Here is a 57,671-nt window from a genome sequence, read left to right as displayed (position 1 = left end):
CACGTCTACTACGGCTGTTACGGCCTTCCCGAGGGTCGAATCTGAGGCCGCGAAACCGCCTTTGATGGCTGTATAAGTTCCCAGCGCCACCCATCCACCCATCAGGATAGAGTCGCCCAGATTCTTCATCCCGATCATCGGGTTAGTAGCTCCGCCCCCACCATTGTTCCCATTCAGGTTGATGGCGGCCTTGACCCATTCTTGCCCGCTGAAGATGCTGGCGACAAAGCCTTTCGCGTCCGTGGATCCCGTCTTCAATGCGGCGACGGCGTTCGCGCTTGTTGAGGCATTGGACCCATCCATTGCTCGCTGCTGCTGATATGCGGTCAAGACCTTCCGATACAGCTGCGGGTAAGCCAGGTTGTTCGGATCTGTGCCGGCCACGCCGGACGCCGTAGCGTTTGCCAAAGCAGTGGCTTGCGCGTTTGCTTGAGCGAAGGTCTGGTACCAGGCCCCGGTCATGATCCAGCCGTCACGCTTGAGGTTCTGCTCGATACGACTGGTTAGCGCATCAATGGAGCCACGCGAGCCGGCGATGGCCTGGCGAATGGTGTTCTCGTAAGCCTGTGCCGCCGAGCTGAGTGCGCCGCTCACGTCCGGTGGAGAACTGCCATTGTTCACCGCGCTCGCATACTGCTGAGCCAGCCCGCTTAGGGTCGACTGCATCGCGGACAGACCGGACTCATGGGCGGCCTGCATAGGGCTGAATAGGATCGAGGCGTCGAGCCCATAGCCGGCAATGCTTTCCGCCCCAGCCGACATGGCTACTGGTTGGGGCAACTCCAGCTTCGCGCCGCCGCACGACTGCCCCCGGCCATTCACAATATTGATGCTCTTGCTAGAGATCGAAGGTGCGAATCGCTCCGCGGCATCAGCACTTACCCCGCCCTCGGCTGGCATCTGTGCAATGGCAATATTCACCGACTCACCACAGAGATTCGCTTCAAACAGTGACTGGGCGAGCGTATTGGAAGCTGGGGAAGCAGGCGTTGCGACCATGGATCCGCCTGACTTGAGCACCGCGATGGTAGCGTCCTGCGTGAGGTTCGCAACCCCTACGCCCATCATCGTGCCCCAGAGCATGACGACCTGCGCACCGCAGTAGCCGCCGAAGATCGGAACCAGGGAGCAGAAGCCGATCACCATGCGAATCATGAACCATGGTGACGACTTCTTTTGTCCCAGGAACTCGCCGTCCTGGCCGGTGGCGATCATGCTGGTAGCGAAATGGTAGATCGCCCAGATCACGCCAACAGCCAGGATGCAAGACGTGATGACGAGGAACATGTTCGCAAGCATCCCGCCCCCAGCACCACCCGAGGCCGAGAGAGGGTTCCGAACAATGCTGCCGAATACCATCTCGAGTAGCGCCATGGACTTGTCGCCAGATCGATTGGCTGCGTTCTGGATCTCCCCTACAGACGTCTGTGCAATTGACGCCGAGCTGACCAGAAGGACAGCGAATATGCTGGCTGTTCGGACCAGCGCACGCGAGAAAAGGCTCATCACATGCCTCTGTTATGTATAAGGATTACGATACGGAAGAATACGCCTAATCGAACAGCTTCGGATCCAATACTTTCCGCGCGAGGCCCTTGCTATGCAGAAAGTCAAGAACACCGGGAAGCGGTTCATCGGGAGACGCCTGCCCCATGTCGATCTGCCACGACCGGTGCGAGTATCGCGTCGCGAGAATCACGCAGAGAATGGTGAACAGCAGGCCGGTCAACGCCCCGAACAGATTTCCTGGTACCAGACTCGCGACCGTGTACACGAGGGCCAGGAAGCCGAAGGCGAGCGCAATGCGCCGATTCGTTAAGCAGCCGCGCTGGATATCCTCCAGCGGCACGGCATCAGCGGGGCGCGCCGACATGGCCTCGCGGAAGGTGCGCACCCGTGGGTTGCGACGCTGGTTCGCCAGTTCGGCCTGCAGCTCCTGAATCGTTTGCCAGCCGCTGCTCATCGTCTTCTTCATCGAGACAACAGGCGAAAAGGGATTCACCGCCCTCCCGACCCTGCGCCAGACGCCCGGCTTCTTGCCTTCGCTCATGCTTCCATCCTTTCCGCCTGAATATCTGCCTGGTACTTGGCCATCAGCTCGCTGGCCACAATGTCGATGACGCCATCTGACTCGCTCTCAGTCAGTTCCTTCTCGCGCTGCTCCAGATACGCTTCGGCGGTTCCGGCTGGAAACGCCTTGGAAAGAATCTTGCGCGCAGTGGCCGGTTTCATGTGACGGTACAGCCGTCGGCGCAGAGCCGTGTCTTTCGGTGTCGTGGAGAAGGCCCACAGCTCAATCGAACCCGGCGCATTGTGCAGCACCTGGGTGACGACGCCTGACTTGACCTGGTGCCATACCAGGAACTTGCCGGGGCCATGCACATCGCGCTTCAACCGCTCAATGGCCGAGTCCGATAGACCAAACAGATCCTGCGCAGCCTTCTGTGTGTCGCTGGTGCCAGCGTTCATGATGTAAACGGAAAATGCGGATTCCGTGATCGACTCTCCGTCTGTGTTGAAATCGGTCATGAACTGGGAGGCGAGCGAAACGCGAATGCCCCACTTACGTCCTTCCCGACGGTCCAGTGAAAGCAGCTTCCGGAAAGCCTTTTTGCCGCCAGTGCGGTGCAGCTCATCGACGCACAGGCCTTTCATCTGATCTCGGATTTCCTCGATACGCTCCTGGTGATAGCGCTGATACAGCGGCGGGCAGAGCTTGAGGATCTCTTCGGACAAGTAATACTGGCGGGCCGCGATTTGTCGGGCGAAGACAAACATGATGCCGGCGCGACGTTCCCCGTCTTCGCCGCCGCCCCGTGCCACCTCGTCCAGGTCCAGCGCCACAACCCGCGAGTTCTCGTTGATCTCAAATCGGCTATGGCTCGAAATGATGCGGAAGTCGCGCAGCGCGGTCGTTAGTACCTGGGACATCTTGTCGATCAGCGTCAGGCCGGACGCGGTACGGGCCTGGGAATCCTCGCTCGGCGAGAAAATCGAGCGAATCGGAGCGCTGCGGACGACGTCAATGAGATCGGAGAGAACGGGCACAGCGAATCGTTGCGCCAGGCGCGCTTCACGCGGCCTGCCCGCGGTCATCAGGGCATCCGTGACTTCCCACCAGGTCGTCTTGTCGTCGGTCGCCACGCGGACCTCGGCCAAGGCCTGATCAACCGCCTCGTCTGTCATGGCGTCGTAACGCTTCATCGATCCCGGCGAGGCATACAGCTTATATGCCTCATCGATCATCATCGCTGCCAGCTCGGGGGCGCTTTCAGGCGGGTCAGTGTGTCCTGCTGGCGTAGCGAGCATGCTGATCATCGCGATCTGGAATTCACGCTCGAACTGCGTCGGGTATCGACAACCGAGTTGGGTGTCGAACGGATTGATCGCAAACTCGTCGGTGTTGCGCAGACGCAAGTAGATTGCCTCGTGTTTCCGGTCTTCGGGCAGTGCGCTTTGCAGAAGGTCGATAAGCCCAGCGGAACTCGGACCTACGTCGATAATGGTGATCAGCGGGATACGCTTCAACCCGGGCGAGAGGATCGATCCGAGGTTCAGGGTATTGAGCCACACCGACTTACCGGACCCCATGGTTGCCCAGATCAGATCGATCCATGCGGTCTGCTTTGACGACGTCGGTTGGTAGGGGTAGAGCTTGCCATCCAGCGAGCGGAGGGGGATCGAACCGCCTTCGAACCAGGGCGATGCCGGACGCTGCCACGGCAGCATCCGGACCACGTCGCTCAGGAGCGCAACCATCCGGGGAGCGATGTTCTTCTCGCTGAAACCCGGCAGTGTGGAGACAAGGCCCTGAATTGGATCACCGGCATCGGTGGTCACTTGCGTGATACCCCACCCTTCCAGCGCCTTCGCAATGGAAGAAACTTGCCGCTGGCAGTCAGCCTTGCTGTTCGCCCATGTGGATGCACAGATCTTCACGGTGATGTCGTGCTCGCCGTTTTCACGGGCATCCTGCAGGGCGTCGAACGAGCGCTTGATAGCGGCATTAGTCGAACTCAAGAATGCCGTGATATCCACGATGGTTTTCTTCATGGCCATGGAGTCGATCCCACCCGGCTCGATGGTCCACTTCACTCGCCATGGGAGCTGGTCGCCCATGCGCCGGAACAGCATCATGAAGTCGCGAGGATCTTGCGGACCCAACTCCATGAAGCAGTAACCGTGGTACTGGCCGTTGATGACGACGAACTCGCCGTCCGTGTCGGCTTTCGACTTGCACAACTGTTGAGACAGCTTGGGAAGCAGAAGATTGGAGGCGTCATTCTTGCGCGACGAAGCACGCGGTGTGTAGCGGTCGCCGGGCAATGCAGCCTTCCAATCCAGGCTGGTGTTCCGACGATCAAAGGTGCGGCGGATCTCGCGCAGGGCATGATGGGTCGAGAGGCGACCGATGTGCATCTTTGCAGAGCGGAGGTCCTCTTCAATGGCTTCAATGATCGTTTCGTGCGTGTGAAGCAGGCCTTTGATCAGCGCAGTCGGCGATTGTGCGTACCTTGCCGCGGGGATGTTGTTGTCCTTGATACGCTGGCGATGGTCAGCCATCTCTCGTTTGAGTTCGTCTGACGACATGGACGACAGATGCGTATAGACGAGGAGCAGGCAAGACTCGTGTTGACACAGGGCGGCAACGCGGGCGCAGCGGTCATCGAGGACGTCGCGCAAGCCATCGAGTCCCAGACGCCTGGCCGTGGCATAGGCCGGCTCCATCATCTTGTCGACGTGGGCCCGCATGAGTGCCGGGTCGCGCTCGAACGTGATCTCGATACTATGCCCGGGGCGCTGGAAGTATGAGGCCAGGGCGTCGTGGACCTTGGATGTGATGGTCTCGAATTCTGCTTCGCCGACCACGTCCATGCTGCCAGTCAACTCGAAGGCCGTCAGCATGGAACATTCGCGCGTCAGCAGAATGTACGGCTTTACCCCTTCAGGGTTCTTCGCTCGCGCTGCGATGGTACGGGGGTCATCCTCGTCAAGACCGATGGCGGATTCGAGGTGGCAATACGACGGAAGATCTGCGCCGAGTCCGAAACTGGCGAGCCATGCGAGGATCGACTCCACGCCTTCTACTACATTTGTCGCGAGAGCCCTGCTCATTGTGCGTTCCTTCTCTTCATGAATTCGATCTTCAGTACGGGGGCTGCTTGGGTTTCGCTGAGCACTTTGGCAACGACGGGGTCGATACTCAAAGCGTCATTCGCCATCTTCACCGCGTGCATGACGCGTTGCAGAGGCGACATGGTCGCGAGTACGTCTAGGCTGACGAAATTACCAGCGCGGATTGCGACGGCGCACAGGATCTCGCTCAGCTCCTCCAGGTTGATGGGAGCGTCATGCTGCTGCGGCTGCATCGGCATCTCCTGCGTGAATGATGCGGCTGAAATTCGGCGCGACCAGCTGGTTTTCGATGGCGAACTCCAGTGCCTGGAACAACTCGGAGCGCTGGATGCGAACGCGGACCGCGCCCGTGCCGTACCCCGTTACCACGAAGCCCCTGTCGACAGCCTTCTTCGCCAGAGCGAAGCACAAGGCCCTATCTGCGGCGCGCAGCCAAACTGCGCGAGAGGAAAGCAGCTTTCTCTTGGTGATCTTGTTGTACTCGTCGCTTGCGAGACTCATCCAGTGGTTCTCAGCAAGCAAGCCTGCCGAGTAGGACAGTTCCAGCAAGGGATCCGAGGTCAGGGCCACAGGCAACTGCGTTCGCTCAGGGAGGGCCACATAGCGCGAAGACCGGAAGACCGACTTAATCTCCACGGGCGCGAAGCGGGAGAGCCATAGCAACTCCGGGTGCGATACCCATTCACGCAGGACCATGCGACTGCTTGCCTTTTGGCCGAACGCTGACAGTGCCGCATATTGCGAGTCGGCCCGAGACATGTCCACCAGCACCTCAGCGAGCACGGGATGCTCATGTGAAAGGCAGAACGCGAGTCGTTCCCGGTGACTGCTGGGAAGGGCCACGCCTGGAATGTATTCCCAGGCGTCTTCCGGTACTGGGCAAGACAGGACGCGTTTGGCATGGGCGAGGCGGTTCATGCGCAGCGTGAGAAACACTGAGTCTGCGATGAAGTCCGCTTTGGATGTGGCAGAGTCGGTCTGATATGCCGCCTGCAGCCCGCGCTCCAGTGCTGGGTTGTTCAGATTCACATCGCGCGGGAAGCGTGACTTGATGTTCTGGTGGAGCTTCTCCGCATTAGCGATTTCGTTCGGCTTCCACTCATAGCATTCGGCGAGGAGCTTGAATGTCCGCGATGCGATGAGACTGATTGTTGGCGCGACCTGAGCCGAGTTTGTGGTGTTCATGTCCAGGCCTAAATCCGCGCCGATCTGAGTGATGTTGGTACGAAAGAAGTCGGAGCCCCGCAGGTTGTGGACGTTCCGGTGTCCTTGCACCATAAATTGACTCCACGCGCCATTCGTCACCCAGATGACGTTGTTGGCGAGGTCGGAATGCAGGCGAACATGGGTCGCCGGTGAGCCATTGACAGAGGCGTGCCCGGAGGTGCACTCGTTGGGGTTGTCGTATAGGAGGACGCCCACCTCAGGGATGACGATTTCGTTGTCCGCGTCAGTGGTTGGCCCCTCCCCTCTACCGGTTGCCGACTGCACGGTCATAGATACGCTGCCAGGTGTTTGTGGGGAGCGATTTGTACAGCTCGTCTACCCAGCGACCGATGTACTCGACAAAGCGAGAAGGTCGATAGAGCAAGCCGAGGCCGGTGAACGCGCTCTCCCGTTTTTCCATCTCGTGGTCCTTCAGTTCGAGCATTGCATTCGCAAAGTCGGATGGATTAGCGCTGCCCCATACCTTGACGACCAGTTCCCCGCGACTGGCGAGGTGTTGGAGAAGCGCTGACGCTTCCCGTTTTTCTTCCTCGGTGCCGATCTCCAGAGCCACGGCAATCGTTCGCTGCAGGTGATTCAGCTCGGCCTGCGGTAAGCCTGCCATCTCGATCATCAACCCATGCCGCTTTGATCCCACCTGGCCGATATGCTGCGTGCCATGGCAAAGCGGATCCGCGACGATCAGGTTCTCGCCGCGGTTGTCTGCGTGGTTGTCGTTCTTGTGATGGATCTCGGTGTGCTTCGAGCGAAAGCCGCAGAAGACGCACTGGTAGTTGCCCTTCTGTAATCGGGATTCCCGCTTTGTGCGGTACTCCGCATCAGCGGCTTCCATGGCGTCGTCATGCTTGCGCCAGAGCTGGCGCTTGACGGAGAACACAAGCGGCACATAGCGCCGCACGGCAAAGTTCGAGCCGAGCGTCTCAGAAGGAGGTGGCATCCCCTCGGTCGCCGCCTCCCATGTGACGCCTGCCGGAGCGTTGTCTGCCAGGCCGTCACCCATGTTTGCGGTGTTCTCCGTCATCCCCGCGACTCCCTTCTTAGAGGCCGCCCGGCATCCGGTTCATCTGGCCGGAACTACCACCGACCGACTCGGCAAGAGAGTCCGCCAGGTAGCCAAGCATCATAAGGGCCACGCCGCCGAGCCCGTTACCGTAGATGCTGGCGGTCTTGATGCTCTGGTCGCCGTTCGACTTCTTCTTGCCATTCACCACGCTGGTGATCAGCCCGATCATGCCGCCGCCATACGAGCCATAGATCATCAGGTCGTAGACGTCGCCAAGCTGTGCCTTAATGGACCGAGCCCATCCAGCAATGCCGCCCGCCGCGTGCGCGACGTCAGGCGACAGCAGCATCGACAGCGTGACGGAAGCAGCGGCGATTGCGGCGATGCTGCCAGCTTCGAGGCGCAGCGTCTTGCCCGATGAGAGCATGACGTACAGGCAGATCGCCGTAGATAGCAGCAGCGTGCACGCCAGCGAGGGATTGCGGTACAGCAGACCGCCGAAAATGATTGCCATCGCCGTGCCGAATTTCACGGCGCGGCTGTGGGTCTGTACGGCGATGTGAGCCGCGTTGATCCAGTGTTTCATGTTGATCTCCATCAGGGGGATTGGTTAAAAGGTCAAGCCAACGGTTTCTTTGAACGCATCCACGGTGCTGGCGATGTTGACCATCGCCGCTCCGCCGATGGCATGGATGAATCCTTTCCAGGCATAGTCTTCGTATCCGCCGCTACCGTGTCCCTCCGATGCTTTCTTGAACATGGTCAGGCCCTTGAATCCGTACCACCATCCGAAGGTCGAGACGATGGTGAAGATCGCATTGATGGCCGGTGCAAACACACCGGCAGCGCTCGCGCCGGAATAGGAAACCATCCCGAACCCTGCACCGCGCTCGCCCGTCACGGTTTCCCATAGGTCGCCCATGGTGCTGGTGAGGTTGAGCAAGATCGCGCCAACCAGGAGCGTCGTGAAAATCGCCGCACCCGACGTTTCGCCACCGCCCGGGTGGCTGGATGCTTTCATGCCCCTGTTGATCGCCTTGGCGATATACCAGAGGCCTACCCCGTAGGCCGCGGCAGCGGCAAGCGACTGGAATTCGACAATCGTCGCGCCGATCTGGGTGACGATGGTTGTGAGGTCCATTAGCGGATGATCCCGGCTGTCGTGCGGACGATGTATTTGTCTGCGTCGATCTCAACGATCTCACTACCGCCGAGCTTGTCACCTTTGGCCTTTACATACTGCTTGCCGGAGTCGTCTTCGAGCCAGGCCTGGCCGGGGATGACTTGCTTGATCTTGTAGCCCAGTTGCACTTCCTCTTTGGCGGAGGAGCGCGAACGGCTTGCTTTCACGCGCACCACACCTGCGGATTTCTCTCGGGCGCGGTCTTCGGCAGATAGTGGCTTGCTTGCGCGGACGGGCTTCGACTCGGCCTTGCCTTCAACACGTCGGGTTTCGAGGGCGGAAAGTCGCTTTCCCATGTCCTCCAGCTGCGCCGTCTGCGCTTTCAGCTGCTCCAGGATGGCGGAATCGGTGCTCTCTTTGCGCCCGCTTTCCACCGTGCTGGCCTTGGTGCTCGGGATCGCGCCTGCGGGCAAGGCGTCGTTCGCCGCCATCGACGCGGCGGTGGTGCCGCCCGCGATGGCGTTAGAAGCGGGCAACTCGATTGCCGACGTCGGCCCGTTGTTGTTGCTTGCGGGCTGTTCTGGTGGTTTTTCTGCGAGCTGTTCTGCAGGCTGGCTGCGAGCAAAGCCCTGCGGCGCAGGTTGGACGGGCGCGAACGATTCCGCCGCGGGACGCTGTGTACCCGACGCCCCCATCATCCCGCCGTCGCTCATCGGTGCGCTGGCGGCGATCTCAGCGGGACTGGAAGGCTTCGACATCTTCTTAAAGCCCCAGAAGCCAAGCACGGCTACGGCAACTGCACCATAGAGGAGGTAGTTTGTTGGCAGCTTTCGCTTGGGCTTGTCCGAAGTCGCAACATCGGTCACGTCAACCTCGGACGCGTCGTGATTCGGATCCTCGTGCTCGTTGGTGTCGAGGTGGGCGTCAAAGTGGTTTGTCTGGGTCATGGGTTGCCCATAGTGCGTATCAATACAATTATACGTAACACAGCCGGCGCGTGAACCCTACTCCTTCAAGTATGCGTCCGCCTTGAAGAGCACCATGATCGGAACGCCACGCTTGATTCTGCCGCGACGCGGCGGGATCGATGCGTTCTCCTGCTGGATGACCTGCTGGGTAGCCTGCAGGCCCGCAGAAGTAGCTGCGCCGGCGAGTTGCTTGCCGCTCGGATTTGGGTTCGTCGTTGTCGTTACGCCGCCAAGCGGTGTCTGCTGAACGATGGAGCCAGCATTCTGGTAAACCGAACCAGCTGCGCTCAGCGCGCCCAGCAATGCAGGGACGCCAATACGCTGCACGTAGCGGTGATCGACATCAGCTGGTTGCGCGGTCCGCAACTCTTCCTCGTCCAGGGCCACTGCCGAAATGGTGATCATTTCGCCGGATGGGGTCTTCATCTTGGTGAAGTCGGTAACGATCACCTCGTTAGATAGACGTGCGGTGCCGTAGAACAGGCTGCCCGCGTACTTGCCGGTCTCGACACGGGCGAGGACATCAGATGGTGCGTCCGTATCGATACTGTTCTGATAGATCGCCGGAATCTGGTCCAGGCCACGGATATATGGAGTGGCATCACGTCCCGTGGTGCTATTTGCTGCTGCGGCAGTCGTCGCAGCCCCGCTCGCCGCAGTAGCTGCCGAGCTGCGGGTGTCGCTGCCTTGTGCCGCGATGTTGAGAATCAGCTGCGAAGACTCTTCGCGGGTCCACACCGCACGCAGCCCCTGCAGCTGGTCCCCCAGGCCCGTCGAGGTGATTTGAGCTTGTTGCTGGGGATCACCCGCGGGGGTCGGCTGGTTCGGTCGCGCAATATCACGCGGTGGAGTCGGGGGACTGGTTTTCGCGCGCTGAGCAAGCTCATCTTCAAGGGCAGTCGTCTTGCCGCTGTTATCCGAAAGCGTGGGAATGAAAGTGCCGTCCGCCTGTTCGGCCTGCTGGAAATTCTTGTCGTTTGCGCGGTTGAGCGCGCGCGAGTAGTTCGGAGTCTCCTCGGTCTTCTTCCCTCCATGGGTGTCTATCGTCGGAACTTCGACGGTGGCCCCTTGGGATGAGCGGCTATTTACAGCCATGTAAGCAATGCCTACCCCAGCGGCGGCAACGCCTGCCACGATCATGGCTACCTTGGCGTTCTTTTTAAATCCAGGATGCAGCTTCTTTCGTTCCGACATGGTCATTCCAGCTCGAGGTAGACGTTGCGCAGAGAGCCGTTCTCGCTAAGGGTGGCAACGGGCGTCGGGGCCAACTCGTAGACCCGAGTACCGTCCGCTGCCGCAATCGTTGCCTGATAGGCGGGGTTATTCAGGAAGAGGGTCGTGCGCAAAACCACGTTTCCACCAACCATCCAGGCGCGCGTGCCCGGAGGTGCGTTCTCAACGCGAATCGGCTTCGCGTTCGGTGTGTCAGTGCCGTCGAGCAGCGTCTGCAGATAGTTCGCCGGCAGATTGATCGAAGGCGTTCCGGCAATGGGATCGATTGCATTGGGACCGCGCCGCGGGATACGGAGATCCAGGCGGTAGTCAGTCTCTCGCTGGCCAGCGACCATGCGAAGCATTACCGGGATCGAGAGGCCCTTCAGAAAGATGGCGACGTTGCCTTCCACGTAATCACCCAGCGCAGTGATCGTAATGGTGGGTACGTCCTTTGCCGGCTGCTTGACTTCGAAGTACCGTTTGCCGAGGTTGTTGACTTCGAGGATGTCCCACGGGGCCCCTGTGATGTCGACCATGGAAACAGCTGCCCCTTGATTGCTCACACGGACAATCGGCGGAGTGGATCCCGGGGATAGATCCACGGTCGTAGTCGAGATGACAGGCTTCGGTGGTACACCTGGATAGGTGGAAGCAGCGCGTCGTGCACTGTCGACCCGCTTACGCAGGTCCAGGATCTCGGTGCTCGTGAGCGGCGAGATCGTATCCACCGCGCTGTTGAAGTTAGCCGAGCCGACCGGAGGCGGCTTGAGGGGCGGCAGTGCGCGCGGCGCATTCGCGTCGTCCACCGCAGCGGTGGACGACGGCGCTCCGGCCTTGTTCGGTTCACCAGGACTGCCTTGCGCGGCGGCTTGGCCGCAGGCGGTCGAGATCGACAGGATCAGCAGCGCATAGAGCCGCGGAAGGGATAGGTGCATGTCAGAACGGCACTCCAGTTACTGCGGCGACCATGGACCGGGTATCGATGATGCCTTGCAGCCAGTCGTGACACCGCTTCGACGGTGCACTCTGCTGCAGCTCGATCAGGGTGTCCCTCGGTGCCGCAAAAACGTCGATGAGGTCGAGTTGGATTGCCCAGTCGGTTTGCATGGCTGTGCTGAGAGGATGACCGTGCTCCCCACAAGTCGCTTGCTGGACGATATCCAGCGACGTCGGCAAGGAGAATTCTTCTGCTTCTTGTGGCATGACTTCAACCTAGTTGATTTTTGTGTTGCAGCTGAGCCGCAGGGACTGCGTCGCAATACCTGCCGGGTTGTCTTCGACCGGAAGGCGCTTGACCGTTTGCTTGACCAGGCATTCGTAGGTCTTGCGCTCACTCTGGCCGGTGATGGTGATGGCAATCGGCATCTCGGTTTCCCATGTGTACAAGCCATCCCGCGCTTCATACTCATTGGCGATGACGCCTGCTCCGGTGGCGACAGCGGATGTCACCAGGCGGCGTGTGCGAATTTTTTCGATGAGGCCGGACGTGTCGTACTGCGCCATCAACGACGCGTAGCCGTCGCGGGTGAATTGAGAGCGCAATGCAACCAGTTTTGCCTTGAGATTGGTGTCATCGAAATCCAGTGAGAACGCGCCCGTTGCGGTCTTCTGGACTTTCTGGAGAACAGCTTCGCTGCTGACGAACGGCTTCGACAGCGGCACGATCTGGATGAGTCGACCGGCTTCTGTCATGCCCACCAGGACCGGGGCGGGACGCGTCACGAACTGGGTGATGTTCAGTGCCACAGAGCCGACCAGGGCGCAGCCGACGATGAGGTTGCTTTGGAGAAGGCGACCGAAACTGGATTTGTAGAAGCCGGACGAGGCCAGCGTTCGCATGATCGGGTCCGTATTCATGGCCGGGCCCGCGGCGGGCGATTGCTTCTGTTTGGGCGACGTCATTCGGCGGTGTCCTTCTCTGGCAGGCGTTCGGAGAAGCGCTCCGGATAAAGCAGGTGGATCTCCGACACGATCATGTACACCCCGCCCATGCGCTCTAACAGCTGCTTGCAAGAGGCAAGCAGCTTGGTCTTCTGTTCACTCGGCGCTCCTTCCCTGTCGCGACCACAGGTCCCCGAGTTGAGAATGCGTGCGAGGCTTGCCGCGACCTCAGGCGTGGGTACGCCACCTTGTTCTAGGCGGGTGAAGTACGAACGGGAAATCCCAGCGGCCTCGCATAGCTTGTCTGGGCTGAGATTGCGCGCCAGGCGGATGGCCTTGAGTGCCGTCAGCGGTCTTTCGGAAGCGGGCATTTGAACTGGCGTAATTATGTATCGTGTAAATGGTACGCAATTAAACCGCGCCCGGATTTTGACTGTCAAGAACATTCACTGACAAGAAAAGAACCCGCGACCCGGCCATTCTGTGTGCTTGTTATTGCACTTCCCTCCCGGTTTTAGCGATGAATGTGATCCTTTAGACTCTTTTGAGACGTGAACAGATCGTTTTTGCTTCGCGAGACGTGTGATCTTCGCGTTGCTTTTATCTGATGTTATTTCTTATTAAACGGCGGATGTGACAACTTCTGGACACCCCACTTGCGGGGGATGGCATCAAGTTGGGGCACCCAGATGCGGCCTTGCCGCAAAGGTGGGCTTCACCGCAAGGGGCCAGGCCTGGGCTCGCACTCGCGAGTCGGGGTCGCGGCCTGGGCCCAATTTGGCCGGTGGCCATCTTCGCGAACGTGCGCTGCCCTTCTGGGCCTAGCGGGGTAAAGCTCAGGAGCAGTGCCTGAAGTGGGCAATAATTATCGGCATTGTCTTTTGCTACACAAAACCGGCAGATACGAACGGGGGAGGAAAATTTCTCCTTGCAAAACAATGGGTTGGAGACAACCCACTCAGTAGGAGCAGAAGCCCCTGCGGACCGCTATCAAGCGGTTATGCGCCTTCTGGCTTTGGGGTCGGTGTCGGCTTACTCTGGTCGCGGTACTTCGGCCAGGCCGAACGCTTGGGCGCGTAGTGCGTTCTGGCCGTCCGCGTGGATGCATGCCCGAGCAGGCGGGCAACTTCCTGGTGATCGTGCACGGCCTTGGCGTTCGCACTGAACTGGTGACGAGCTGAATACAGCGCATAGCGCTTAGTGGGGTCGTTCCCCCAGAGCGCTTTGCAAGCTCGATTGACTGCGACCGCGCAGTTTTCATGGATTTCGGTGAAGGACCTTCCTTGTGCCAGCATTTCGCGGACGGAGGCGATATGCGCGCGCACGACGCCTATATCTTCGGGCGCAACAGGGACAGATCGCGTCGGGCCGGTTCCCCGTCCATTTGTGGCCTTGGCGTTACGCGCATGCAGTAAGCCGGTCGTCTCGTCCAGCTCGGCGTACTCCCACTCGCGTGGGCGCAAGCCGGTCGCGACCGCCGCCATCAACCATAGACTTGCGCGCTTGGCGTAGCGACCGTTCCGGGTAGGGTTCGAGAGGTTGGCGACAAGCAGGTCGTAGTCGGCTTTCCGGATGCCCTTGCGCTTACGGGAGGAAGTCTGGCCGACAGCTTTCGGTGGCACGCAGTCACCATAAGGAAGTCTCCGGATCTCTTCCGCAGTCTGCGTGAATAGTGCGTTGCCAGTCCTTTCGGCCTCGATTTCGTAGCGGCAGACCAGACTGGCCTGGTACTGCCGGAACGTCGACCACTTCCATTGGGACGCGTTCCGCTTCATGAAGGCTACGACCGCGTCAGGCGGCGGATATGCGTCGTCAGGCAGCGCCATCTCTTTCGCCAAGCGATTCATCAAGCCGTTCGCTCGCCGGAGGTAGCTCTCGACCGTTGACGATGTCCGGGATTGCTCGCGTGCTCTGTTCGGATTCATGTGCCTCGCACTTCTCTGGTTGCGGTTGGTTCCGGTGCGGCTGACTTGGCCTCGCCGCCCCTGCTCTCTCTAGGCGTATTCGCCTTCTTGTCCTCGACCGTCCGTTGGCTACCGCGGGCTGATTTCTGATCTGGTTGCATTCGGTCTTGTCGATTGCTGCCATCCCGCTTCCGCCCGGGTCCGGACCCTGCTTCCTCGAGATGGCCCGCGAGCACCGCGGCCTGAAGCCTATTTTGGTCGGTGCCAGACCTTTTGCTTCCCGCGCTCGGCTGACTACTGCCCGGTGATACCGGCCTGCGAGGTCGTCCCGCTCGGTTGCCACCCGGCGTGGCCACGCTGCTCGCCTTCAACCCTGCCGGAGTCGTCCGGATTGGGTGCTGGCCATTGCGCGTATGCTGCCGTGGCGGCTGGTCACTGAGCGTCGGTCACTGCCTGGTGGGTTGCTGTTTTTGCCGTTGCCTGCCGATGCGGGTTGCGATTCTGGAAGATTCCGTTACTCGGATTGGTATCGGCGGCGGCTATGTTTGCACATAGCCGCGTTACACGAGCGCTCGCTGCGTCGTGTAACAGGCGTTCGGTGTCGGAATCCTAGCAGATACCTTGTGCGGGCGGAATCGAATGTCGTGTTTTCGGCACAGTGGGTTCAGGTGGAGGTTGCAACCGGCTTCGGCGTGACCTGGATGGCGGAGCAGCATGGTGTCGAGCCTTGAGCCGAAGGCTAAACGCACGCGCTTCACTCAACGTGTGAACTCGCAAGGAGAGTGCGCCCAATCCTGGCCCTGTTGCTGTGCCTGCTGCTGTCCTCGGATGTTGCCCGCCCCCAGACCGATTGCCCCCGTTCCGGGCTGCCTACAACGCCATCATGTTGCTCCCATGCAGCAAGGGAATGCTGCGCTAATCCGTGTTCGTCAGATGCAAACGGCGGCTTGCGGGCCGGCGCTTCGCTGCCATGGCAATCGAGCTGACAACACGGTCTGTTACCGAGCATTTGGAAATGCTCGGTAACAGACGATAGCGATTGCCCTTAACGGACGTACTAGTGGCGTCCACCCTCGAAATGCCGGCAGCGCTCTTGTTATTTGTTGCCTCGCGATGAGGGCCTGAGATTTGCTTGAAGTGTCGTCTGTTACCGGGCATTGCGACTAGTGGGAAATCCGATACCGCTACACCGCACATTCACTGCCTATTCACTCCACGACACTGCGTGTTCACTGCTCGGGCACTGCGCCCACAATGCATGACACTCGCAATGACACCGTGGTCGCACTGCATCGCCGGGGTATATACGTATAATTGCATCGATACGCACTTTTTGAGGGGTTCAATGATGGAGAAAAGCAGCGTGGCAGGCGCGCTGCGCGCATTGGCAAGAGACGACAAAGGGCGCTCCGATACTGCACGCTTGCGCGACGTGTTCGAGGAGGTAGAGGCAGCTCTCAGCGCTGGCGTGAAGCGCCAGGCAATCCTGGATGCTTTGAACGGACAGGGTTTCAGGATGACCCTCAAGAGCTTGGAGAGCGCGTTGTACCGAATCCGTAAGCAGAGGGGTAAGGAGACCCGAGTGCAGCCCACACCCGCCGCGCAGACGCCCCCTACCCTGCCCATGGCCTCACAGCCCCAAGGCACATTTACAAGTGAGCCCGTTGCTCGCGAAGCAGCAGCCGATACGGCCACTGAGGCAGTACGCGATGCGCTGACCAATCAGCAATCGCGCGAAGAGAAGTTCTCGCGTTACTCAACCAGCACCACCCTTTCCAAACGTCTCGGACAAAAAAAGGAGTCCTAAATGCGTGTCGCCGTTATCAATTTTTCGGGCAACGTCGGTAAGTCCACCCTTGCCCGCCATCTTCTGGCCCCGCGCCTGAACACCGATCTGATCACCGTCGAAACAATCAATGCGGACGAAGGCGGCGAGAGCATCAAGGCCAGCCAGTATGATGAGTTGCAAGGCCATCTGCTTACGAACGACGTTGCCGTGATCGATATTGGGGCCTCCAACATCGAAGCCTTCATCCACGCGATGACGCAATACCGCAGATCCCACGAGGACTTTGATTATTTTGTGGTGCCGGTCGTGAAGGAATCCAAGCAGCAGAAAGACACCATCGCCACCATTGACGGAGCTAAAGTCGAAAGTGGTGTACGGCGGGGGATTTGAGGCGCGGAGTCGAGGGCGGTGGAGCTTTTCGCTGAGAATCTGATTGTCGAGATCGGAAACCAGCACAAAAAAAGTCCACCACCATGAGCAAGGATAAGGGTAAAGAAGCAGTCGGTCTATCGGAAATCGGGCTTGGGCTCGAGGAGTTGATCAGGCGCGGGGCCCGGCGGGTCATCCAGGAGGCGATCGAAGTGGAACTGGCAGAGCTGCTTGAGCAGTTCAGTAACGTCAAGACGTTGAGCGGGCAGCGCGCCGTGGTTCGCAATGGCTACCTCCCGGAGCGGGAGGTGCTGACGGGCGCCGGACCGATTGCCGTGAAGGTGCCCAAGGTGCGCGACCGGTCCGGTTCCGGCGTGAAGTTCAACTCGGCGATCGTGCCGCCGTATGTGAGGAAGTCGCCGCGGGTGAGTGCGGCGCTGCCCTGGCTGTACCTGAAGGGAGTCTCGACAGGCGACATGAGCGAGGCGCTGTCGGTGCTGCTGGGCGAGGATGCCAAAGGGCTATCGGCCAACGTGGTGAGCCGATTGAAGGCGCAGTGGGCAGACGAGCATGCGAGTTGGAATCAGCGTGATTTGTCAGCGGCGCGGTATGTGTATTGGTGGGTGGACGGCATCCATACGGGTCTGCGCAGCGAAGGCTCGGACGGGCAATGCCTGCTGGTGATCATCGGCGTTACGCCCGACGGCAGGAAGGAGCGCGTGGCGATCGGTGACGGCTATCGGGAATCGAAGGCATCGTGGGTGGAAGTCCTGCTGGACCTGAAATCCCGCGGCTTGCAGGCTGGCCCGCTGGCGGCGGTCGGCGATGGCGCCATGGGATTCTGGGCTGCCCTGGAAGAGGTGTTCCCGGCCACGCGTACCCAGCGTTGCTGGTTCCACAAGATGGGCAATGTCCTGAACGCCTTGCCAAAATCCCAGCATGGCCGCGCCAAGGCAGATCTGCAGGCGATTTGGATGGCAGCCACCAGGGCCGATGCCGATGCCGCCTTCGATCGCTTTGTAACGATCTACGGCGCCAAGTATCCCAAGGCCACCGGCGTGCTCACCAAAGATCGAGACAGCCTGCTGACGTTCTACGACTTCCCGGCCGAGCACTGGCAGCACATCCGCACGACCAATGCGATTGAATCAACCTTCGCGACCGTGCGTCACCGCACGACGCGCACGCGCAATTGCGTGTCCCGAGCGACCTTCCTTGGCCTGGCCTTCAAGCTGATCGAGGAAGCCGAGAAAACCTGGCGCCGCATCAACGGTGCCGAACACATCGAACTGCTCTTGAAGGGCGTTCCCTTCAAGGACGGAACTCCGGCGCATGACAATCCGCCGGTTCAGCAGAAACTCGCCGCCTGACAGCCGGCCACGATCAGCCCTCGTACACCAGATTTGACAATATCTCCCATTGACGCGCTGTCAGCACTTGGTGTGCCGGCTAAGAAGATCCGCGTCGTGTTCAACAAGATGGCCATCGAGGACGATGTGCATAGCGAGTTTGGCGCGATCTTCGGTTATGCCAGTGAGGAGAAGAAATGTGTTGTCAGGCCGGAGGCCGCCGTCTTCGAGAACGATGTCTTCGAGCGAAGCAAGGCACTGGGCAAGACGATCTCCGAGATTCTGGCGGACTCAACCGATTTCCGCGCGAAGCTGAAAGAAGCCAAGGACGAGCATGAGAAAGAACATTGCGTGCAAATGATCCTTGCCAAGCGCCTCGCAGACTCGGCCAACGATAATCTCGACGCGGTTTATAAGGTGTTGTTCAAGTAGAGACCGCGGCTATGCGTGAAATCCGAAAGGTCCACGAAGCCCTCCTGGCGCAGCACTTCGAGGACGTTGACCAACTCGCAGACAAAATCTCTGACGCTGCCAAGAAGGTCGAGCGGGCCACGGCCACGCTAACCGCTCTTAACGGGACGCCACGGGCTGCAATCTCGAGGCCTACCTCTCACCGGATAGCGCCACATTCGATAGCAAGCTGGGAGAGGCGAGGAATGTGGGCCGCTGCCGTGATTGCAGGCGTCATCGTAGCGGCCAGCGTGGGTGCCCTGGTTAGTCGCCATCAGCCCATGCAGACGCCAGAGCAAGCGCAGGCTACTGATATCGGTCGCGCCATTGTGCGAGCTTGGCCCAGTCTCGATAGCGCAACTCAGACCAAGATCTGGAACGCGCTCGACTCGCAAACGCAAGAGGCTCTGGTCTACTCCGTTCGGCGCAGATAACTCTACCTGCGCGGGCCTTCCTTGATTGCCTGGAAGGTCCTTGACATCCTCCCTACCCTTTCTGAGTGGGGAAGGATGTCAAGGACTCATAGTAGAGATGGGCTTCACCCGCGGCCCAGAATCACGTCCCTGACGAAGCGTCAGCCAGAACGTATCCCTGCCCTACCCGTTGGATTTCCCCGCTGGTCTCCAGTGCCGCCAGATACCGTCGCGCCACAGCCTGTGTCGCCCCATGCGCGGCATAAACAGCACGCAGCGAAGGCTTGAGCCTGCCAGCCAGAATGTCGGCGCGTACGCGCTGAAACCTTGCGCCGTCGTCCTCACCAGTGCCGGAGTCCTGTACAGCCCGATGCGTAACGACTGCACGATGCTGGGTCTGCTGGGCTTCGGTTGCCACTGTATCGGCCCGCTGCATCATCGTTGATGCGGTCGAGTGCAGCGGTGTTGCTACAGTTGGCCGCTCGGCGGGCGCAGGCGTTTGTACAGTGACCTGCGGTTGGGCGAACGCTGCCGGTGCTGCGGCCAATGCGGCAAGCGGTGCAGCGGCGAACCGACCTCCAGTAGACCGCATCGTCGGAAGCGGCTGTGACGCAGGTTCAGCCACAACTTCTGGCTCGCATGGGTCAGCCGCATTGATGACGGTGCGGCGGGCACGCAGAAGTGCACCGGCCACAGCGAATAGAACGACCCCCATCAAGACGATCAACAACGACCGACACACTGCATAGGCAATCATGCCTTGTTCGCCCAGCGTATCCGCCAAGGTCGGCGCGGATGCGGCTTCGAGGCGAGCAAGCTCTGTCACTTGGCCGGCGAGACTGGCTTCCACATCCAGCGCCTGGCGGGCCTGCTTTGCGGCAGCCTCGCGAATCCATACGTTGCTGCTTTGCGCCTGCCTTGCAGACGTCTCGCGCAGGGCAGCTGCCGCTTCACGCTGCGCCACGATCGATGCGCGCAGTTCTTGGATTCTCGTGTTTTGGCTGTGCGAGGCCGCTTGTGACGTGCGTACCATAGCCACCTGGGTGACATAGAGCGTGCCGGCCTCAAAAGCGAGTAGGGCAAGGCCCAACGCCACAAGCTTGAAACGGGCGGCGCGCAACGCTGTGCGAGGCAGGAGAGCGGCCAAGCCAAAGGCGAGCAATTCAACGACGACCATTAGCGCACCCGCGGCGATCAGCGCTTGGCGCGCTGGTTCATCGGCTTCGGTGCGCTCAAGGCCGAGCACGAAAAAGCGCGTGGTAATTACTGCAGCCACCACGCCCCCGGCGCCTGAAAGCAAGGCGAGGGCAGTGTAAGCCCACGGACGCAAATGACAGTCGTTTGCCTCCCGGCCAGCTCGGGCAGGGTATGATTGAGTCAGCATTCCAATTTCCTGGTTTGGTTTGGGGTGTCAGGTGCCGGGTAGGGGGCCTAATCCCTATCCCGGCACTGCTTCTACTGCGAGTCTGCATAAGGCGCCAAGGGCGGCTTATACATGATGTATAACCCTCCAACTTTCGCGCGCTTATACATGATGTATAAGCGGCGTTAAGCGGTCGGTTTCACGCCCAGTTGAGCCTGGATGAAGTCGTCCACGAGTTCGGCCAATTTCTGTTGCTGTTCCTCGGTCAGGACAGTTTTCTTGCACACGACCTTCGTGTCCTTGCCGCTTACGCTGACAGATACCAAGCCAGTGTTTCTCCTAGCCGCTTTGGGGGCCTCGGCCTCCCGCGGGCCGTCGTCCATCAGCGCAGCAAAGACCTTCTTTGGCGTGCGCTCCGTGACTTCCTTAGCTTGACGCAACCGCTCAGCGAGAACGCGCGGCTCCAGCTTCGATAAGCCGGTTAGGTCTTTCACCCACGGAAACTGGATATCGTTTGGACTATCGAACGCCTCCACCAAGGTAGAGGGCAGGGCAAACGCCGCAATCGAACGGGAAACGTGCGCTTGGCTCACCCCGATATCCGACGCCATAGCGTTCTGCGAAGGCCATAGCCCTGCGTCCAGAGCCATTTGATATGACCGGCCTTGTTCCCAGGCACTTGGGTTCTTGCGGTCCCGATTTTCATGCTCCATCTGCAGGAACACGTCGCGTTCGGACAGCTCCTCGTCAATCTGAGCCAACACAGGAAAGTTGTTGATCAAGCAGGCGTGATGACGGCGGCTTCCAAAGACTAGTTCAAACTCACCGTCTTCACGGGGTCGCACCTTGATAGCCACAACGTTGCCCTTGGTGCTCTTAATGCGCTCTTCCAGGTCCAGGAACTCCGGATCTGTATAGCTATCGTCATGCCGGTTGGCCCAGCGTGAGCGATGCACGAGTTTAGGGTCCAGTTTGCGAGTTGCCTGAGCACCGTCAAACTTCTCAAGCTCGCTTTTCAGCGACTCGACCTGCTTGGTGTGTTCCAGCATCTGTTGCCGGAACGCAAGCATCTGCCCCGGCCCTGTCTTCGGCGCACTATCCCGCTCTCTGGACTGCGGCTCTTCGGACGCAGGCCGCGCCACGCCAATATCGCCGGACTTGGCCAGCAAACGATCCTTGATCGACATGTGCCTCCTTACTGAGCGGTCTTGGCCCAATAGGCCTGGATGGATTGCTCGACCAATTCTGTGACTCGGTCATAGGCCTCGCGGGCCCGCCGATAGGTGCTTGCGCTACCGTCATAGCGCGACACGTCATAAACCGTACCGAACTCCGCGGAGGAGTTGGAAGTGACCGTCGTCTTCGGGATCTCCACCGGCAAAACCTTCTCTGCGTAGGTCGCGGAGATCCACTGGCGCACCACGCTGGCCGCGGCATCGTTGTGGTCCACTCGCGCGAGCAGTACGTGAATGAACTCGAAGGTCTTATCCACGCCCGTAGTCTGAGTTAGGTTCAGCGCCAGGTCGCTGAAAAGAGTCCAGAACTGTGCAGAGCTGGCAAAATCCAAAGCATTCGGCGGCGTCGGCACGATCAAGCCATCAGCCGCCATGAAGGCATTGACCGTGCCGTAGCTCAGCGCGGGCGGCGTGTCGATCAGAATCACGTCGTAGGCCTCGCGCGCAGCGCCAAGCCCCCCGTTCAGGACATTCCAAAACTGGAACTCTGGGTCCTTCATCTGTCGTGCAGGCAGACCAAATTCGCAGGTGAAAAGGGTAGGGGAAGCGGGTACCAGGTCAATGCCGTCCCAATAGGTAGAGCGGATGGCATAGTCCAGCGAGTCCTCGTCCCCGTTGGCCAGCGGCACAAACGTGTCTTCTTCGCGAACTTCGGTGTCAGGCAGGATGCCAAATAGCGTGGTCAGCGAGCCTTGTGGATCCATGTCGATCACGAGCACGCGATGACCCCGCAGGCTAAGTCCTTGCGCGAGAGTCATCGCCGTCGTGGTCTTGCTCACACCGCCTTTGAAATTACACACGGCGATGGTCATCGCCTTCGCACCCTTCGGCTTGGCCATCTTTGCGCGAAAGACGCGGACCCATTCCCGGGCCTCTGCCAAGGTGAATTCCCGACGACGGCCAGTGTCGTTCACCACGCCACTCGGCAACTCGTTGCGAGTCAATCGATAAGCGATAGCGGTCTTTTCCGCTCCACACAGACCGGCGAGCTGGACCATGTTGAAGACGGGCGGCTGCTTTCGAGCCTCTGGAGCCAGCATGCGCCCGCGCACGTCTCTAACGGTGCTGGCAGCTTTCAGTGCCTGTTCCGCAATGTCGTAGATAGAAATCGCCATGGACAAGCCCTTCATCAATTTGAGATGAAGGAATCATATCCTGCACTGACAATGGGAAGCAAACTAATTTGAACCTAAATTGGTGTTTTTTACCAATTAGGTATGAATTGCCTTTGTTCGTTCAGCCAGCCAGGCGGCAAAGGCGTCGTCGCCGAGACGCAAACCTACTTGACTCGGTAGCCATCGGCGAAAGGCAACACGAGCAGCACCGCCTGGAAAATGATCCGTCTTGGTTTCGGAGAAGTCGTTGGCGTAAGGCTTCCCGGCATCGGTAGTGATAAACACGCGAGCCAGGCCCAGCAACTCAGAAGGGGTTAAGGCTTGCACCGACTTTGCCTTGGTGCTGCGTTCAAACTCAGATCTCAGGTCCGCTAGTGCTTCAATTTCGCGCTGGGACTTGGACTTTTGCGTGGCGTCGTCTTTCCGTCGCTGCTGCACGGGCTTCTGCACGTCGGCGCCGCTGTCCATCAGTGAACGGATGAATCCTCCCGTGCTGCTACGGATTTCACCCTTGCCATCCTTCTCTTCGGCCAGCTCGACAATACGGGCTGCACGCTCCGGGTCCTCGGCAATAAAACTCAGCGCCAGCTTCTCTCCGATGCCATGTTTGCGCAAGCGCGCAAACAGAGGAGATTCCCGCAAGCGAGACACTTCATCCAGCTCGTCAGGCGGCAATAGAGACGCCTGACGATTCGGGTCCACCTGGAAACGTACCGCAGTCACCTTTGGACCCACCTTGATCAGATGCAACGTCAGCTCGATGTCTGCGACTCGGTTGATCTCTTTGATCGCTGGCGTCAGGACCTTTTGCCGCAAGCGGCCAAAGTCGCTGTAATGGTCAGACGTCGCCCCTAGCAGCCTCCGCAACGTATCTACATCCCATTCGCCGGTCGAGCCCACCTTCAAGTACCGCAAGCAGTTCTCATAGAGAGCCAAGGCGTAGCTGCCGTTGAAACGGGTCTGCACGCCGATATGCACCTTGGCATAGATGGCTGGGTCATACAGCTTCTCCGCCAGGGCCTCGTCGTAACGGTATGTGCAGACGCCACCGTGAATGCGCCCATACGAAATGATGGACGTCGCACTCCAGTCTTCCGCCTCTTTGAAGGTGTCTCCCATCAGGTTGAATTCGATGGGGGTGGACATGAGGCGAAGGAGAGCATCCTTCAGCTTGCGTTGACTAGTGCTGGTCTCCCAGCCCAAGATCACACACAGTGCAGCGACCGGAATTCGATGGGTGCGCGCCGTGGGCAAGTCATCGTAGGCGTTCAAAAGGAGCACGTTCGACAGCTTCCTTTCCAGCAGGCTCAACTCGCCGCTAGTATGGATGGCCGCTACGTGCTTTTTGAGGTGATTCTTGCGCGGCTCCTGGCCAATGTCATGTGTCGCTTGCATGGCCCTATGTTGCACCATTTCACCCAATGCGACAAGGCAAACAAGGGCGAAAGGTTGCCTACAACCCAACACGTATCGTCGCGATGATTCCAGATTGGGTGAAAGCTATCTGCCCCACATTCCAGATTGGGTGAACTGCCATTCCAGACTGGGCGATATATACCCTCGATTCGATTCCAGTTGGGGTGAAACCCCATTCTAGACTGGGTGAAAGGTGCCCGCTAAGTCGCCTCTGACAAGCCTTCCCGGCTCGTAAACGTTTTTAAAGCTGTATACGTAAACGTAAACCCAAACAGACATTCCAAACTGGGTGAAAGCTCACTCTGCGCTCGTAGAGACTCTGTGTTGTTGCCTTTTGGAACAGGACTCTGATCGACAAGGCCGCCAGGCCTTGATACTCACCAAGAATGCGGCGTGGCGCGTACAGGGACTGTGCGCTGACGAGCTTCCGCATCATACCTACGGCGCACATTTTTGTTTGATGCGAAAATTCCGTATGATATGATCGATACGAAATTTCCGGACCAGCCTACCCATGATGTTCAAGCGTCCTCACATGCTCACATTGCCGTTTGCGGCCTGCCTGGCTGCTTGTGCAGCACAGCCAGCACCTGTCGATGAGACGGCTCGCATGCTAGATACCAAGCTGACGGCGTCTGCACAAAAGATCGATGCGATGTTGGTCGACATCGCACGCGCAGGCGCGCTGACGTCGCCGGCCCAGAAGCCTGGAAAGGTGGAAATCAATGGTGATCTCGTTACCGTTGTGTGGCATGGCGACGCGCCGGACGTAATCAAAAAGATGGCGGAGGCCAAGGGCCTCACCTTCGATATCAAAGGACGGCGGGTTCCGTCCCCGGTGGCGATTGAAGCCGTGAACACTCCCTTTGTCGCAGTGCTCGAAAACATCGGCGTCCAGCTCGGCGGGCGAGGGGATGTGGTGCTCCGGCAGCAATCGTTGGAAGTGCATTACCGTGCGCAATAGTCGAAGGGCGCTCATGCCGCTGGCTGCCGCCCTCTTTTTTGGGAGTGGGGCAGCGCTGGCACAGATGACGCTGGAAAAGATCTCGGCGCTTTCCGCAGACGCCGCGCCGGCTGAAATTGAAGTAACGCCGGTCCGCGCGGCGATGCTGCGAGAGGCAGCGCTGACCATGGGCTCCAAGGCAGGCCTGGCCGACCGTTGCGCCGTGCTGGTTGCCGACTTGGAGAAGCGCGCCTATGTGCTCGACAGGCAATATCGCTTCTCCGCGTACGTCACAAAAAATGGGCTCCTGCCCCCAGTCATCACGGAAGCGCGGGACGCGGTCCAGTCCTCCGACGAGCAGGTACGCGTCGCCGACCGCATCTACAAGATCGTCGTGAAGGCCAAGCCAGTCACGACACCGCCGTCCTGGCGCGACTATCTCTTCGTAGGCTTGCGCCTGACCAAAGAAATACCGATGCCTGTGTCCGCAGCACTGCCCAAGACCGGCCCCGAAAAGGCGTTCTGGAAGAAGACCGTCGCCGAGGGCTGGGCCCATGGCCAGAAGCTGGCCGACGAGATCCTGGAGCGAAACCTCGCCAGACTCGACCGCGACTTCATTGGGATCATGCGGTACTCCTATCTGCTAAAAAACGGCATGGTCTCGGAGCCAACTGTGGCCGTGGCTCCCCGTGTTGTGAGCGGCGACCGTAACGAGCTGCGCGTGGGCGATACGCTCATGCGCATGACGGATGCAGGGGGCTTTATTACGGACCCGAAGAAGTGGCAACCAACCGTGTTGCCGGCAGGGGGCGTGAATTGACGTTCGACTACATCCAGCCTTTTGATCTGGCCCCGAACTTCTCCGAGAGCGAGTGCCAGTCGTTCCTCAGCTACTGCTCTGAGCGAGGCGCATCGGACATCGTTCTGCAAACCAACGACTATGCGTGGGTCGAGATCAAAGGTCGCCAACGAAAAGCGACCACGCGACCCCTACGAGACCAAGAAATCAAAGCGCTTCTAAGCGGGGGCTTTGGGGCTGAACTGATTGGCGTTGTCCGCGGCGGGCGTGATGCGGACCGACCGTATCGCTTCACCATCGCACGCGAGAACTTCCGCTATCGCGTGAACATTGCCAGTGGACAGATCGGGGATGCCGATGACGGTATTTCCGTGACCATGCGTTCGATACCCGAAACCCCGGTCGCACTGGAATCGTTGGGCTTGCCCGCGGGCATTGAAGAGAACCTGTTCCAGCCACGCGGACTCGTATTGATCTGCGGACCTACCGGCTCGGGCAAAACGACGCTGATGTCCGCGTTCTATGCGCACTGCTCGGAGCATATGGGCAACGCGAAGATCCTCCTTTATGAGGATCCAATCGAATTCCTCTATACGAAGGTCAAGAACAATGGCCCGCGCATTCGGCAGATGCAAATCGGGCGACACATCCCCGACTTTCCTGCGGGTATCCGCAATGCCATGCGGTGCAAGCCGACGATCATCGGAATTGGCGAGGCTCGCGATGCCGAAACAATCGGCACGCTCGTTGAGGCCGCGCTGACCGGGCACGGTGCATACGGGACCATGCATACAGACAGCTGTGCCGAGACTATCAGCCGCGCCATTCAAGTCTTCCCGCCTGCGCAGCATTCGGCGGTGGCCTCCAAGCTGCTCGGGTCCATTCGTCTCGTTGTCGTGCAGATTCTGGTGCCGACTCTCGATGGAGACCGCGTAGCTGTCCGCGAATGGCTGTACTTCAATGATGCGATTCGAGCCGAGATGGGCGAAATGGACTACACGACCTGGGGCAGCTTCCTGCGCCGCCAGGTCGCTGAGCGGAAACAAAGCATGAGCGATGGACTGAAGGTGTTGTTGGAAGCAGGGCGCATTGACGTGAAGGCCTACAAGCGCTACGCCGGGGAGGCAAGCGCATGAGCGGCAGAAAATCAATCTGGCGCGATGCTGCGCGCACGCCTCGCATCGCCTCAGTGGATGCGCGGGCATTCTTCCCGCTCGTCTTCGCGCTGTTTCACATGCGTACGTGGACGTTCGGCGTTGCCTTCGCAGTCATTGTGATGTTCCGCCTCATGGAGACGCGGGGCTATACGCTGCCTGTGTTCCTGAGGGCGGTACGGCACTGGCTGCGCGGCAAGAGCGTGCCTTCTCGCGGGTGGTGGGTACACCGCCGCTTCTTTGATTGAGGGATCCCAGAGCAATGGAAAAGAAGAACCTGGTGTCAGCGCTGATCGTGAGCAGTCTGCTTTGCGGCGGCGAGGCCATGGCCGGCTTTATCAACGAATCTGCGCCCGCAGCGCAGGCACCCGCTGCGCCTTCGCAGGCGCCAGTGCTGGAGGATAAGCCGGTGGAGGCCAAGCAGCTCCAAGCTGGTCCCCGCGACGGAAAGCAACTTTCCGATGCGAGTCGCGCTATCGCTGGTCGTCTTGTCGAAATCGGCTCGCGGCCAGCCGATATCAAAGAGGCGCGTGGCAAGGGCTCCGCCATGGCGCTCGGCGATGTAGTTCCGGCTGTCCTGCCCACCGCGTTTCATGCTGATTACGCGGACGTGAACCGGACAGTGCCTGTTAGCTGGGCTGGCGGAAAGCCCTGGCCGGTTGTCATGGGAGAGGTGGTTTCGCAACTGCCTGGCGTGGTCGCCACGATTGACTGGACGAACTCGACTATCACCTTCGGCATGCGGAAGGTGCGTGACGCAAGCGGCGAGGGGGCTGACGTTCCAAGCGCACAGGCGGTGGCGGCGCGTTGGGAAGTGCGCGCAAGCGACCTCACGCTCAGGCAGTCGCTGATGCGCTGGGCCAGGGACGCCGGGTGGCAAGTCTCATGGGAAGTGAAATACGACTTCCCGGTGCAGCTCGAGGCTGCATTCGGCGGAACGTTTGAAAACGCTGTTGAGCAGTTCACCGCATCGCTGCGGACAAGCGAATTCCCGCTGCTGGGCTGCATGTACGAAGGCAATCGAGTGGTCCGGGTCCTCCACTACGGCGACAAGAAGGAATGCGAAAAGTGAACATCAACCATACCGCGCGCAAGCTCTTTGCTGCTTCCCCGCTCTTTCTCGCGGCTTGCGGAACATTGCAGCAGAGCGTCGACGGCCAATACTTGGCAAACCGGGATGCCGTTACCGACTACAGCAACAAGGTCCTGACTCAGTCGGCGACCAGCAACGTGCCGTTGGTGCAGAAAAGCAGTGGGGCATGGCTCGGCGGCAAGGCGCTGCCTCTGCAGGCCGACCTGACGCTGCCGGAGGTATTTCGCAAGCGCTACGCGTTCAAGTTTCCGGGCAAGGTGGGGATTGAGACCGTCGCGCAGCGAGTGACGCAGGTGACTGGGATTCCCGTCCGCGTAAAGCCAGACGTCCTACTGCCGTCAACGGCATTTGTGACCGGGGGTAGTGCCATCACGCAGGCTGCACGCCAAGCAGCGCCGACGACGACTGCAAGCAGCGGTTCTATCCTGCCACCGCTCCCCGCGCCTCAAACGATGGGTACGCAATCATCGTTGCTGGCGACAGGCCTGTCGGCAAACGGGGCATTCAACGCGGGTCTTGCAGAGTATGAGATGAACTACGAGGGCACCGTCAGTGGCTTCCTGGATCTTCTTTCCGCTCGCGCTGGGATCTCCTGGGAGTATCGCGAGGGCGTGATTTCGCTGCATCGCCTGGTGACGAAGATCTTCACCCTCAAAGCGATCCCGGGTGATTCGACATTCAAGTCGTCCATCGGCAAGCAAGGCCAGACGCAAGCTGGCGCTGTGGGGTCGACAAACTCCCAGTCGAGCGCCGGCTACAACTCGCAGACCAACATCGAGATGAACTCAAAGTTCAGCCTTTGGGAGTCGGTTGAGGACGCGATCAAGTCGGTGATCTCCCCCGCAGGCAAGTACGCGATCTCGCAGGCCTCGGGCACCATCACGGTCACGGATACGCGAGATGTTGTCGACCAGGTGGCGAAGATTGTCGATCACGAGAATGCCGCCAACACGCGCCAGATTGCAATGCGCGTGGAAGTCCTGTCGGTCAAGCTGAACAACGGCCAGGAATTCGGTGTCGACTGGGATCTGGTGTTCAATCAAGTGTCCAATCTGGTGCCGTGGTCCTTGCGTTTCTCTTCGCCGGCATCGCTTGTCAGTAACAACGCAGCCAACCTCGGCGTATCGATTCTCGCGCCGACCAATGGGGCGATGTCGGCTTCGCAGGCGCGATGGGGCGGCTCGAAGGCGTTCTTTAAGGCACTGTCGAGCTTCGGTCGGGTGAGCGTGGTCACGACCGCGAACGCGATGACGCTGAATCGACAACCCGTTCCTGTCGCGATTACGAACCAGACTACCTATCTTGCGAAGGTCACGCCTGCGCCGGCTGGTGCCAGCGGCAGTGCCGGTGGTACGCCTGGCTTGGAACCTGGTACGGTGACAACCGGCTTCCTGCTGAATCTTTTGCCGACCGTCCTCGACAGCAATAGCATTCTGCTGCAATTTGGCCTCGGCATTTCCGATCTCACGGCGCTGGTGGACGTGCCGTCTGGCGACCAGAAGATCCAGGCACCGGAGATCTCCTCAACGGACTTCCTGCAAAAGGTCGCAATCCGCCCGGGTGAGACACTGGTGCTTTCCGGCTATGAGCGCTCCGCAGGCCAATACGACAAGCGCACGCTGACGTCGGGAGCACCTATTGGACTGGGTGGGTCGATCAACGGCACTTCCAATCGCGAAGCCGTGGTCATCCTGGTGACGCCTGTCCTGTCCGAAGGCGCAATCTAAGGCAGACGACAGTATGTCCGTGCACATCGTTCCAGTGGGCGACGCGCTGGCAGTCTTCGGGCTGAGCTGGCACCCGCTCAGCGACACCGACCGCGAGCGGGCGGAAGCGCGCCAGCTGTTCAAGGAATTCGACGCGTCCCATTGCGTTCGCGCGGCAAGCCAGGTGGAGGTCCTATATGGCCTGTTGCCAGCGGACGACCGGCGTTCGCTGGTTTCTGCCGGCACAATCCCGCGCAACGCCAAGCTGTTATCGCCCGCGATCCTGCTGGCGACGATGCCAGACGCGGGGGCAAATCTACTTTGGGCGGAGTTCCGTGGCGACACGGCGCATATGGCCGTCGTGGAAAATGGAGTTCCCTTCCCGGGTGGGGACTATCGTGGCTCGAAGGCGGAGGTCCTCGCCGCAGCCGAATCCATCCTTGCGCAGACCGACTCGAAGTTCCAGTTCTTTGGAAACCTGCTTCCGGACAGCATCCCGCTCCCGCTGACTGACCTCGTGAAAGAAGGGGACGCGAAGGCAGCGACCCTGATTCCGGCCTCACGCGGCGTCGACCCAAAGTTGCTTTTCCTTGTGGCCTTGCTCGCTGTCGTCGGCGTGGGCTACGGCTATACAAGCTGGAGTAAGGAGCGCGACCGAGCGGCTCGCCTGTCGGCGCGGGCGCAACAGCAGGATCCTCAAAAGTTGTACGCCGCAAGCCTTGCGGCTGCGCTTTCGACGGCTGGCGTGCCTGTTGCCGAAATCGCACCGCAGCTCATCGAGTCTGCGATGGATCAAGAGGTGTACGAGGGGGGGTGGATGCTCAAGCAGGTTGTCTGCGAGGCTGGCGGCTGCACGTACAGTTGGGAGAATATCGGGGGAAACAATCTCTCGCTCAAAAGCGCTATGGGCGGGCGGGAGATCAACACTTCTCTCGATGGCAAAGGAGCCGCGTTCACTGTGCCGGCGAAGAACGCGCAAGCCTCGCAACTCGATCCTTCGCGCTTGCCAAATATGCAGCACTTCATGGAGAACACGGGATCTTTCTCCCAGGACGTCCGCCTGCTTGGGGTCCAATACAACTTCACACTCCCAGAGATCTTCGGTGCGGATCCGACTATCCCAGCAGGGGCGATCAAATCGCCGGTCCGCGCAGGCACGTTCAGCTATGCGGGGCCGCTTGCCTTGGCTGCAGAAATGGCGTCGCAGTTGCCTCGCAATATGACCCTTACGCGCGTGACGCTGGGGTCGGATAGCACTGGACCAACATTCAATCTGGAAGGCAAATACTATGTCAAAGACTAACGCCATGGCGGTTCTGTCCGCCGTGTTGCTGTGCACGTCGGTCGCGCAAGCCGCACCGTTGCGGGAGCTTGTGGAAGAGCAGCGCGGAGCGATGGCGGACGAGATTGCAAAGAAGCGGGCAGAGTCCAAGGCGCGAGTCGAAACCCCATCTGTCGGCACAGTGCCTGCTGCTGCCCCGACCCAGACGCAAGTCGCGGCGGAAGACAACAAGCCTCGTATTGAGGACGTTGCGGTGGTAGCTGTCTATGGTGAAGTCGGAAAGCTCACTGCCGATGTCTCGTTGAAAGGCGGTGTGCCCACCGCGGTCAAGGAAGGCTATGAAGTCATGCCAGGCTGGTACGTGGACTCTATTACTTCGCAGCGGGTGAACTTCACGCGTGGAAAGAAAAGAGGAAAGGGGGTCACGCGTCATATCGTCTACCTGTCCGAGCCCGCAACCGTCGCGACCGCGCAATCCCGCGGCATTTCATCGCCTTCTGGCTTCGGCACTTCGTTGCCGCCTATCGTCGCGCCGACTCCGACGCAAGTCAGCCCTCTGGCGCAGACATTGACGAACATGGCAGCTGGCGCGGCCAAGCGCTAAGCGGCACGAGAGCACGTTGATGAACGCCATTGCGAACCTCCTTGGCTTTGGGCCTAAGAAGCCGGCTGTAGTCGCGCCGGTGCCCAAGCGCAAAGTCGCGGCGAAGCAACCCGCGCAGCCCGCCCCCGAGCAGCACCAGTGGGCGCGCAGCTTTGCCGAGATTCCTACGTATCGTTGTATTCATACGGGGAAAAAGAGTGACTTGGCAAAAGGCGTCACCGACGAGTTTCGTCGCGGCTGCATTGCCTTGGGGAACGAGAAGGCCGCGACCTTCTACGTCGAACCAAAATTCCACGAAGATCGGAAGAATCTCGTTCGCTCCATGGCGGCACAGCTTCGAACGGCCGGCATCCGGATTGACAACTACTACTACGCCCCAGCCGAGCTGATCGCCCAGCTCTACGCGACCGAAGCTACGCTGAATACGAGCAACGGCGTGCTTGCGGAAGGCATTACGTCTGCGGAGATCTTCTGGAACGAGATGATCGACCAGGGACTATCGATGGGAGCAACGGACCTGCACGTTCTGCTCGAGGAGGCGAGCCGAACCGGAACTTTGATGTACCGGGTGAACGGAGATCTGATCCCTCCCAGAACCGCAGACAAAGGCATCTATCCGATTGACACCGTAAAGGATGCGGTGGCCTTCGCTTACAACAAGCTGCACGCGGAGAAAACCAATAACGATGCGGGGTTCAGCACGGCGATTGATCTCGAGTGCATGGTTCCGTATGACAACGGCAAAGAGGCCTTCAATATCCGCTATACGGGCACCCCGAACTTTGGAGGGTTCACCGTCTATTTGCGATATCTCTTCTCGAAGACTACAGATTGGTCGTCGCCACAGGGGGCTGGCTACTCTGCCGATCAAGAGGCCTTGCTGTTCTCTGCCATGCGGGCGCGCAAGGGCGCAATTAGCATCTCAGGTATCACCGGTTCGGGTAAGTCGACAACGGCCAAATACTTTCTGGAATCGGTCGACCAACTGAACGGACATCGCCTGAACATCATCACCGTCGAGCACCCTGTCGAATACAAGATCCAAGGTGCTCGCCAGAAGACGATTCAGGAAACGACCGTAGATGCGTGGAGAGACGTCCAGCGGCGCCTCGTTCGAGAAGACCCGGATGCCGTCTTCATCGGTGAAGTCCGATGCATTGAATCTGGACAGACGGCCAAGATCATGAACGAAACGGGGCACCTCACCCTGTTCACGGTGCACGCAGACTCCGTGCTCGGCGTCTTCAACCGTTTGGTTGACCCGACGATTGGCTTCACTTTGGGGACGCTGACTATGCCGAACTTCTGGAACCTGATCGTCTACCAGGCGCTGGTTCCCACGCTCTGCGAGGACTGCAAGCAGCCCCTGGCCGACCATTTGCCCGACCTCGCGCAGTTTCTTCAGGACCGGTTCAGTCTCGATACGAGTCGCATGCGCGTACGCAATGAACACGGGTGCGACTCGTGCCATCACACCGGCGTCGCTGGGGTTGAGGTGGTCGCAGAGATGCTGCAGCCGACCCGCGCAATCCTGGACAAGCTCCGCAAGGGAGACATCTTTGAAGCGGAACGGCTATGGCGTGGCTCGTGGGATGGGCGCTTTGACTCGCCGAACATGACAGGGAAAACCGTGTTCCAGCATGCCCTTTACAAGGCATACCTGGGCCATATCGATCCGCGAACGGTGGAAACCTTCGAGACGTTCGACAGGTTCGAGATCATTTGAGATACACCATGGCATTTCAATCACTCATCGATGAGATCAAATACCGCGCTGCGGTACGCGCGTTCCGCAAGACAAGGGAGAAGTTCTACGACTCCCTCGCGGAATCCATCGCGGATGGCGAAGCGATGGCCAGGTACTTCAGCGCCTTGGCGGCACGCGCTGCGGCACAGAAGGATCCGCTCGCAGTGCTCTACAAACAATGGCTGCGCCGAATGGACATGCCAGGCGCAGAAGGTGGGCGACTCTCCCATGTATTGAAGGGATGCGCTCCCGAGATGGATCTGATGATCATCTCCGCGCAGGACCTGACGCTGCACCGCTTGCCTGAGACGCTTCGGTTCCTCGCGACAACGATCAAGTCCCAGCGGAAGCTGAACAGCGTACTGGTCAAGGCGGTAACTATGCCAGCCGTTGCGCTTGTAATCACCGTGGTCTTCATGGTGGTCCTGTCATTGCTTGTGGTGCCGGTGTTCTCTCTCATCGCTCCACCGGAGAAGTGGGGTGCTGCAGGCTATTCCCTGTACCTCATCTCCTATGCAGTGACTCATTACGGAATTCTGATCGCTGGCGTGGTTGCCGCGGGGGTATGGGCGTACGTCTGGTCCATCCGGAACTGGACAGGTCCCTATCGCGTGAAGGCAGATCGCATGGTTTTCTACCGTGTCTTCCGTGACTACTACGCCGCACAGTTTCTGGTTGCTGTGGCATCGATGCTGGCGGCAGGCGTGGGCCTCGACACGACCCTTGAAGAGCTGAAGAAGCGATCCAGTCCCTGGTTGCGGTGGCACATCACGAAGATCTCGAAGAACCGTCTACGAGCCTCTCGGTCGCATGGCGAGGCATTCAACACGGGGGTACTAGCTCAGCCTATTGCCAACCGACTCATCGACAGTAGCCGCCGCAGCAGCGATTTCCCAGCCGTCATGAAGCGCATTGGCATCGAAGGCATGGATGAGACCAGGCAACAAGTCGAAGAAAGTGCATTCAAGCTGAATCTCACGATGGTCCTGATCATGGGTGTTGTCGTCGGCTATCTCATCCTCGGCACGATGCGCACCGGGCAGGATCTGTCCAGTGCAATGAAGGGGCAACTCAATCACCAGCAGTATCGCCGCTAAGCGGAAAACGAACTTTCCAACGACAAGGAGCAATCTCATGAATCAATCGCGCAACATCCGCAAGAACAAGGTCGGCATCATTCGCAAGCAGCAGGGCGGCTTCACCCTGTTGGAACTGATGATTGCCGCGGTGCTGCTGGCCCTTGGTATCGCTGGCATCTACAAGGGTGTCACCGATTACATGTCCAACGACCGCGCAAACCGGGAGATGAAAGAGCTGCCAACCATCATCACGGCAATCCAGCAGAAGTATGCACAGCGGCAGAACTACGCCGGAGCGACGACGGCAGGCCTTATCAACCTCGGCGTATTCCCGCAATCGTGGGTCAGCGGCGCTACGTTGCAGAACCGGTGGGGCGGCACCGTTACCGTCGGTACTGCGACTCTGGTGTCGGCGAACGACGCTCTGACGCTTACCTTCACACAAATGCCCCAAGCGGAGTGCGCCGACGTTATTCCGGGCATTGAGCAGAGCGTGCGCGTCGTCACGGTGGGAGGCACGTCGGTGAAGGCAAACAACGCCCAAACCGACATGACGGCGCTTGGCACTGCCTGCGCTGCAGGTGGCGTGGCAAACACCGTCGTGTACACCATCGGCAAGGCGTAAGCCGCGGCGAAGAATCGGAATAGGAGGAACGGACGGTGATGAACGGCGATACCCCCATGGATGACATGCTGTGGCTGGAGGCGGCTAGCTTTCGCGACTGGCATGTGGATCTCGATTACATCGAAAAGACTGTGGTGTTTCGTCCCTTGCGGGATGGTGAGGCAACGGCGCAGTCCATCCCGTCCCGGGTCCCTCGATCGATGTTCCCGGTGCGCGATGCAATCTCGCGGGTGCTCAAGGAGAAGGTCGGCGATAGCTCGGTCAAGAGCTTGTCCTTCCTGGTCGGCCCGCTTTTCTTTCGAGGGGAGCGGATTCGGCCAGGTCGATACGCACTGCGACTGTCGCCTAAGGTTGTCCAGAACCTCGGCGAGCTAAAGCTCGGTCCGGAGGCTTCGCAGCTGCTTCTGGACGAGAGCTTTCGTAAAGGCGGTCTGATCCTGGTTGCCGGAGATACCGGGTCCGGAAAGACGACGACGGCCTATGCGACGGTCAAGGAGCGGCTGGCCCGCTACGGTGGCTACTGTTTGACCGTCGAAAGCCCGGTCGAGAAGGAGCTGGAGGGCTTCCATGGCGACGGCTACTGCGAGCAGGTAGACGCGACGAACACTGGCTTCAAGTCCGAGGTCGCCAGCGCGATGCGCAAGTTTCCGGCAGAAACGCGCTCGATGTTCTTCTTTGGTGAGGTTCTCGATGAAGAAGCGGCAGCCGAATTGGCTCGTCTGATTGGGCGCGGCCATCTCGTCATCACCACCATTCATTCGGCCACGATGGAACAGGCCATCGAGATGCTGATCGCATTTGCTGAGCGGGGTGGCGAAACTTACGCCCGCAGCCTCATTGGACAGAATCTGCGCGCTGTGGTCCATCAGAAGCTGGAGAACCAAAGGGCGACGGTGCGATGCCTCCGAATCACGCAGGACGTGGCGAACATCATTTCGGATCCCTCGGCTGATCTCAAGACGCTCGCTACGGCAATCGATCACCAGCGCCGGCAGGCAAGCACTCAACTGCTTGGACGGGCCGCATTTCAATCTCAAATGCGCCCGTGAGGGACAACTATGCATCCCAATAGACTGCACCGTCGTTCGACATCCCGTCAAGGGCAGGGTGGCTTCACGATTGTCGAGATGCTCATCGCGTCGACGTTGCTGGCAATTGGCCTGTCCGCAGGCTTGTGGGCGGCGCGCCAAGAGGCGCTGGCTGATGCATTCAGTGCTCAAGGCCAGACCCTCAAGGCCATCGGCAATGCGGCTGGCAATGAGTACATCCTCCGCTACTACAACGAGCTGCAGAAGGCCGCTCCGAGCATACCAGGCGTGGCGGACCCATATCAGCCCACGATGACCGAGTTGAAGGCGCTTGGTCTTCCGATTCAGAACTTCGCTGACACGGGCTGGACCAACCTGCCATATCGCTTCCGCTTCCAGCGCGTGCCTGCCGGCTGCACGCCTCCAGCCTGCGACGTGAACGGTCTGGTCTACCTGGCTGGGGCGCTGACGGATCCCGCGACGGGTGGTGTGTATGGTCGAGGCCTCGGCGAGGCGATCACGGCGATTGGCGGAGATGGCGGCTTCTCCGATGATCTCAGTCCCGGCACGATCTCAGGCTTCGGTGGTCAGTGGAACCAGACAAATCCGATGGGCGCCCAGGTAGGGACGTTGGCAATGCAGGTCGGCTACGCGACGTTGGGCTGGCAACAGTTCCTCCGCCGTGATGGCTCGCTGCCGATGACGGGAACGCTCAACATGCGAGATGGGGCGGGGACCCGTCACGATATCGCCAACGTCAACGCACTCGATGCGCAATCGGCTAGCCTGCCTGGTGGCGACAACGCGCACAGTGTTCGGGTAGGCAACACTTACTTCTACGGGGATGGTTCAAACACCGCGGTGCGTTCGCAACCCGGTGGAGGTCTCTACGTACAGGACGTGAACGGCAATGCTGCTGACATCAAGTCGGCTAAGGACGTCTACGCGAATACCACGCAAGCCAACGAGAGTTACGTGAACGGGTGGTTCCGCGCGCGAAATGACGCGGGCATGTATTGGGAGAAGTGGGGCGGTGGCTGGTATATGAGCGACCCCAGCTGGATTCGCGCGTACAACGGTAAGAACATCTGGACCCCGGGCACACTTCAAGCAGATGGCAGCGTCAATTCTGCCTATGTATCCTCATGGGGTGGAATGAACTCGACGGGGCGCTTGCGCACGGGAGGGTATCTGCAAATCGATGGATGGGCAGGGGAGGGCGGAGGCTGCGGCCCTAACGGGTTGCTTGGTCAAGACGGAAGCGGCAGACTTCTTGCCTGTCAATCTGGTGTGTGGCGGGCGACAAGCGGTATCTCCCAGCCCTTTACTGTTGGCGGCAGTGGAACATGTAGCTGGGATGCTGCCATTGCGCAGTGCCCTGCTGGCGCCAAATTGCTCGGCGGAGGGTATCAACTTACTTGGTTTAGCGGAAGCACATTCAGCCACGCCCCTGATCAATCGTATCCGGACGCCGGCAACAATCGATGGGTAGTCGGCGGTTCGGGAACCAACTCTTGCTTTCAAGCGTTCGCAAGCTGCGCATACTAAGGTGTACCGTGGCCGGAGTTTGCTTTTGCTGTTAAGTATTTGAACCAGCCGCCGTTGTTAACGAGGACCGCACGGAGCAAAAGCCGAGCGGTTCCTTTCTCTTAGCAACTGGCGCGCAGCGCCAACGTGGTGCCCAAGTTCCGAAGTATGTCGTTCCTAGTGTATCTAGCCTTGCTACTTAGCAAGCGCCTATCTGCTGAGCGTGCCTGTCAGTTCTACAATTCCGCCTGGCTATCGCGCAGTCATCGTTACCGCATTCTGCGGCGAGCATTCCCGGGGGTGCACGCAAAGTCCAGCATTGCCCGACCATTTCACGCAGGATGCGAAGGGAATTTCCATTTGGGCTTCCGTAGCTTCATGAATGCCGGCTGCCTTGTCCTCAATGGCGCGGACGTGCACATCGGTGAGCATGTGCTCGTGGGTCCAGACGTCAAGTTCTGTACGGATACCCATCATGTCGACCCCTATTTGAGACGAGCAAGCCCGCGGGCGTTCAGCAAGCCAATTGCGGTGGGAAATCATGCGTGGATCGGAGCGGGCGCAGTGATCTGCCCTGGCGTTGTCATCGGCGAGCATGCCATCGTGGCGGCAGGCTCAGTCGTAACGCGGGACGTCGCGGCATTCACAATGGTCGCCGGCAGTCCTGCCGTCCAAAAACGGGTATGGGAACCCGACGAGTCGAGCAAGCAGCAGCGTTCTGCAGAGCTAAGTCTTGCGACGCCCGCCCCGGCTGGATGCCTCCTACCTTGAGAGCAATGGTGCCCACCCGCAGTCGCGGGCGGTGAAACACTCCTTGTCGGGGAAAAGCCACGCAAGACGAGCCATGCCTCAACAAATTTTCTTGCCCAATAGGACAGGAATCTAAAGCGATACGGCGCATTGCCGACGAAATCCATTGCCTGACAGGAAAACCAGCGACAGCAGCCCCTGAAAAGCGGCTTGAAGCGTCCGTTAAAATACGTATCATGACAACGATACGCAACCAATTTGAGCAGCACCATGCACCAACGAGCGACGGCTTTCGCCGTCCTTGCAGAGCTTCCGCATTGGCATGACATCGCTGGCCGTTTCCCGTCATGGGCGGACACGGTCGAGCGTCAGCATGGTCCTGACTCGCTTCTTCAGGCGGCTACTGAAGTCAGTCGCCTATCTCATCTCGAGATCGCTGTCCTTGCGAAGGAGTTGAACAACATCCCGCATCAGGGTCGCACTGGCCGCGAGATCTGCGCCGAAAAGTTACTTCTGACTACGCCCGAACGCGTCGCAGGACATCAGGAGTGGACGCAAGGCGAGAAAGAAAATGCATTTAACCGCCTGAGCGCAATTCACGCACCAGGCCTTGAGCTGCAAGCGTCTCGGCCATCGGCCATTCCCGGCCTTCGATTTGGCGGCAGTGCGATTGGCCGGCTGCCTGGTGAGGGTGTGGTGCTGGTCGCCCGGACTGGCCTACACGGCTATGAGCAAGCGATCCAGTTGCACGTCGATGCTCTGAGTGCCAGCGAAGCGGGGTGCAGGATCAGCCGGCTCTTCGCAGTGGACGCTGAGGGCCAGGCCACAGAAGTCAGGCTGAGCCAGAAAATGCTGGCGGAGATCCGCCGCGTGCACGACCACTACTGGCATTCGCATATCGCGCTCAACCAGCTGCCGAAGGAAACGAAGCAGGAACTGCAGGCACTGGCTGACCGCGCCGCCTTCCTCAAATTGCTAGGCGACGCTGCATACGCCGAATTCAAGGCCATGGAACCGGAGCTGCGGACCCATCTCGCAGAGAAGCGCCTCCGCAATGCAAGCCTTCAATTGCGTGCTTTGACCGTAGAAGCCTCCGAAGCAGGCGATTTGCGGTTCCTGATCGCGCGTAGCCCACAGATCTCCCACCTTCGAGACGAGCTGCGTCAAGACGTCAAGCAGCTCCTCGATACCCACTTGCCTTCGGTGAAGTCCATCCGCGACGTGCCCGAGGCAAAGCTACTTCCGGCAACGGAAATCACCCGAAAGCCTGCACGCAAGCCGGCTTCTCTTTAACTCGCAAACAGGAGCAGGAAAATGTCCCTTCTCAATTCGTTCCAAGAGCAAACCGGTGCGCGTCGGCAGCTGCCTCCCACGGAGAATTTCTCCATGGAGGTCCAGGGTTACAAACGCGACCCGTCGGGCAAGCCGTTCATTACCGGCGTTCGCCAGGACACGGGCGAAGAGGTGTGCGTGTATCTGCGCCCTTATACCGGCAAGACGCCTCTGAAGGCGCCCCGTGCCGAGATCAAGGACTTCTACGCGAAGCCCGGTGAGATTTCCAGCGTGATCGAAAGCCTGCCGAATGACGAGGTCCGTAAGAACGTCATGAAGGGCTACAAGGCAAAGACCGAGCCGGGCGGCGCGATCATCGTCCAGCGCGCCTTCACGGATGCCGAAGGCATGGTGCAGGCCGGCTGGCTCGTGTCGGCTTCGAAGTATGCCGGCCACACGGTGGTGCACCCTTCTGTGATGGCGCGCGTGGATCCGGTGATCTACCGCGACAACGCACCGGCTTCGGCGACGGTCACGGTAATCAACCCGGCGATGGCGCAGGTAGTGAAGTCGGCGGAGCAGCTGCAGGGCGCAATCCTGTCGGCATTCGGCGGGAATGGCAACGAAGTCGGCGGCCGTAACGGCATGCTGATCCGCCTGAGCGATGGCCAGGTCAGCAAGGCGGTGGAAGTGGTGGTGCCGCGCATCAAGGACAAGGAGTCCGGCGAATACTCGGATCTGCCGTTCGATGAAGCAGCCGTCAGGTTCCTCCAGTCCTCGACCGGCAAGCAGATCGCGTCGTTCGCAGCGAACCCCGATCTCAAGGTCGAAGTCATGCCGCTGGCAACGCTGTCGATGGGTAGCCAGACCAAGGCTGGCTACGAGCAGAACGGCGGCAAACTTGACGTCGCCAACCGCGCGTACCGTCTGGATCGTGAAGACCAAAGCGAGACTGGCTTTGCCGAGTCCTACCTGGTTCTGCACCGTCTGCCGAATGGGGCGAAGGTCTTCACCATGGCAGAACCGCTGTCGAACAAGCCTCAGGTCTTCCACGCGCGCGACGTCGCCACTGCAAACTACGCCGGCCATGGCGTTACGGCGGAGGCGCGCGACCTGAGCGAAGGCACTCGTACCGAAGCAGGCTTCGAGGAGGAAGAGGACTTCGATCTGCACGACGTCGTGCCGGAGACGGCTGCTCCGACGCATAACGCACCACGTATGCGCATGTAACAGACATTCTGCCTCTGGCCGCCTCCGGGCGGCCTTTTTCTGTACTGACCTCAGCTTTCCACGATCATGTCTAGCTCCCCGACCATGCGTTGGCTCGATTTGTCCGCCCACAACGCTCGCCTCGCCCTTTATCAGGCTGACGACCGCACAACCCACCTGATCGTTGCCGGCGTTGCCCCTGGCTCGGAGCAGTGGGCGGGGCTGGAAGCGCTCGGCTTCGGTGCGTCGGCCTCGGGCAAGACGCTGATCCGGGAGGGCGCTGACCTGAACAGTCGCGCGGTGCGGCAGATCTTCCCGCGCGCCGTCATCGCCGAAATGGAAGTATCGCGGGTCTGGATCAAGGCGAAGGCGCAAACAGCCTCGCAGAAGGCCGCGCCGGACGAAGCGAAATCCAAGAAACGTCGTGCCGAAAGTGACGTCCGTCAACTGGGCGTCAACCATGCCGGACACCCGGTCTTCGAGGACAAGTCCGGTCGCTTCTATCGCTATCAAGGCTCGCAGGTCTATGAGGACCGTTCATATGTCGCAGCCGGCGAAACCGCAAACGATCGTAGCGCGCGTGGGGCGGAATGGTTGCGTGCCGATGACGACGCAGGTCTGCAGTTCTGTGCGGACGGATTCATTCAGGAGATGCTCAGTGGTCGGAACATGCGACAAGCTGATTTGCGTCTCTTTGCGCAAACGGCATTCGGTGCCGAGAAGCCGCTTCCTGCGTCAGACACCCGGCTGCGTCAGGCGCAGGAAGCTATTGAAGCGGCGATGCAGCGCGAACTCACCCGCGCTGCAGATTCCACCACCGATGAAGCCTTCGCTTACGCCGTGTCGCTGACAGATAAGCAACCGGTGTTCACGTTCCGTACGTCCACCAGCGTCGAGAACCAGCAATACTCGACCCCTCTGCCAATGTCGGTGGCAGCGCAGAGGATTCTTGCGCCCCAGTCCGGCGAGACGGTCCTGGAGCCTACCATCGGGAACGCGAGCCTGGTCGCACTTTTCTCCGCGGACGTGGCCGTTACCGGGATCGAGATCGATCCCAAGCGAGCAGAGCAAACGCGATTCGGTAGCGAGGTGAACGGCAGGCCGATCACTGTTATCGAAGGCGATTTCGTCGGTATCGGCCAGCGCGGAGGGAGGGACTATGACCGGGTGATCGCTAACCCTCCTTTCGGCGGCTTGCAGCAATCCGTTGTTGTTGAGGACCTGCGCTGCACCCGCATCGACCACCTCATCGCTATCAAGGCGCTGCAACGGCGCCAATCAGACGGGCGGGGGGTCTTCCTCATCGCCGCGGACCGCGAAAGTCTCGTCCACCCCGGCAAGATCGCTGGCGGCAGCAAGGCTTTCTTCGCCTGGCTGTCCGACCACTATGAGCTTGAAGACGTGGTTGAGCTGAACGGGGCGCTGTATCGGAAGCAGGGGTCAGAGTACCCCGTTCGCATGGTCACGGTGGGACGGAGGCGTACCGAGGCCGAAGCCGCGGAGGCGCTACGGACAAAGGAGCACCGCCTTGGTGACACGCTTCCTGTGATCCATACGTGGGACGCGCTCTGGTCCCATGCAAAGTCAGTTTCCGCTCGCCTGGCTGACAAGGCTGCAGAGGTAGAGCAACTCGGTGGCGTGGGCACGGACGAGGATGAGACTACCGACGCTCACCAGGTAGAAGCCGAGGACGTCGAAGCCGATGCACTGCCAACACAGGCTGTCGACCTGGCGGGCGACGATGGGACGCAGCCCGATAAAGCTGTGGACGAGGGCGTGCGCACGCCGAAGGAAGAGAACGAGTACCAAGCCCCTTATGTGCCGGCATCGCAGATCAGCGAGCCGACGGCCATGACGCCGCGTAACCTGCTGGAGCCCGTGCGCAAGGCCTTGGCCAAGCTGACCGATGAGATTGGCGAGAGCGTCGACAGCTATGTCGCGCGCAAGCTCGATTTCACACCCGAAGATCTTGAAATCGCCTTCAGCGCGGAGCAGGTGGACGCAATCGCGCTGGCAATCAAGCGCAGCGAGGAGGGCCGTGGATTCATTCTTGGGGACCAGACGGGGCAAGGGAAGGGGCGCGTGCTTGCAGGTCTCGCGCGCTACGCCGTGCTCAATGGTAAGGCCATCACGTTCTGTACGGAGAAGGCAAACCTGTTCTCCGACTTCTGGCGTGACTTGAAGGATATCGGTACGGACGATCTGTTCCGCCCCATGATTCTGAATGCGGATGAGCCAATTCGGAACATGGACACCAACAAGGTCGAGATCAAGGCGACCAAGGCCGGGGAGCTACAGCGCATCATGGACGCCAAGCTCTCGGTGAGCGATGCAGGCTACAACATCATGTTCGCCACATACTCGCAGTTCAACCGTGAGGCGACGAAGAGCAAAAAGGCCGACTGGATCTCTGATGCCGTGAAGGGCAGCGTGATGATCCTGGACGAGTCCCACGTTGCAGCCGGGGATTCCAACATCTCCGACAACATTGCCCGCGCAGCCGAGCATAGCGACGCCGCCATTTATTCGAGCGCGACATATGCCAAGGGCGCAAAGAACATGCGAGCGTACCGGAAGGTCTTCCCGGAAAGCGTTCAAGTGGAGAGTCTCGCAGATACGCTGGCAGTGGGGGGCGAGCCGCTGCAGGAGGTGCTGTCGGCAATGCTGGCGGAAGAGGGCGTCTTTATCCGCCGCGAGCATGATCTGTCGAAGCTCGAGTTTCGAACTGTCGTTGCGAGCAAGAATGCTGCCGACTATGAGTCGTGGGCCGATTCGCTGAGCGCGGCCCTGCGGGAAATGGCCTACCTCTCCGGCGACGTGACGCGGATCACGAAGCGGATGAACAAGGCGATCAAGAAGGAGCTGGAGAAGCTGCCCGAGGCGGCGAGGAAGGGCAACCGCATGGGTGTGTCCTATCAGAGCTTTGGCTCACGTCTCTACAACATCCTTCGCCAGTTCAGCCTGGCGATTAAGGTCGATGATGCTGCAGAAGCGGCGGCGAACGCGTTGCGCGAAGGCCGCAAGCCTGTTCTGGTCGTAGAACAGACGTTCGAAGCATTGCTCAAAGAGGCGCTGCAGCAGAACGACTCCCTGGATCCGGAGAACACGGATGCGAGGATGCTTGCGACCGGTGGTGATGGCACGACGCTTCCGCGGGTGACGTTCCGGGACGTGATGCGTCGGGTCGCTGGCAAGCTGGAGTACATCTACGTGCGCGACGACTATGGTGTCGGGCACTATGAGCACGTTCTCCAGCAAGCGGAAACCGACGAAGAGCGGGAAGCGATTCAGGACATGCTTGCATCGATGCGGGCTCGTATCGATGATCTGCCGGACTTGCCCGTGTCGCCCTTGGATACCGTGCGGGAACGCATTCAGGCGCTCGGCTACTCGGCTGGCGAGATTTCGGGGCGGAGCTTCGAGACGCGCGTAGACCCGACTGATCGCAACCGGATGATTGTCACCGTTCGCCCGGATGAGCGCCTGCGTACTATTCAGGAATTCAACAATGGCACCCGCGACGCTGTTGCCATCACGCGAGCTGGGGCCACTGGCCTCTCGCTTCATGCCAGCGAAAAGTTCGCAGACCAGCGGCAGCGCGAGATGATCGAGCTGCAGATTGCCAATAACGTTGCCGAGCGCGTTCAGTTCTTCGGTCGAGTTAATCGTCGCGGCCAGGTGTGCGAACCGATCATCACGACTCTGGTGTCTCCCCTTCCTTCAGAGGCTCGGACGCTTGCCATGCAGAACGCCAAGTTGCGCAAGCTGTCGGCCAACACGCAATCGAACCGAAACAACCAGGCAGAGATGCGGGACGTGCCCGACATCCTGAACAAGGTCGGCAACGAGATCTGCAAGCGATATCTAATGGAGAACCCGGATATCGCAGCACTACTTGACATTGACCCAGAGGAAGAGACGCCGAGCGATGATGAGGCGTACTTCGCGAACAAGCTGACTGGCCGGATTGCACTGCTGCCAGTCGCGAAGCAACGACAGGCCTATGCGGATCTGTCGCGCGGCTACGCAGAGACGTTGCAGGAGATGGCGGCCAAGGGCATCAACCCGTTCCAGACGTCCGTCTACGACTGGGGCGCACGTATTGTCGAGAAGACCGTGTTTCGCCCCGGCACGGAATCCGGCTCAGTCTTTGACCACCCGACCTACTGCGCTCGGGTCGAGTGGGAGGAAGAGGTTATCCCGCTCAGTGCCGACGTCATGCGTGCGGCAGTGGCGCGGAGCCGCCAGTATCTCGTGGAGAATGATGGCCGGTTCGAGCTGAAGGAGAACCAGTATGCGGTCAACGAAGCGCACCGCTGGGCGCTGTCGCCGGAGAAGCTCATGGCAGACGTGGACACGGCGTTTGACATGGTCCAGAAGCGCGCCCTGCGCTCACTGACGGAGTTCGAATCGATCCAGGCCGCGCTGCAGGCGACAGAATCGAACCCGATCAAGTTTTCTCAGACGCGGCGGGACTGGATGCGGGAGAACCTGCCCCGGATGATGCCGGGTCGTCTGATCCGATTCACGGGCGAGGAAGACGAGCAGCGCGAAGGCATGGTCATGCACTTCGATCCGCCAGAAGAGAAAGATGCGGCGCACCTCCTCGGTCAGTACAACGTGAAGGTCGTTGTTCCGGGTTCGGCTACCGCAGTCACACTTACCCTGAACCAGCTTTTCGGCGACCCGATGTACACGCCTCTTGCGCAGCTCGCGCCGGGCCAGAGCGACCCATTTCCGGCCTTTGACGAGGCGAAGCCTGGACGAATCCTTTTCAGCCGCTATGTGCTGATGGGCAACATGTTTGCCGCAGCGCAGTTCGCTGCGCAGAACCGCTTTGGCAACGCTGGCATCTTCGTGGACGACAAGGGCGAGCGGCACCGCGCCGTCATCATGTATGGCCGGGTCACGCGCGAGGATCTGGAAAGCCAGCCCGTAGCGCTATCGAAGAGCCAGGCAGCCTCCATTGTTGAGCGGGCGAGCGCCGAGGGGGTCAACGTCCTCCTCGTTGGAGACCCCGCGCTCGAGCCAAAGAACGGGGTACAGGTGGTGTTCAACGGGAAGGATCCGGACCGCTTCCATCTCGTCGCGCCGGGTACAAAGACTGCAGGGGGCAGCATCTACACCAATCCGGCCCTGACCGCGCTGACTGGCGACTTCGGTGGGAGCAGGAGCTGGATGGCCGTCGAAGTGCCGCTTCACAAGCTGGAGAAGGTCATTGAGGCGCTGACCGGCCCCTGCGGTCAAGCCCTCTATGTCGCAGCCGGCAAGGCCAAACGACTCCTGCCGCAACACGCCGCGGATACGGTCTGGAACGAAGAGCCCGCCGAGGCGGCGGTCGCCAGGCCAAAGATGGCCGCTTGAGGTTGCGTACTATGCCATGGATACGGAACAATGCCACAAACTACAAAGACGAGGAAACCATGAGCACTGTTGAGGCAAAGGCATCGAACCCCCTCCATCAGCTCGAGGCAGGTCAGTTGGAAGAGCTGTCGCGGTTCCGCGAAGAATCGGGCTCCAGGTGGAAATCGAAGCTGCTCGCCGGTTGGGTTCGTGCTGCATATCCGGGCCATCTGCAGGCGATCCGCAACCAGTTGGGCCCTGAGTGGCTCGCCACAGTGAAAGACGAGCATTTTCGGCACACGGACAAGGTCGAGGCCAACGCGGGGCAGGTGCAAGACGGTGAGCGAGCACCGCGCCCGCGCATGTAAGGAGACGGCGATGAAGATCACTGAAACGTACAACGGCATCGCGAATCTTCTCGGGATCCCCCTCGCAGAAATGGGTACGCATCCGCAGATGTGGTTGCAGCCAGGCGTCTTTGCTCAGCTGCGTCTCAAGAACAGCGAGCCGGAAATGACGTGGTCGTTGACAGAGGACGGTAGCGACGGGGCACCCACCTTCCAAGGCGTGGCCACGGTCGATGCCGACGCCGCGGAGGTTGTATTCCGCGACGAAGAGTCGCACACGAACTTTCTGCAATTCTGCGAGGCAGTTCGGCTGCTTGGCGCAACGCAGTGGTGATGACCATGCGCGTCTATCTGACGGAGAAGCCTGACGTCGCACTGCACGTTGCCGAGTTTTTCGGCTACCAGAAACGCGAAGCAGGGGCGTACTGGCTCAAGAATGGCGACGCCGTGACCTGGATGATCGGCGACATGTTCGCCCAGGGGAAGCCGGAAGACTACATGAGCGAGTCGCAGAAGGCGCTACGTGGCTTCGCGCAGCTGCCCATTCTGCCGGCCAATTTCAAGGACTTCCCTGACGCCCAGAAACGGGATCAGCTGCGCCACCTGGCATCTCTCATCAAGCGAGCCGACATTGTGGTCAATGCCGGCGATATCGACCGACAGGGGCAGTACATCGCGGACAAGACGCTTCGCTATGCAGGGGTCGACCCCAGCGGTAGTGGAAAGCCTGTGGAGCGCGTCCTGATCAAGGCGCTGAATCACGCCTCCCTGGCCGGCGCTTTTGCGCAGAGCGCGGTTCGGAAGAACGGAGAAAGCCAGTTCGTTTTGCAACGCCAGGCTGGCGAGGCCCGCGCCAAGGCGGACTGGCTGGTGGGCATGAATGGCTCGCGCGCTGTGCGAGCAGCCGTTAATGCCAGCCTGAAAAAATCACTTTCCGTAGGTCGTGTGCAGACGCCAACGCTCGCACTCGTGGTGCGGCGCGAGATGGAGATCCGAAAATTTAAACCGGTCGCGTACTACTTCCCCGAGATCACTTTGCCAGACGGTCGCGTTCTGTCATGGTCCGGACGCAAGGAGGGCGGCGACATGCGTGGCATTGACGACGAGGGGCGCATTATCGATAGGGCCGTGGCAGAAGCCATCGTGAGCGCGATCCAGGCGGGTCTGGATGGTGTCGTTAGCCGCTACGACTCCATCGAGAAGGAGCAAGCCCCTCCATTGCCATTCAACCTGGCGAAGCTGCAGTCGGAAATGTCGGCGAAGCACGGCATGTCGGCCAAGGAAACGTCCGCCGCGACCCAATCGCTCTATCAGAACCGCAAGATGGTTTCATACGTGGGGACCGATTGCCAGTTCCTCCCAGAGTCCATGCACGCTGAGGCCCCGAGCGTCCTCAAGGGGGTCTCCCAAATCTATACCAAACTCGCGAGCGGTAGCAGTCCGAGCATCAAGTACGCATGCTGGAACGACGCCAAGGTTTCTGCGCACCACGCGATCATACCGACGGGGGAAATTGCAACTGGGCTCTCGAAGCAAGAGCAGCAGGTATTCGACTCAGTGGCGCGTCGTTACATGGCGCAGTTCTATCCGAAGCACAAGTTCATCGACAACAAGCTGGAAGCCGACTATGGCGCGGATGTATTCGCGTCCTCGTGGAAGCTGATGACCGTGCAAGGCTGGAGGGCTGTTGACGAGCAGCATGACGAAGACGCCAAGGCAGAGGATTCGCCGGCGGATCGGGCGGCATCCCGTATGCGCCATTCCTGAGTCGCGAACCATGGCGAAATCAGTGCTGCAGATTCGCGCTATCCACCGCGGCGCGCACCACGGCCAGGACGACTACACGCTTGAAGCCATTCCCTTATACAGAAGTAGGACCGCCTCGGCAGCCGAGCATGTAGCCTGAGGCTGCGAAATTTCGAGGTAAGGGGTTGTTAACTTCGCCAGACTCGCGTTTACTCTCGAATTTTCGCGCAGCAATGAGCAACGAGTCGGGGGCATGGGTGGACGAGGAATTTGAGAGTCTGGATCTTGGTGATCCGCGGCGGGATCGGCGCGCCAAGGAATTGCTCAAGCGGTTTGCGGCCCTGCCCACGGCGAGCATCCCCGGCGCATGCGACGACTGGTCGCAAACCGTTGGGGCATATCGGTTTCTCGGCAATGAGCAGATCGATTGGCGGGACGTGATGCAGCCGCATTGGGAACGCACGGCGGACAGAGCTGCGCAGTTTCCGGTAGTGCTGTGCATCGCTGATTCGACCGAGTTGAACTTTAATGGCCAGGAGATGGAGGGTTGGGGCCGCTGAGCTACGAAGCCCAGCGGGGCATGTATCTCCATCCGACCTACGCGGTGACGCCAGACCGGGAACCGCTTGGGGTGATCGATGCTTGGATGTGGGCTCGGGAACCGAAGGACGCCGACGGCAACCGCGGCGGGATCAAGGAAAGCGTACGCTGGATAGAAGGGTATGAACGCGTTGCGGAACAAGCCGCGCCATTGCCCAGGACACGACTGGTGTATGTGACGGACCGCGAGGGTGATATTGCCGAATTGATGGCGCGCGCCCAGGAACTTGGCCAACCAGCCGACTGGCTGATCCGCAGCCAACACAACCGCAACCTTGCTGAGGGCGGCAAGTTGTGGGATAGCGTCGGCGCCAGCCCGGTACTCGGGGAAATCACCTTTATCTTGCCGGGGCGTGCAGGCCAGAAGGCGCGCGAGGTCAAACAGGAGCTACGCTCCCAACGTGTGAAGCTGCCGGGTCTGGTCGGCGCGGAGATCACCTGTGTAGAGGCAAGGGAGATCGAAGCGCCCGCGGGCGTCAAGCCAGTGGTTTGGCGATTGGTGACGAACCGTGAAGCACAGGATGCCGATGCCGTCATCGAGCTGGTTGAATGGTATCGGGCCAGGTGGGAGATTGAGATGTTCTTCCATGTCCTGAAGACTGGCTGCAAGGTCGAAGCGCTACAGCTATCGCAGATGGATCGTGTGGAGCGGGCCTTGGCGTTGTATATGGTGGTGGCGTGGCGCATTGCCCGCTGATGCGATTGGGCAGAACCTGCCCGGATCTGGATGCGTCCGTGTTCTTCGACGCTGACGAAATTCGGGAGCATACGTGCTTGCCAAGAAAGCTCGCCCGAAGACACCGGTCACACTCAATCAGATGATTCGGCTGGTTGCTTCCCTGGGTGGGTTCCTTGGGCGCAAGAGCGATGCCGAGCCCGGCGCAAAGACGATTTGGATCGGCATGCAGAGAACCATGGACGCCGCCCTCACCATTCAAGCACTGCGGGAAGAGTCATGACTTCCGTATAAGGAAATGGCTTGAAGCACGCATGGGCGACGTATGTGCCGGACATCTTGATTACTCCTGCTTCCAGGGCGTCCCGAAGATCTCCTTTATCGAGGTGAGCAAAGGGCATCGGCGGCGAGGGATCGGCACTGTACTGGCTCAAGCACTCCAAGAAGAGTATCCCGGGCGGGAAATCGAGTTCGGGATGCTCACTGAAGAGGGGGCCGCTTGGCGGCGCGGTCTTCCGATGGTGTCGGTGCCTGATCGAGCTGTCGTTGAGGCCGGAGCGGAGTTGGAGCTTGCCCGGAGCGAGCGTGATGCACTTATCAATGCGGCCACGCGCGGCGATCCCACCGACTTCGACCGACTCAATACGCTGCACGACCGCATCGAGGAGCTAGAGCAGGAAATCGCTGGCAAGAGCGCCGTCAAGCAACTCATCACAACCACCACGGGAATGAAAATGGACACCCAACACGATCCGATGAGAAGGGACGCCGTCCAGGTCGGCGCACTACAGCTGGAGCCGCTAACGATGAAGCTGTTCTCGGCGCGGTGGGACGCCAGCTTCGAGCAGCCTGGCGAAAAGGTGCAGCTGGAACGGGACTTCACTACCGATGCGGGCTACTCGCAAGAAGACATCGAGCGGATTCGGAGTCTGAAAGTCGGCGAGTCGTGGACGTGTCCAGACTATGGCAGGTCCCATACCGTGACGCGACTTCTTGACGGCGATATCCCGGAAGTGCGGACGGAGTACATCCAAAAGTACCTTTCGCCAAGGATTCCGAATGACGCCAAGGAGGCGCAACGAGTCCTCGATGGCTTCGAATCGAAGGCCCAGGTGGAAGCCGGTGTTGTCCGGTGGCTCAGCAATCGGCAAGTGCCCCCGCAGCCTGTCCTCGACCTTTGGAAGTTTGCTGGAAAGTCGTTCGATATCGCGCTGAGCGCGAAGGTCCGGGAAGCTGAACTATCCGACTTCCTCGCCCAATACCGTGCCATCAACACCGGTCGGAAGCCGACTGCTGAGCAGTTCGCGGAGATGCGGTCAGCCTTCGGCGCGGATGCGCAACCCATGGACATTGTCACAGGGGATCGGTACGACCTCGAGCGCGAACAGGTGGTTCAGCGCCCGCGCATGAAGGCATAAGGTCCGTTGCAACGACGGGCGCGAGGACCGCGCCTTGACTGGAGTAGAGAGTGTTCAAGAGCACGAAAGACAAGCTGTTCGAAGCGGCAATCGAAGGGGACCGCGGCGAGATCCTCCGACTGATGGAGGAGGGCGGATCTGATGCGAACGTGAAAAGCTCGCTGTGGCGTGGGACGCCGATCCTAGCGTACGCGATTCTCAATCAGGATCATATCCTGGCGCAGCATCTCATCGACAATGGGGCCAACGTGCGGGCCGTGGTGGATGGCATGCCCCTTCTGCATATGGCGCGAGACGCCAAGAGCGTGCATATGCTCATCGATGCCGGCGCGACCACGAGCGCCCGGATGGAAAAGGAGTATCCAGGCCTGCGGAAAGGTGCGACGGCACTCCACGAGGCAGCGATGAACAACAACGAGGAAGTGCTCAAGGCGCTGATCGATTTCGGGGCCGAGATCGACGCGCGAGATGTGTATGGGCACACCCCGCTGCACTTTGCGGCTACCCGCAGCGTGGAAAGCTCAAAAGCGCTGGTCATGGCCGGCGCGGATCCCGAGGCGACGAGCGACAGCGGCGTGACGCCGTCGGACCTGATCACCCGGACTTTCGGATTTGCCAAGTCGGCAGACGCCTGGCTGCGCGAGCGCGCCGCCGCGCTGACGAATTCGGCGTTGGCTCGATTTCGATCCGGGTCGGATGCGCCCGCTCAAGTAACCCATTCCACGCCTCCCGCACACCGCATGTGACCTAGTGAGATAGAGCATATGAACCCAGCTACGACCGCAGGCATCGCGGACGCCGATGCGCATCCCAAAGACGTCGGCCTGCCAACATACTCGGAGTTGGCAGGAGCCCTGAGGGATCTCATGAACTACACAGGCGGATGGGACGAGAAACCTCCCCATCCTTGTGGCAAGGCCGCGCGCGTGATTTCCCGACTAGAGGCGGCTGGTACGTTCCTGTCTCAGGATCCGACAGCGCAGGATGACACGCCAACAATCGAGCTCATGCATGTCTCGTATGATCGGATTCTCGACACATACTCGAAGGCCTATCCTGGCCTCCCGCCCGAACTCACGGCAAATGACATCGTTGGTCATCTCTGCGAGCTGATCGAGCGCAGTGCCACGCAAGCGCTTCGTGATGCCGCGGAGACGCTGGAGCAGCAGCTGGCCGGCGTCCGACCGCTGTCCACGGAGGCCGCCCTCGGAAAGTGGGATGGCTTCAAGGATCGCGCCATCGAAGGGGGCTTTAGCAGCCAGCAGGAGCGGATCTCCGGTCTGGTCAAGGCGGGCGCGACCCAGGCTCAGCTGATCCGGTTCTGGCGTGAAACAAAGCATCTGAGCTGGCTGGCGAGTTTCGGGCAGTCGCCTTGGGAGACTGCCTCGTCAGTAGGGGCCGCCCTGGATGCGGCGCATAGCGGCGGAGCCGTTAGCCCGTACCATCGAGGGCTGGTATATGTCTTTGACCGCACAATTGCAGCAGGCAAGGCGGAGGCAGTATCGGTCGAGCAAGGAGATCTGCCACAAAGCCGACAAAGGAGGATGAAAATGTAAGGCTGGAAGCACGCCGACGATAGGATTCCGCGAGCGTGCTCAGCACGACAGGCCTATAATGAAACCCATAGGCGACATGGAGAATGAAATGGCTTCGAAACTGACCCGCTACATCATGAGCGAACGCTTCCAAAGCGTTGCTGGCCACGGTGTCGAGAAGGCAGTTGCGAGGACGCGCGCGGCGGGGCTTACCCCGGCTGGCGATCCGAACATCAAGCCTAGCACTCGTCCTGCGACTACGGTAATCGTTGAGGCTCCCACCCCAGCAAAACCGAGGCGCAAGACGCTACGAGTTGCATGACCGACGCCGAAAACAATAACGAGTCCACAGTAATTTGCTTCGCCGGCCCTAATGGCTCCGGCAAAAGCACCACCGTCATGGAGGCCGTCGAGGACTACGGCCTTCCTCCCGAGGCATACATCAATGCCGACGATATCGCCAAGACCCTAGAGGGCGAGATCGCAGACTATCGGGAACGCAACATCCGAGCCGCACAGATCGCAGAGCAACGCCGCTTGGCAGCGTTGGAAGCGGGAACCGACTTTGCGTTCGAAACCGTCATGTCCACACCGGAGAAAGTCGCGCTGCTGACCCAGGCGAAGGCCAAGGGTTATGAGGTCGCACTTATCTTCGTATCTACCAAAGATCCTGAGATCAATGTGGGGCGTGTCGCAAACCGCGTCGCTCTTGGCGGGCATGCCGTTGAGCCGGATGCCGTGCGAGACAGGTATTGGCGCGCGCACGGTTTGCTGGCCTGCGCGGTTGAACAGGCAGATGCTGCCCTGGTGCACGACAACTCGGCAACGAATGCTCCCCACGTTCTCGTCGCGAGAAAGCTCGAAGGTCGGGTCGAGTTTTTTTCGTATGAGGAGCGCGATACGTCATGGGCGACCAAAGCGCTGGAGACGCCATGGCGCGAGCGCGTTGCATCTCGCTCCCATTTGCTCAGCGTGATGGTCGAGCGGGCAGCGGACCGCGGAGAAGAGCCGCCTTCGGCGCCGCGACAGGCCGAGGCGTTCAACGGAGCTGACTACATGGGGCTGGTGCTGGCGCATACAGATCACCACGTCCTACAGGTCAACGCCAGAGGTGATTACATCCTGCACGACCGGCAGCTTCTCGCCACCGAAGCTCTCAAGGACGGCGCCTGGCAATGCCTTCAATACAGGTATTCCAAGGGCAAGATTGACCGCTCCGGGCTGCTTGCCGCGGCCACTCCTGAGGAAAAGGTAGTCAGCCCACGTCCCAAGCTGTAGATTCGGTTGCGCGCGGATACAAGGACATTGCCTCGCGGCTCCTCCCGACAGCAATGTCCGGCCTGTGCGCGCTTTGGCCAACGACGGGTAAAGCGCGACTCGGTTCCAACAGGCGCGGCGCTCACGCCTTTTTGTTTTTCTGGTTCTTGCTGGTTTCCTCTGCCGATTCTCTGATAACCGCATATGACCGTCGTTCACGGAGCTTGCCCTCTGTGTCATGTATCAGAAGCTCAGTCCGCATGCGCAGTGCCATTGAAGTCCCTTCATCGATGGCTTCAGATTTTGTCGGGAACGTTTTGGTTTCGAAGCCGGAAGCCCGCGCCAGCCAGCCGCTTCCAGAAGGAAACACATGAACGTCAGGAGCCCTATAAAACTTGATGCCCGGAAATGCCTTCTCAATGGCGCGTCGATGAATTCTGTCCAGCAAGCTAATGAATGCTTTAGTGTCGAGAAAGTAGTTAGGATATGCCTTGCGCAGCGAGTCTATATTTCCTGCTGATACGAGTACCGCTTGAATTGATTCGCCGGAGTCGATCCTTCTCTCCGTTTCTGCATATGCAGCATTGGCTTCATCCAAGCGCTTCTTTCCGAAAGACTTAATTGTCACCGTACGTTGCGTGGAATCCAAGACGATGAGGTGGTAGTTGCCTGGCTTGTTGTCGGTCGCTATTTTGTTCGCCGCAACTGCGAAGGCGCGCAGGCGCTCTCTGACTTCGAGATGGTCAGCTCGCTCAGAGACCTCGCGAAAGGTGCTCTCTTCGTCCATGTGCTCATAGCCGGGAACCAATGGCGAAGCCTCAAGATAAGCGAAGGCTGATGCGGTCAGCGCGAAAAAATCAAGCCACCGGTCTTCACCTTCGCTTGATTTGAGAGCTTGGCCCAGGAAGGTGCCAATAGTCTCGACTGCGGTTGCCCAGGCATGTTGAAGCGTGGTCCGAAACTGCAATTCCACGCGTAGGCCGTTATATTCGGGCACGGCAGGATTGTTGTACTTGAAGACAAGATGTATGCCCCTATAGCCGGATGCCTTCGGCGCAGCAATGTAGTCATCTGTTCCCGCAAGCTCGTGCGTGAAGGTTCCTGCCACATAGTTGTCACGAAGCGCCCGTACCGCCTTGATGTCGGGTAAAACCGCTCGAAGCCCTCCGATGTCTTGCATTCGAGAAAGGTCCATGGAAGGGTTGCGTTGCAACTTTCCAAGAATAGACGGGGTTCGCTTCAATCGTTGTGCGACCAGCGCGTTGAGGCCAAGTCTCTTTAATCGGGTCCGAAGCGTCGCCTGAAATGTGTTGACCGGATAGCCATGGCATGCGCGCCAGTTCGTAAGCACCACAAATGCAGCTTCCTGATCCTCCTTGGTCGCGGTCTCGTCGATCAGCGTGGCACCCGCACGCTTCACTTGCGTGCGGGAATACTCCGGCCTTGGGAACGTCGCCATATGTAGCAGTGCAGTTTTGTTCGGTCAATCATATCGCAGTTACAACGTCGAGGTCGCTCGGACGCACGGGTGTGCCAGGCTGTCGTCGCGCTTCTTCCCGCCTGAGCACTTGCCGCTGGTTGACATGGGTACATGTACACCGCAGAATATGTGCTCGTGACGAGCGCCCTGGGATGGGCGCAGGACATGACCAAGCAGCGGAATCGACTAGACGAGGGATTAATGTGGGAATTTCTTAGGCAGAACCAGTTTGTTGTCGGCGGGCTTACAGGGAGTTTGGCCGCATGGATTCTTGGGCAGATTTTCACTCACTACAAGCGCGAAAAGCGATGGCTCGGTTTTACAACCACTGGTCGCAATATCGTTCAGAGCGGGCATGGGAAGCTAGCTATTAGCTATGATGGACGCCCAGTGAAACGACTCGACTCGTACAGCATCACGTTTCGCAACATTGGCAATAAGCCGCTATCTTCACTTCCGGTGAGAATCCAATGTTTGGAATCTGGCACTATTTTCGAACATGAACTTTCCGGCCCCGACGGAAATGCTTATTCAGTGTCAACGAATGGCCCGCACGAGTTGGAAATATCCGTCGATCTGCTTAACGTCGGTGAAGCGTTTTCCGTGGGGCTGACCGTCGCCGACGCAAGCGGCGAAGGCGGTGTTAAGCCTATTGTGAGGGCTCCCGCGCTTGAATTGAGAGATATTGGATCGCAAACCAACAGTAGCGAGCTTTTGGCTCTTCTGTCAGCAGCGGCTTTTACCGTCACTTTCGGCTTCGATAGTAAGGGGCTACCGACTATAGGAGTGCTTAGGGGCACCGATAAGTCCGACAGGCGATAGTGATTTCTTTCCGGTAAGCGATGGAGGAAGGGGGCAATTCTTGACTCGAAGTAAGACAGGCGGCCGTATCGAGATCGAACGCAAGCCAAACCGACAGACGTTCCTGGAGGTGCTGACGAGATTGGGGGACTTGATCGGGCAAGCCGAGAGCGCTCTCATTAGCGATCGCGACAAGGATCCCATCGGGAAAGCGCTAGCGCCGTTGCGCGAGGCACATGAGCTATGCATCCAGGCGAGGTCCTTCGACCCGCCCACTGACGATGTGCCCCAGGCCTCAGAGGGCCCCTCGCTGAAGAGTGATCCCCGGAACCGGGAGCGCATGCGTGAGTTGTGCGCGCTTGCGGGATCACAGGCGGAAGCAGCTCAGCTGATCACAAAGCACACGCATCGTCCCTGCAGCACGGACGCGGTGAAGTCTTGGACATGCGACGCGAACTCTGCTCGCGCCAGGGTATGCCAAGACTGGGCTGTCGAGGCGTTGGAGAAGGAACTGCGAAAGCTAAGAAAGCTTCCCTGACCGTCGTTCACCCTGTCTCGGCGCGTATCGATAGAGCCAGGATCGATGCTCCGGCAAAAGGGGGCCCCTTTAGAGGGGTAAACAATGGTATCGAGAGACCGATATATCGTGACTGGCTAAAAAAGGACACCTGATGAAGACATTTCGCAATACGGAAAAAACATACGGGCTCATCGTCACGGAAACGACGGAGAGCGCCGAGCTGGACCGTAAGCGCCGCTTCTTGGAGCGAGGTGATGCGGACAATATCGTGCTGTTCTCTGTGCTTCCTCACGACGTCAAAGCGAGGCCAGACTGGAGCGAGATCGAAATGGCTTTTTCCGCCTTTCCTCGTAACGGCCTGGCGATTGAGCATGTCACGCTGGATCAGATCGAGCAACGCCCTCAGAACATTACATTCGTCTAATACAGGTGTGCTCCGGTTGCTGCAGGAAACCGGAATTAGCCGGACTACGTGCGCTTTCGCTGGACTGGAAAACCGGCATTAGCTGGACTGCCGTGCATCCCCGCCAATACCGAGCCAAGACCTCACGGTCGGCGCACTCTCTGGTCACTGGGCGTGGCTCCTCAAGATATTTGGGGAGGCGGCCGTCAATACGGGACTCCATTCCCTGTCTTCGCCATGCGTTACATTCCGATCCGCGACCAGCACCTCACTATCCTCGTCCGCAACCGCGATGCCTGGCGGGCTCGCGCGGAACAGCGCTTTGACGTCGAAGGTCTCATTCGGGCATGCGTTCCGGATGCCGCCACCTGCGATCCAAGCATTGTCGCTGACGCACTCCGGGAGTGGTTCGATAGTTTCGATTACGGTATTCCCGCATGGCGGCTGTCATCGCAAGAGCGATAAACAGTCTGCACGGGAGGTTGCTACCCCATCTTCTAGAACTACCCCAGCTGCCCGACTCTTCCGGAGTCCAAGGGCACCAAGCATGACGCCGCCACCTTCAAGCGGGTTCAGACGGCAGTGGCAGACCTTGAGGGCCAGATGGCCCAGAAATCTAGCCACCACCGTACCCCTACCTCTACACCCTCAGCCTAGCGGCGCTGGGAACTGACGGCGGCGAGAGCTGGACTTCGCCGTCCAGCGCGACTTCCCAGGCGGGGGCTACTGCTGCGAGTTGCCGTAGCTTCTCATTGGGCTGCGTGAACAGTA

The 57,671-nt window shown here is 59.7% G+C and carries 51 protein-coding genes and 2 pseudogenes (2 of these 53 cut by a window edge); 31 read left to right on the top strand and 22 right to left on the bottom strand.

The window, feature by feature from the left end; translation table 11 throughout:
* The 15 genes from RS901_RS38710 to RS901_RS38640 form a co-directional block, all read right to left on the bottom strand.
* On the bottom strand, window positions 1–1,506 hold the 5' portion of the coding sequence (locus tag RS901_RS38710) for a DotA/TraY family protein (RefSeq protein WP_316157920.1). It extends 726 nt beyond the left edge of the window; the window shows 1,506 of its 2,232 coding nt (coding positions 1–1,506); it begins with the start codon at window positions 1,504–1,506; its stop codon lies off the left edge, out of view.
* A 46-nt stretch (window positions 1,507–1,552) separates the two neighbouring features.
* Window positions 1,553–2,050 carry a hypothetical protein gene (locus tag RS901_RS38705; RefSeq protein WP_316157919.1) on the bottom strand — a complete coding sequence of 166 codons (498 nt, stop codon included), beginning with the start codon at window positions 2,048–2,050 and terminating at the stop codon, window positions 1,553–1,555.
* Complete coding sequence (locus tag RS901_RS38700; RefSeq protein WP_316157918.1) at window positions 2,047–5,115, bottom strand: hypothetical protein; 3,069 nt, start codon at window positions 5,113–5,115, stop codon at window positions 2,047–2,049. The genes RS901_RS38705 and RS901_RS38700 overlap by 4 nt, the downstream gene beginning before the upstream one ends.
* The gene (locus RS901_RS38695) at window positions 5,112–5,369 is read right to left on the bottom strand and encodes a hypothetical protein (protein WP_133098613.1); all 258 of its coding nucleotides are present in this window, start codon (window positions 5,367–5,369) and stop codon (window positions 5,112–5,114) included. The genes RS901_RS38700 and RS901_RS38695 overlap by 4 nt, the downstream gene beginning before the upstream one ends.
* Window positions 5,350–6,633, bottom strand: a complete 1,284-nt coding sequence (locus RS901_RS38690) for a hypothetical protein (RefSeq protein WP_316157917.1) — start codon at window positions 6,631–6,633, stop codon at window positions 5,350–5,352. The genes RS901_RS38695 and RS901_RS38690 overlap by 20 nt, the downstream gene beginning before the upstream one ends.
* The gene (locus RS901_RS38685; protein WP_316157916.1) at window positions 6,608–7,384 is read right to left on the bottom strand and encodes a hypothetical protein; all 777 of its coding nucleotides are present in this window, start codon (window positions 7,382–7,384) and stop codon (window positions 6,608–6,610) included. Before RS901_RS38685 ends, RS901_RS38690 begins: the two co-directional genes overlap by 26 nt.
* A 16-nt stretch (window positions 7,385–7,400) precedes the next feature.
* The gene (locus RS901_RS38680; protein ID WP_316157915.1) at window positions 7,401–7,952 is read right to left on the bottom strand and encodes a hypothetical protein; all 552 of its coding nucleotides are present in this window, start codon (window positions 7,950–7,952) and stop codon (window positions 7,401–7,403) included.
* Window positions 7,953–7,976: 24 nt separating this feature from the next.
* On the bottom strand, window positions 7,977–8,507 hold the full coding sequence (gene traQ / locus RS901_RS38675) for a conjugal transfer protein TraQ (RefSeq protein WP_316157914.1): 531 nt from the start codon (window positions 8,505–8,507) through the stop codon (window positions 7,977–7,979).
* Window positions 8,507–9,436 carry a hypothetical protein gene (locus RS901_RS38670; RefSeq protein WP_316157913.1) on the bottom strand — a complete coding sequence of 310 codons (930 nt, stop codon included), beginning with the start codon at window positions 9,434–9,436 and terminating at the stop codon, window positions 8,507–8,509. Before RS901_RS38670 ends, traQ begins: the two co-directional genes overlap by 1 nt.
* Before the next feature lie 57 nt (window positions 9,437–9,493).
* Complete coding sequence (locus tag RS901_RS38665) at window positions 9,494–10,651, bottom strand: DotG/IcmE/VirB10 family protein (protein ID WP_316157912.1); 1,158 nt, start codon at window positions 10,649–10,651, stop codon at window positions 9,494–9,496.
* A 2-nt stretch (window positions 10,652–10,653) separates the two neighbouring features.
* On the bottom strand, window positions 10,654–11,607 hold the full coding sequence (locus tag RS901_RS38660; protein ID WP_316157911.1) for a DotH/IcmK family type IV secretion protein: 954 nt from the start codon (window positions 11,605–11,607) through the stop codon (window positions 10,654–10,656).
* 1 nt (window position 11,608) lies between these two features.
* Window positions 11,609–11,875 (bottom strand): hypothetical protein, encoded by a 267-nt coding sequence (locus RS901_RS38655; protein WP_316157910.1) that lies wholly within the window; start codon window positions 11,873–11,875, stop codon window positions 11,609–11,611.
* Window positions 11,876–11,884: 9 nt separating this feature from the next.
* A complete protein-coding gene (locus tag RS901_RS38650; protein ID WP_316157909.1) occupies window positions 11,885–12,574 on the bottom strand; it encodes a DotI/IcmL/TraM family protein in 690 nt (229 codons plus the stop codon).
* On the bottom strand, window positions 12,571–12,924 hold the full coding sequence (locus RS901_RS38645; protein ID WP_133098648.1) for a helix-turn-helix domain-containing protein: 354 nt from the start codon (window positions 12,922–12,924) through the stop codon (window positions 12,571–12,573). Before RS901_RS38645 ends, RS901_RS38650 begins: the two co-directional genes overlap by 4 nt.
* Window positions 12,925–13,551: 627 nt before the next feature.
* On the bottom strand, window positions 13,552–14,478 hold the full coding sequence (locus tag RS901_RS38640; protein ID WP_316157908.1) for a site-specific integrase: 927 nt from the start codon (window positions 14,476–14,478) through the stop codon (window positions 13,552–13,554).
* Between the two features lie 1,324 nt (window positions 14,479–15,802).
* Here RS901_RS38640 and RS901_RS38635 point away from each other — a divergent pair.
* The 4 genes and pseudogenes from RS901_RS38635 (at window position 15,803) to RS901_RS38620 (ending at window position 18,396) form a co-directional block, all read left to right on the top strand.
* Window positions 15,803–16,264 carry a hypothetical protein gene (locus RS901_RS38635; RefSeq protein ID WP_207951321.1) on the top strand — a complete coding sequence of 154 codons (462 nt, stop codon included), beginning with the start codon at window positions 15,803–15,805 and terminating at the stop codon, window positions 16,262–16,264.
* Window positions 16,265–16,594: pseudogene (locus tag RS901_RS38630) on the top strand (StbB family protein); the annotation flags it as partial.
* A gap of 125 nt (window positions 16,595–16,719) precedes the next feature.
* Window positions 16,720–17,985, top strand: a complete 1,266-nt coding sequence (locus tag RS901_RS38625) for an IS256 family transposase (RefSeq protein WP_316154236.1) — start codon at window positions 16,720–16,722, stop codon at window positions 17,983–17,985.
* Between the two features lie 96 nt (window positions 17,986–18,081).
* Window positions 18,082–18,396 carry a hypothetical protein gene (locus tag RS901_RS38620; protein ID WP_316157907.1) on the top strand — a complete coding sequence of 105 codons (315 nt, stop codon included), beginning with the start codon at window positions 18,082–18,084 and terminating at the stop codon, window positions 18,394–18,396.
* A 573-nt stretch (window positions 18,397–18,969) separates the two neighbouring features.
* Here the strand turns inward: RS901_RS38620 and RS901_RS38615 are convergent.
* The 4 genes from RS901_RS38615 to RS901_RS38600 all read right to left on the bottom strand — a co-directional run bounded on the left by RS901_RS38615 (window position 18,970) and on the right by RS901_RS38600 (window position 23,935).
* Window positions 18,970–20,211, bottom strand: coding sequence for a hypothetical protein (locus RS901_RS38615; RefSeq protein ID WP_316157906.1), 1,242 nt, complete (start codon window positions 20,209–20,211; stop codon window positions 18,970–18,972).
* 164 nt (window positions 20,212–20,375) lie between these two features.
* The gene (locus tag RS901_RS38610) at window positions 20,376–21,377 is read right to left on the bottom strand and encodes a ParB/RepB/Spo0J family partition protein (RefSeq protein WP_316157905.1); all 1,002 of its coding nucleotides are present in this window, start codon (window positions 21,375–21,377) and stop codon (window positions 20,376–20,378) included.
* 8 nt (window positions 21,378–21,385) lie between these two features.
* Window positions 21,386–22,540 (bottom strand): ParA family protein, encoded by a 1,155-nt coding sequence (locus RS901_RS38605; RefSeq protein ID WP_316157904.1) that lies wholly within the window; start codon window positions 22,538–22,540, stop codon window positions 21,386–21,388.
* A gap of 96 nt (window positions 22,541–22,636) precedes the next feature.
* Window positions 22,637–23,935, bottom strand: coding sequence for a replication initiation protein (locus tag RS901_RS38600; protein ID WP_316157903.1), 1,299 nt, complete (start codon window positions 23,933–23,935; stop codon window positions 22,637–22,639).
* 535 nt (window positions 23,936–24,470) lie between these two features.
* On the opposite strand from RS901_RS38600, the gene RS901_RS38595 reads away from it, so the two are divergent.
* From RS901_RS38595 to pilV, 13 genes are read left to right on the top strand one after another with little or no spacing between them, the layout of a single operon-like run.
* Window positions 24,471–24,920, top strand: coding sequence for a DotD/TraH family lipoprotein (locus RS901_RS38595; RefSeq protein WP_133098573.1), 450 nt, complete (start codon window positions 24,471–24,473; stop codon window positions 24,918–24,920).
* Window positions 24,921–24,933: 13 nt separating this feature from the next.
* Window positions 24,934–25,719: a type IV secretory system conjugative DNA transfer family protein gene (locus RS901_RS38590; RefSeq protein ID WP_316157902.1), complete on the top strand. Its 786-nt coding sequence runs from the start codon at window positions 24,934–24,936 to the stop codon at window positions 25,717–25,719.
* On the top strand, window positions 25,716–26,834 hold the full coding sequence (locus tag RS901_RS38585; protein ID WP_316157901.1) for a type IV pilus twitching motility protein PilT: 1,119 nt from the start codon (window positions 25,716–25,718) through the stop codon (window positions 26,832–26,834). The genes RS901_RS38590 and RS901_RS38585 overlap by 4 nt, the downstream gene beginning before the upstream one ends.
* Window positions 26,831–27,100 carry an IcmT/TraK family protein gene (icmT, locus tag RS901_RS38580; protein WP_133098652.1) on the top strand — a complete coding sequence of 90 codons (270 nt, stop codon included), beginning with the start codon at window positions 26,831–26,833 and terminating at the stop codon, window positions 27,098–27,100. The genes RS901_RS38585 and icmT overlap by 4 nt, the downstream gene beginning before the upstream one ends.
* A 14-nt stretch (window positions 27,101–27,114) precedes the next feature.
* Complete coding sequence (locus tag RS901_RS38575) at window positions 27,115–27,924, top strand: toxin co-regulated pilus biosynthesis Q family protein (RefSeq protein ID WP_316157900.1); 810 nt, start codon at window positions 27,115–27,117, stop codon at window positions 27,922–27,924.
* Complete coding sequence (locus RS901_RS38570; RefSeq protein ID WP_316157899.1) at window positions 27,921–29,672, top strand: PilN family type IVB pilus formation outer membrane protein; 1,752 nt, start codon at window positions 27,921–27,923, stop codon at window positions 29,670–29,672. The genes RS901_RS38575 and RS901_RS38570 overlap by 4 nt, the downstream gene beginning before the upstream one ends.
* Before the next feature lie 13 nt (window positions 29,673–29,685).
* Window positions 29,686–30,954, top strand: a complete 1,269-nt coding sequence (gene pilO2 / locus RS901_RS38565; protein WP_316157898.1) for a type 4b pilus protein PilO2 — start codon at window positions 29,686–29,688, stop codon at window positions 30,952–30,954.
* Window positions 30,941–31,537, top strand: coding sequence for a type IV pilus biogenesis protein PilP (pilP, locus tag RS901_RS38560; RefSeq protein WP_316157897.1), 597 nt, complete (start codon window positions 30,941–30,943; stop codon window positions 31,535–31,537). The genes pilO2 and pilP overlap by 14 nt, the downstream gene beginning before the upstream one ends.
* A gap of 19 nt (window positions 31,538–31,556) precedes the next feature.
* Window positions 31,557–33,263, top strand: a complete 1,707-nt coding sequence (locus RS901_RS38555) for an ATPase, T2SS/T4P/T4SS family (protein ID WP_316157896.1) — start codon at window positions 31,557–31,559, stop codon at window positions 33,261–33,263.
* An 8-nt stretch (window positions 33,264–33,271) separates the two neighbouring features.
* On the top strand, window positions 33,272–34,381 hold the full coding sequence (locus tag RS901_RS38550; protein WP_316157895.1) for a type II secretion system F family protein: 1,110 nt from the start codon (window positions 33,272–33,274) through the stop codon (window positions 34,379–34,381).
* A gap of 37 nt (window positions 34,382–34,418) precedes the next feature.
* Window positions 34,419–34,988: a type 4 pilus major pilin gene (locus RS901_RS38545; protein WP_316157894.1), complete on the top strand. Its 570-nt coding sequence runs from the start codon at window positions 34,419–34,421 to the stop codon at window positions 34,986–34,988.
* A gap of 38 nt (window positions 34,989–35,026) precedes the next feature.
* The gene (locus RS901_RS38540; protein ID WP_316157893.1) at window positions 35,027–36,037 is read left to right on the top strand and encodes an ATPase, T2SS/T4P/T4SS family; all 1,011 of its coding nucleotides are present in this window, start codon (window positions 35,027–35,029) and stop codon (window positions 36,035–36,037) included.
* A 9-nt stretch (window positions 36,038–36,046) separates the two neighbouring features.
* The gene (gene pilV, locus RS901_RS38535; RefSeq protein WP_316157892.1) at window positions 36,047–37,564 is read left to right on the top strand and encodes a shufflon system plasmid conjugative transfer pilus tip adhesin PilV; all 1,518 of its coding nucleotides are present in this window, start codon (window positions 36,047–36,049) and stop codon (window positions 37,562–37,564) included.
* A 231-nt stretch (window positions 37,565–37,795) separates the two neighbouring features.
* Here the strand turns inward: pilV and RS901_RS38530 are convergent, their stop codons facing one another.
* Window positions 37,796–38,140, bottom strand: a complete 345-nt coding sequence (locus tag RS901_RS38530) for a hypothetical protein (RefSeq protein ID WP_316157891.1) — start codon at window positions 38,138–38,140, stop codon at window positions 37,796–37,798.
* Here RS901_RS38530 and RS901_RS39025 point away from each other — a divergent pair.
* From RS901_RS39025 to RS901_RS38475, 12 genes and pseudogenes are all read left to right on the top strand, one after another.
* Window positions 38,075–38,314, top strand: coding sequence for an acyltransferase (locus RS901_RS39025; RefSeq protein WP_410054276.1), 240 nt, complete (start codon window positions 38,075–38,077; stop codon window positions 38,312–38,314). The two genes, RS901_RS38530 and RS901_RS39025, sit on opposite strands and share 66 nt — an antisense overlap.
* 249 nt (window positions 38,315–38,563) lie before the next feature.
* Window positions 38,564–39,586 carry a hypothetical protein gene (locus RS901_RS38525; protein ID WP_316157890.1) on the top strand — a complete coding sequence of 341 codons (1,023 nt, stop codon included), beginning with the start codon at window positions 38,564–38,566 and terminating at the stop codon, window positions 39,584–39,586.
* A gap of 21 nt (window positions 39,587–39,607) precedes the next feature.
* Window positions 39,608–40,795, top strand: coding sequence for a hypothetical protein (locus RS901_RS38520; RefSeq protein ID WP_316157889.1), 1,188 nt, complete (start codon window positions 39,608–39,610; stop codon window positions 40,793–40,795).
* A gap of 84 nt (window positions 40,796–40,879) precedes the next feature.
* The gene (locus RS901_RS38515; protein WP_316157888.1) at window positions 40,880–46,138 is read left to right on the top strand and encodes a strawberry notch C-terminal domain-containing protein; all 5,259 of its coding nucleotides are present in this window, start codon (window positions 40,880–40,882) and stop codon (window positions 46,136–46,138) included.
* Between the two features lie 59 nt (window positions 46,139–46,197).
* Window positions 46,198–46,485 (top strand): hypothetical protein, encoded by a 288-nt coding sequence (locus RS901_RS38510; RefSeq protein WP_316157887.1) that lies wholly within the window; start codon window positions 46,198–46,200, stop codon window positions 46,483–46,485.
* Between the two features lie 10 nt (window positions 46,486–46,495).
* Window positions 46,496–46,798: a hypothetical protein gene (locus RS901_RS38505; protein WP_316157886.1), complete on the top strand. Its 303-nt coding sequence runs from the start codon at window positions 46,496–46,498 to the stop codon at window positions 46,796–46,798.
* A complete protein-coding gene (locus RS901_RS38500) occupies window positions 46,798–48,231 on the top strand; it encodes a DNA topoisomerase (RefSeq protein ID WP_316157885.1) in 1,434 nt (477 codons plus the stop codon). The genes RS901_RS38505 and RS901_RS38500 overlap by 1 nt, the downstream gene beginning before the upstream one ends.
* Before the next feature lie 212 nt (window positions 48,232–48,443).
* A pseudogene (locus RS901_RS38495) lies at window positions 48,444–49,769 on the top strand (IS4 family transposase).
* Window positions 49,678–50,904, top strand: coding sequence for a GNAT family N-acetyltransferase (locus RS901_RS38490; RefSeq protein ID WP_410054274.1), 1,227 nt, complete (start codon window positions 49,678–49,680; stop codon window positions 50,902–50,904). The pseudogene RS901_RS38495 and the gene RS901_RS38490 overlap by 92 nt, the downstream one beginning before the upstream one ends.
* Window positions 50,905–50,954: 50 nt before the next feature.
* Entirely contained in the window at window positions 50,955–51,650 is a 696-nt protein-coding gene (locus RS901_RS38485) for an ankyrin repeat domain-containing protein (protein WP_316157883.1), read from the top strand.
* Between the two features lie 18 nt (window positions 51,651–51,668).
* Window positions 51,669–52,460 (top strand): hypothetical protein, encoded by a 792-nt coding sequence (locus tag RS901_RS38480; protein ID WP_316157882.1) that lies wholly within the window; start codon window positions 51,669–51,671, stop codon window positions 52,458–52,460.
* A 297-nt stretch (window positions 52,461–52,757) separates the two neighbouring features.
* Window positions 52,758–53,717 carry an AAA family ATPase gene (locus tag RS901_RS38475; protein ID WP_316157881.1) on the top strand — a complete coding sequence of 320 codons (960 nt, stop codon included), beginning with the start codon at window positions 52,758–52,760 and terminating at the stop codon, window positions 53,715–53,717.
* Between the two features lie 121 nt (window positions 53,718–53,838).
* On the opposite strand, the gene RS901_RS38470 is transcribed toward RS901_RS38475, so the two are convergent.
* Window positions 53,839–55,155, bottom strand: a complete 1,317-nt coding sequence (locus RS901_RS38470) for a DUF2188 domain-containing protein (RefSeq protein ID WP_316157880.1) — start codon at window positions 55,153–55,155, stop codon at window positions 53,839–53,841.
* 132 nt (window positions 55,156–55,287) lie between these two features.
* Here RS901_RS38470 and RS901_RS38465 point away from each other — a divergent pair, with 132 nt between their 5' ends.
* Together RS901_RS38465 and RS901_RS38460 are read left to right on the top strand one after the other, a co-directional pair.
* Window positions 55,288–55,998: a hypothetical protein gene (locus RS901_RS38465; RefSeq protein WP_316157879.1), complete on the top strand. Its 711-nt coding sequence runs from the start codon at window positions 55,288–55,290 to the stop codon at window positions 55,996–55,998.
* Window positions 55,999–56,648: 650 nt separating this feature from the next.
* Complete coding sequence (locus RS901_RS38460; protein ID WP_316157878.1) at window positions 56,649–56,921, top strand: hypothetical protein; 273 nt, start codon at window positions 56,649–56,651, stop codon at window positions 56,919–56,921.
* Between the two features lie 619 nt (window positions 56,922–57,540).
* Here RS901_RS38460 and RS901_RS38455 read toward each other — a convergent pair.
* On the bottom strand, window positions 57,541–57,671 hold the end of the coding sequence (locus RS901_RS38455) for a hypothetical protein (protein ID WP_316157877.1). It continues 604 nt past the right edge of the window; the window shows 131 of its 735 coding nt (coding positions 605–735); its start codon lies off the right edge, out of view — the gene reads right to left on this strand; it ends in the stop codon at window positions 57,541–57,543.

It is taken from the genome of Cupriavidus sp. BIC8F (genome assembly GCF_032465815.1).
GTDB classification, from domain to species: domain Bacteria; phylum Pseudomonadota; class Gammaproteobacteria; order Burkholderiales; family Burkholderiaceae; genus Cupriavidus; species Cupriavidus necator.
This window is presented reverse-complemented; position numbering and strand designations above follow the sequence as displayed.

Excerpts from the sequence above, each read along its gene's own strand:
- RS901_RS38705 (WP_316157919.1), bottom strand. The coding sequence starts at position 2,050 with ATGAGCGAAGGCAAGAAGCCGGGCGTCTGGCGCAGGGTCGGGAGGGCG.
- RS901_RS38700 (WP_316157918.1), bottom strand. The coding sequence starts at position 5,115 with ATGAGCAGGGCTCTCGCGACAAATGTAGTAGAAGGCGTGGAGTCGATC.
- RS901_RS38695 (WP_133098613.1), bottom strand. The coding sequence starts at position 5,369 with ATGCAGCCGCAGCAGCATGACGCTCCCATCAACCTGGAGGAGCTGAGC.
- RS901_RS38690 (WP_316157917.1), bottom strand. The coding sequence starts at position 6,633 with ATGACCGTGCAGTCGGCAACCGGTAGAGGGGAGGGGCCAACCACTGAC.
- RS901_RS38685 (WP_316157916.1), bottom strand. The coding sequence starts at position 7,384 with ATGACGGAGAACACCGCAAACATGGGTGACGGCCTGGCAGACAACGCT.
- RS901_RS38680 (WP_316157915.1), bottom strand. The coding sequence starts at position 7,952 with ATGAAACACTGGATCAACGCGGCTCACATCGCCGTACAGACCCACAGC.
- traQ (WP_316157914.1), bottom strand. The coding sequence starts at position 8,507 with ATGGACCTCACAACCATCGTCACCCAGATCGGCGCGACGATTGTCGAA.
- RS901_RS38670 (WP_316157913.1), bottom strand. The coding sequence starts at position 9,436 with ATGACCCAGACAAACCACTTTGACGCCCACCTCGACACCAACGAGCAC.
- RS901_RS38665 (WP_316157912.1), bottom strand. The coding sequence starts at position 10,651 with ATGTCGGAACGAAAGAAGCTGCATCCTGGATTTAAAAAGAACGCCAAG.
- RS901_RS38660 (WP_316157911.1), bottom strand. The coding sequence starts at position 11,607 with ATGCACCTATCCCTTCCGCGGCTCTATGCGCTGCTGATCCTGTCGATC.
- RS901_RS38655 (WP_316157910.1), bottom strand. The coding sequence starts at position 11,875 with ATGCCACAAGAAGCAGAAGAATTCTCCTTGCCGACGTCGCTGGATATC.
- RS901_RS38650 (WP_316157909.1), bottom strand. The coding sequence starts at position 12,574 with ATGACGTCGCCCAAACAGAAGCAATCGCCCGCCGCGGGCCCGGCCATG.
- RS901_RS38645 (WP_133098648.1), bottom strand. The coding sequence starts at position 12,924 with ATGCCCGCTTCCGAAAGACCGCTGACGGCACTCAAGGCCATCCGCCTG.
- RS901_RS38640 (WP_316157908.1), bottom strand. The coding sequence starts at position 14,478 with ATGAATCCGAACAGAGCACGCGAGCAATCCCGGACATCGTCAACGGTC.
- RS901_RS38635 (WP_207951321.1), top strand. The coding sequence starts at position 15,803 with ATGATGGAGAAAAGCAGCGTGGCAGGCGCGCTGCGCGCATTGGCAAGA.
- RS901_RS38625 (WP_316154236.1), top strand. The coding sequence starts at position 16,720 with ATGAGCAAGGATAAGGGTAAAGAAGCAGTCGGTCTATCGGAAATCGGG.
- RS901_RS38615 (WP_316157906.1), bottom strand. The coding sequence starts at position 20,211 with ATGCTGACTCAATCATACCCTGCCCGAGCTGGCCGGGAGGCAAACGAC.
- RS901_RS38610 (WP_316157905.1), bottom strand. The coding sequence starts at position 21,377 with ATGTCGATCAAGGATCGTTTGCTGGCCAAGTCCGGCGATATTGGCGTG.
- RS901_RS38605 (WP_316157904.1), bottom strand. The coding sequence starts at position 22,540 with ATGGCGATTTCTATCTACGACATTGCGGAACAGGCACTGAAAGCTGCC.
- RS901_RS38600 (WP_316157903.1), bottom strand. The coding sequence starts at position 23,935 with ATGCAAGCGACACATGACATTGGCCAGGAGCCGCGCAAGAATCACCTC.
- RS901_RS38595 (WP_133098573.1), top strand. The coding sequence starts at position 24,471 with ATGATGTTCAAGCGTCCTCACATGCTCACATTGCCGTTTGCGGCCTGC.
- RS901_RS38590 (WP_316157902.1), top strand. The coding sequence starts at position 24,934 with ATGCCGCTGGCTGCCGCCCTCTTTTTTGGGAGTGGGGCAGCGCTGGCA.
- icmT (WP_133098652.1), top strand. The coding sequence starts at position 26,831 with ATGAGCGGCAGAAAATCAATCTGGCGCGATGCTGCGCGCACGCCTCGC.
- RS901_RS38575 (WP_316157900.1), top strand. The coding sequence starts at position 27,115 with ATGGAAAAGAAGAACCTGGTGTCAGCGCTGATCGTGAGCAGTCTGCTT.
- pilO2 (WP_316157898.1), top strand. The coding sequence starts at position 29,686 with ATGTCCGTGCACATCGTTCCAGTGGGCGACGCGCTGGCAGTCTTCGGG.
- pilP (WP_316157897.1), top strand. The coding sequence starts at position 30,941 with ATGTCAAAGACTAACGCCATGGCGGTTCTGTCCGCCGTGTTGCTGTGC.
- RS901_RS38555 (WP_316157896.1), top strand. The coding sequence starts at position 31,557 with ATGAACGCCATTGCGAACCTCCTTGGCTTTGGGCCTAAGAAGCCGGCT.
- RS901_RS38550 (WP_316157895.1), top strand. The coding sequence starts at position 33,272 with ATGGCATTTCAATCACTCATCGATGAGATCAAATACCGCGCTGCGGTA.
- RS901_RS38545 (WP_316157894.1), top strand. The coding sequence starts at position 34,419 with ATGAATCAATCGCGCAACATCCGCAAGAACAAGGTCGGCATCATTCGC.
- RS901_RS38540 (WP_316157893.1), top strand. The coding sequence starts at position 35,027 with ATGAACGGCGATACCCCCATGGATGACATGCTGTGGCTGGAGGCGGCT.
- pilV (WP_316157892.1), top strand. The coding sequence starts at position 36,047 with ATGCATCCCAATAGACTGCACCGTCGTTCGACATCCCGTCAAGGGCAG.
- RS901_RS38530 (WP_316157891.1), bottom strand. The coding sequence starts at position 38,140 with ATGCTCGCCGATGACAACGCCAGGGCAGATCACTGCGCCCGCTCCGAT.
- RS901_RS38525 (WP_316157890.1), top strand. The coding sequence starts at position 38,564 with ATGCACCAACGAGCGACGGCTTTCGCCGTCCTTGCAGAGCTTCCGCAT.
- RS901_RS38520 (WP_316157889.1), top strand. The coding sequence starts at position 39,608 with ATGTCCCTTCTCAATTCGTTCCAAGAGCAAACCGGTGCGCGTCGGCAG.
- RS901_RS38515 (WP_316157888.1), top strand. The coding sequence starts at position 40,880 with ATGCGTTGGCTCGATTTGTCCGCCCACAACGCTCGCCTCGCCCTTTAT.
- RS901_RS38510 (WP_316157887.1), top strand. The coding sequence starts at position 46,198 with ATGAGCACTGTTGAGGCAAAGGCATCGAACCCCCTCCATCAGCTCGAG.
- RS901_RS38505 (WP_316157886.1), top strand. The coding sequence starts at position 46,496 with ATGAAGATCACTGAAACGTACAACGGCATCGCGAATCTTCTCGGGATC.
- RS901_RS38500 (WP_316157885.1), top strand. The coding sequence starts at position 46,798 with ATGACCATGCGCGTCTATCTGACGGAGAAGCCTGACGTCGCACTGCAC.
- RS901_RS38490 (WP_410054274.1), top strand. The coding sequence starts at position 49,678 with ATGCCGAGCCCGGCGCAAAGACGATTTGGATCGGCATGCAGAGAACCA.
- RS901_RS38480 (WP_316157882.1), top strand. The coding sequence starts at position 51,669 with ATGAACCCAGCTACGACCGCAGGCATCGCGGACGCCGATGCGCATCCC.
- RS901_RS38475 (WP_316157881.1), top strand. The coding sequence starts at position 52,758 with ATGACCGACGCCGAAAACAATAACGAGTCCACAGTAATTTGCTTCGCC.
- RS901_RS38470 (WP_316157880.1), bottom strand. The coding sequence starts at position 55,155 with ATGGCGACGTTCCCAAGGCCGGAGTATTCCCGCACGCAAGTGAAGCGT.
- RS901_RS38465 (WP_316157879.1), top strand. The coding sequence starts at position 55,288 with ATGTACACCGCAGAATATGTGCTCGTGACGAGCGCCCTGGGATGGGCG.
- RS901_RS38460 (WP_316157878.1), top strand. The coding sequence starts at position 56,649 with ATGAAGACATTTCGCAATACGGAAAAAACATACGGGCTCATCGTCACG.